The organism is Actinomadura rayongensis (assembly GCF_009831215.1).
GTDB lineage: Bacteria > Actinomycetota > Actinomycetes > Streptosporangiales > Streptosporangiaceae > Spirillospora > Spirillospora rayongensis.
In genome coordinates, this window is sequence record NZ_WUTW01000007.1 from 173014 (window position 1) to 229711 (window position 56698).

Annotated in this window: 53 protein-coding genes (2 of these 53 running past the window's edge); 19 read left to right on the plus strand and 34 right to left on the minus strand. The window is 73.3% G+C overall.

The annotated features are described in order from the left end of the window. Together GQ466_RS25785 and GQ466_RS25790 are read left to right on the plus strand one after the other, a co-directional pair. Positions 1–490: the end of a DUF5682 family protein gene (locus GQ466_RS25785; protein WP_337193631.1), read on the plus strand. 1742 nt of this gene lie to the left of the window's left edge; only the last 490 of its 2232 coding nucleotides appear in the window; the start codon falls outside the window, past its left edge; the stop codon is at positions 488–490. Then, complete coding sequence (locus GQ466_RS25790) at positions 487–1635, plus strand: VWA domain-containing protein (RefSeq protein ID WP_161105625.1); 1149 nt, start codon at positions 487–489, stop codon at positions 1633–1635. The genes GQ466_RS25785 and GQ466_RS25790 overlap by 4 nt, the downstream gene beginning before the upstream one ends. Positions 1636–2603: 968 nt before the next feature. Here the strand turns inward: GQ466_RS25790 and GQ466_RS31065 are convergent. Beyond that, a complete protein-coding gene (locus GQ466_RS31065) occupies positions 2604–5774 on the minus strand; it encodes a serine/threonine-protein kinase (protein WP_202421122.1) in 3171 nt (1056 codons plus the stop codon). A gap of 383 nt (positions 5775–6157) precedes the next feature. Here GQ466_RS31065 and GQ466_RS25800 point away from each other — a divergent pair, with 383 nt between their 5' ends. From GQ466_RS25800 to GQ466_RS25815, 4 genes are read left to right on the plus strand one after another with little or no spacing between them, the layout of a single operon-like run. Beyond that, entirely contained in the window at positions 6158–6547 is a 390-nt protein-coding gene (locus tag GQ466_RS25800; protein WP_161105626.1) for an ArsR/SmtB family transcription factor, read from the plus strand. After that, positions 6544–7515, plus strand: a complete 972-nt coding sequence (locus GQ466_RS25805) for a cation diffusion facilitator family transporter (protein WP_161105627.1) — start codon at positions 6544–6546, stop codon at positions 7513–7515. The genes GQ466_RS25800 and GQ466_RS25805 overlap by 4 nt, the downstream gene beginning before the upstream one ends. Positions 7516–7568: 53 nt before the next feature. After that, positions 7569–8537, plus strand: a complete 969-nt coding sequence (locus GQ466_RS25810) for a diacylglycerol/lipid kinase family protein (protein ID WP_161105628.1) — start codon at positions 7569–7571, stop codon at positions 8535–8537. 37 nt (positions 8538–8574) lie between these two features. Continuing rightward, positions 8575–9276, plus strand: coding sequence for a maleylpyruvate isomerase family mycothiol-dependent enzyme (locus GQ466_RS25815; protein WP_161105629.1), 702 nt, complete (start codon positions 8575–8577; stop codon positions 9274–9276). Between the two features lie 3 nt (positions 9277–9279). On the opposite strand, the gene GQ466_RS25820 is transcribed toward GQ466_RS25815, so the two are convergent. After that, positions 9280–10104, minus strand: a complete 825-nt coding sequence (locus GQ466_RS25820; RefSeq protein WP_161105630.1) for an aldo/keto reductase — start codon at positions 10102–10104, stop codon at positions 9280–9282. Between the two features lie 87 nt (positions 10105–10191). On the opposite strand from GQ466_RS25820, the gene GQ466_RS25825 reads away from it, so the two are divergent. After that, the gene (locus GQ466_RS25825; RefSeq protein ID WP_202421123.1) at positions 10192–10842 is read left to right on the plus strand and encodes a helix-turn-helix transcriptional regulator; all 651 of its coding nucleotides are present in this window, start codon (positions 10192–10194) and stop codon (positions 10840–10842) included. 352 nt (positions 10843–11194) lie between these two features. Here the strand turns inward: GQ466_RS25825 and GQ466_RS25830 are convergent, their stop codons facing one another. The 3 genes from GQ466_RS25830 to GQ466_RS25840 all read right to left on the minus strand — a co-directional run bounded on the left by GQ466_RS25830 (position 11195) and on the right by GQ466_RS25840 (position 14356). After that, positions 11195–11833, minus strand: coding sequence for a hypothetical protein (locus GQ466_RS25830; RefSeq protein WP_161105631.1), 639 nt, complete (start codon positions 11831–11833; stop codon positions 11195–11197). Beyond that, entirely contained in the window at positions 11820–13079 is a 1260-nt protein-coding gene (locus tag GQ466_RS32985) for a WD40 repeat domain-containing protein (protein WP_161105632.1), read from the minus strand. The genes GQ466_RS25830 and GQ466_RS32985 overlap by 14 nt, the downstream gene beginning before the upstream one ends. Before the next feature lie 266 nt (positions 13080–13345). After that, positions 13346–14356: an NsdA family TPR-like regulatory protein gene (locus GQ466_RS25840; protein WP_161105633.1), complete on the minus strand. Its 1011-nt coding sequence runs from the start codon at positions 14354–14356 to the stop codon at positions 13346–13348. Positions 14357–14721: 365 nt separating this feature from the next. Here GQ466_RS25840 and GQ466_RS25845 point away from each other — a divergent pair, with 365 nt between their 5' ends. The 3 genes from GQ466_RS25845 to GQ466_RS33205 all read left to right on the plus strand — a co-directional run bounded on the left by GQ466_RS25845 (position 14722) and on the right by GQ466_RS33205 (position 16925). Then, positions 14722–15891 (plus strand): helix-turn-helix domain-containing protein, encoded by a 1170-nt coding sequence (locus GQ466_RS25845; RefSeq protein ID WP_161105634.1) that lies wholly within the window; start codon positions 14722–14724, stop codon positions 15889–15891. A gap of 184 nt (positions 15892–16075) precedes the next feature. Then, on the plus strand, positions 16076–16342 hold the full coding sequence (locus GQ466_RS25850; protein ID WP_202421124.1) for a hypothetical protein: 267 nt from the start codon (positions 16076–16078) through the stop codon (positions 16340–16342). A gap of 235 nt (positions 16343–16577) precedes the next feature. Beyond that, positions 16578–16925 (plus strand): helix-turn-helix domain-containing protein, encoded by a 348-nt coding sequence (locus GQ466_RS33205; RefSeq protein WP_161105635.1) that lies wholly within the window; start codon positions 16578–16580, stop codon positions 16923–16925. Positions 16926–16986: 61 nt separating this feature from the next. On the opposite strand, the gene tyrS is transcribed toward GQ466_RS33205, so the two are convergent. The 10 genes from tyrS to argC all read right to left on the minus strand — a co-directional run bounded on the left by tyrS (position 16987) and on the right by argC (position 27512). Then, positions 16987–18261: a tyrosine--tRNA ligase gene (gene tyrS / locus GQ466_RS25860; RefSeq protein WP_161105636.1), complete on the minus strand. Its 1275-nt coding sequence runs from the start codon at positions 18259–18261 to the stop codon at positions 16987–16989. A gap of 60 nt (positions 18262–18321) precedes the next feature. Next, a complete protein-coding gene (locus GQ466_RS25865) occupies positions 18322–18966 on the minus strand; it encodes a DNA-3-methyladenine glycosylase (RefSeq protein ID WP_161105637.1) in 645 nt (214 codons plus the stop codon). Continuing rightward, the gene (argH, locus tag GQ466_RS25870) at positions 18963–20414 is read right to left on the minus strand and encodes an argininosuccinate lyase (RefSeq protein ID WP_202421125.1); all 1452 of its coding nucleotides are present in this window, start codon (positions 20412–20414) and stop codon (positions 18963–18965) included. Before argH ends, GQ466_RS25865 begins: the two co-directional genes overlap by 4 nt. A gap of 79 nt (positions 20415–20493) precedes the next feature. After that, positions 20494–21693 carry an argininosuccinate synthase gene (locus GQ466_RS25875; RefSeq protein ID WP_161105639.1) on the minus strand — a complete coding sequence of 400 codons (1200 nt, stop codon included), beginning with the start codon at positions 21691–21693 and terminating at the stop codon, positions 20494–20496. 74 nt (positions 21694–21767) lie between these two features. Beyond that, complete coding sequence (locus GQ466_RS25880; RefSeq protein WP_161105640.1) at positions 21768–22283, minus strand: arginine repressor; 516 nt, start codon at positions 22281–22283, stop codon at positions 21768–21770. Beyond that, on the minus strand, positions 22280–23206 hold the full coding sequence (argF, locus tag GQ466_RS25885; protein ID WP_161105641.1) for an ornithine carbamoyltransferase: 927 nt from the start codon (positions 23204–23206) through the stop codon (positions 22280–22282). The genes GQ466_RS25880 and argF overlap by 4 nt, the downstream gene beginning before the upstream one ends. Positions 23207–23210: 4 nt before the next feature. Beyond that, positions 23211–24404 (minus strand): acetylornithine transaminase, encoded by a 1194-nt coding sequence (locus GQ466_RS25890; protein WP_161105642.1) that lies wholly within the window; start codon positions 24402–24404, stop codon positions 23211–23213. After that, positions 24401–25309: an acetylglutamate kinase gene (gene argB / locus GQ466_RS25895; protein ID WP_161105757.1), complete on the minus strand. Its 909-nt coding sequence runs from the start codon at positions 25307–25309 to the stop codon at positions 24401–24403. Before argB ends, GQ466_RS25890 begins: the two co-directional genes overlap by 4 nt. A gap of 20 nt (positions 25310–25329) precedes the next feature. After that, the gene (argJ, locus tag GQ466_RS25900) at positions 25330–26487 is read right to left on the minus strand and encodes a bifunctional glutamate N-acetyltransferase/amino-acid acetyltransferase ArgJ (RefSeq protein WP_161105643.1); all 1158 of its coding nucleotides are present in this window, start codon (positions 26485–26487) and stop codon (positions 25330–25332) included. Continuing rightward, positions 26484–27512, minus strand: coding sequence for an N-acetyl-gamma-glutamyl-phosphate reductase (argC, locus tag GQ466_RS25905; protein ID WP_161105644.1), 1029 nt, complete (start codon positions 27510–27512; stop codon positions 26484–26486). The genes argJ and argC overlap by 4 nt, the downstream gene beginning before the upstream one ends. A gap of 130 nt (positions 27513–27642) precedes the next feature. Between argC and GQ466_RS25910 the strand changes: the two genes are divergently transcribed. The 3 genes from GQ466_RS25910 to GQ466_RS25920 are packed head-to-tail and all read left to right on the plus strand — an operon-like array spanning position 27643 to position 29988. Next, positions 27643–28137, plus strand: coding sequence for a MarR family winged helix-turn-helix transcriptional regulator (locus tag GQ466_RS25910; protein ID WP_161105645.1), 495 nt, complete (start codon positions 27643–27645; stop codon positions 28135–28137). Continuing rightward, positions 28134–29096, plus strand: coding sequence for an ATP-binding cassette domain-containing protein (locus GQ466_RS25915; RefSeq protein WP_161105646.1), 963 nt, complete (start codon positions 28134–28136; stop codon positions 29094–29096). The genes GQ466_RS25910 and GQ466_RS25915 overlap by 4 nt, the downstream gene beginning before the upstream one ends. Before the next feature lie 34 nt (positions 29097–29130). Next, positions 29131–29988: an ABC transporter permease gene (locus tag GQ466_RS25920; protein WP_161105647.1), complete on the plus strand. Its 858-nt coding sequence runs from the start codon at positions 29131–29133 to the stop codon at positions 29986–29988. A gap of 24 nt (positions 29989–30012) precedes the next feature. Here GQ466_RS25920 and GQ466_RS25925 read toward each other — a convergent pair whose 3' ends face one another. From GQ466_RS25925 to GQ466_RS26000, 16 genes are all read right to left on the minus strand, one after another. Beyond that, positions 30013–31611 carry an ABC-F family ATP-binding cassette domain-containing protein gene (locus tag GQ466_RS25925; protein WP_161105648.1) on the minus strand — a complete coding sequence of 533 codons (1599 nt, stop codon included), beginning with the start codon at positions 31609–31611 and terminating at the stop codon, positions 30013–30015. A 282-nt stretch (positions 31612–31893) separates the two neighbouring features. After that, on the minus strand, positions 31894–34368 hold the full coding sequence (gene pheT / locus GQ466_RS25930; RefSeq protein WP_161105649.1) for a phenylalanine--tRNA ligase subunit beta: 2475 nt from the start codon (positions 34366–34368) through the stop codon (positions 31894–31896). After that, on the minus strand, positions 34368–35477 hold the full coding sequence (gene pheS / locus GQ466_RS25935; protein ID WP_161105650.1) for a phenylalanine--tRNA ligase subunit alpha: 1110 nt from the start codon (positions 35475–35477) through the stop codon (positions 34368–34370). Before pheS ends, pheT begins: the two co-directional genes overlap by 1 nt. Positions 35478–35603: 126 nt before the next feature. Further along, on the minus strand, positions 35604–36710 hold the full coding sequence (locus GQ466_RS25940) for a PAS domain-containing sensor histidine kinase (RefSeq protein ID WP_378186566.1): 1107 nt from the start codon (positions 36708–36710) through the stop codon (positions 35604–35606). A 71-nt stretch (positions 36711–36781) separates the two neighbouring features. Continuing rightward, positions 36782–37327 carry an STAS domain-containing protein gene (locus tag GQ466_RS25945; protein ID WP_237418372.1) on the minus strand — a complete coding sequence of 182 codons (546 nt, stop codon included), beginning with the start codon at positions 37325–37327 and terminating at the stop codon, positions 36782–36784. A gap of 371 nt (positions 37328–37698) precedes the next feature. After that, the gene (locus GQ466_RS25950; protein ID WP_161105651.1) at positions 37699–38511 is read right to left on the minus strand and encodes a TrmH family RNA methyltransferase; all 813 of its coding nucleotides are present in this window, start codon (positions 38509–38511) and stop codon (positions 37699–37701) included. 46 nt (positions 38512–38557) lie between these two features. After that, positions 38558–38935 carry a 50S ribosomal protein L20 gene (gene rplT, locus GQ466_RS25955; protein ID WP_161105652.1) on the minus strand — a complete coding sequence of 126 codons (378 nt, stop codon included), beginning with the start codon at positions 38933–38935 and terminating at the stop codon, positions 38558–38560. A gap of 67 nt (positions 38936–39002) precedes the next feature. Then, positions 39003–39197, minus strand: coding sequence for a 50S ribosomal protein L35 (rpmI, locus tag GQ466_RS25960; protein WP_161105653.1), 195 nt, complete (start codon positions 39195–39197; stop codon positions 39003–39005). 172 nt (positions 39198–39369) lie between these two features. Further along, entirely contained in the window at positions 39370–39954 is a 585-nt protein-coding gene (infC, locus tag GQ466_RS25965) for a translation initiation factor IF-3 (protein ID WP_161105760.1), read from the minus strand. 345 nt (positions 39955–40299) lie between these two features. Continuing rightward, complete coding sequence (locus GQ466_RS25970; protein ID WP_161105654.1) at positions 40300–41142, minus strand: shikimate dehydrogenase; 843 nt, start codon at positions 41140–41142, stop codon at positions 40300–40302. Further along, on the minus strand, positions 41118–42248 hold the full coding sequence (mltG, locus tag GQ466_RS25975; RefSeq protein ID WP_161105655.1) for an endolytic transglycosylase MltG: 1131 nt from the start codon (positions 42246–42248) through the stop codon (positions 41118–41120). The genes GQ466_RS25970 and mltG overlap by 25 nt, the downstream gene beginning before the upstream one ends. Further along, positions 42248–42703, minus strand: coding sequence for a Holliday junction resolvase RuvX (gene ruvX / locus GQ466_RS25980; protein ID WP_161105656.1), 456 nt, complete (start codon positions 42701–42703; stop codon positions 42248–42250). The genes mltG and ruvX overlap by 1 nt, the downstream gene beginning before the upstream one ends. Positions 42704–42716: 13 nt before the next feature. Further along, complete coding sequence (gene alaS, locus GQ466_RS25985) at positions 42717–45386, minus strand: alanine--tRNA ligase (protein WP_161105657.1); 2670 nt, start codon at positions 45384–45386, stop codon at positions 42717–42719. Between the two features lie 2 nt (positions 45387–45388). Further along, positions 45389–45724: a hypothetical protein gene (locus GQ466_RS25990; protein ID WP_161105658.1), complete on the minus strand. Its 336-nt coding sequence runs from the start codon at positions 45722–45724 to the stop codon at positions 45389–45391. Next, on the minus strand, positions 45721–46119 hold the full coding sequence (locus GQ466_RS25995) for a DUF948 domain-containing protein (protein WP_161105659.1): 399 nt from the start codon (positions 46117–46119) through the stop codon (positions 45721–45723). Before GQ466_RS25995 ends, GQ466_RS25990 begins: the two co-directional genes overlap by 4 nt. 222 nt (positions 46120–46341) lie before the next feature. After that, the gene (locus GQ466_RS26000) at positions 46342–47610 is read right to left on the minus strand and encodes a replication-associated recombination protein A (RefSeq protein WP_237418402.1); all 1269 of its coding nucleotides are present in this window, start codon (positions 47608–47610) and stop codon (positions 46342–46344) included. 193 nt (positions 47611–47803) lie between these two features. On the opposite strand from GQ466_RS26000, the gene GQ466_RS26005 reads away from it, so the two are divergent. Genes GQ466_RS26005 through GQ466_RS26015 form a run of 3 tightly spaced genes read left to right on the plus strand, consistent with a single transcriptional unit; the run spans position 47804 to position 49473 of the window. Next, entirely contained in the window at positions 47804–48241 is a 438-nt protein-coding gene (locus GQ466_RS26005; protein ID WP_161105660.1) for a hypothetical protein, read from the plus strand. 54 nt (positions 48242–48295) lie between these two features. Then, complete coding sequence (locus tag GQ466_RS26010) at positions 48296–48892, plus strand: DUF3105 domain-containing protein (protein WP_161105661.1); 597 nt, start codon at positions 48296–48298, stop codon at positions 48890–48892. Next, positions 48889–49473: a DUF305 domain-containing protein gene (locus GQ466_RS26015; protein ID WP_161105662.1), complete on the plus strand. Its 585-nt coding sequence runs from the start codon at positions 48889–48891 to the stop codon at positions 49471–49473. The genes GQ466_RS26010 and GQ466_RS26015 overlap by 4 nt, the downstream gene beginning before the upstream one ends. 34 nt (positions 49474–49507) lie before the next feature. On the opposite strand, the gene GQ466_RS26020 is transcribed toward GQ466_RS26015, so the two are convergent. Beyond that, positions 49508–50746, minus strand: coding sequence for a DUF349 domain-containing protein (locus GQ466_RS26020; RefSeq protein WP_161105663.1), 1239 nt, complete (start codon positions 50744–50746; stop codon positions 49508–49510). Between the two features lie 73 nt (positions 50747–50819). Further along, positions 50820–51593 carry a peptidylprolyl isomerase gene (locus GQ466_RS26025; RefSeq protein WP_161105664.1) on the minus strand — a complete coding sequence of 258 codons (774 nt, stop codon included), beginning with the start codon at positions 51591–51593 and terminating at the stop codon, positions 50820–50822. Positions 51594–51829: 236 nt separating this feature from the next. Here GQ466_RS26025 and GQ466_RS26030 point away from each other — a divergent pair, with 236 nt between their 5' ends. The 3 genes from GQ466_RS26030 to aspS are packed head-to-tail and all read left to right on the plus strand — an operon-like array spanning position 51830 to position 55551. Next, complete coding sequence (locus GQ466_RS26030; RefSeq protein WP_161105665.1) at positions 51830–52525, plus strand: MBL fold metallo-hydrolase; 696 nt, start codon at positions 51830–51832, stop codon at positions 52523–52525. 6 nt (positions 52526–52531) lie between these two features. After that, a complete protein-coding gene (gene hisS, locus GQ466_RS26035) occupies positions 52532–53800 on the plus strand; it encodes a histidine--tRNA ligase (protein ID WP_161105666.1) in 1269 nt (422 codons plus the stop codon). After that, complete coding sequence (gene aspS / locus GQ466_RS26040; protein ID WP_161105667.1) at positions 53797–55551, plus strand: aspartate--tRNA ligase; 1755 nt, start codon at positions 53797–53799, stop codon at positions 55549–55551. Before hisS ends, aspS begins: the two co-directional genes overlap by 4 nt. A 90-nt stretch (positions 55552–55641) precedes the next feature. Here aspS and GQ466_RS26045 read toward each other — a convergent pair whose 3' ends face one another. Beyond that, positions 55642–56698, minus strand: partial view of a RelA/SpoT family protein gene (locus tag GQ466_RS26045; protein WP_237418405.1) — the final stretch only. The gene runs 1118 nt beyond the window's last position; only the last 1057 of its 2175 coding nucleotides appear in the window; its start codon lies off the right edge, out of view; its stop codon occupies positions 55642–55644.

Here is a 56698-nt window from a genome sequence, read left to right on the forward strand (position 1 = left end):
CCTGCTCGGCGACGACGCGTCCGGGCACCGCGACGCGTGGCTCGACGCGCTCACGGATCTGTTGGGGCGGCCGAACGTGCACGGGGTGATCGACGGGCGCGTCACCCGGCTGCTGCTCGACACGGGCCGGCTGCCGGACGCGTCCGGACGCATGGCGCGCGCAGTGTCGTCCGGCGCGCCCGCCGACCGCGCCGCCGCGTGGATCGAGGGGTTCCTCGCGGACGGCGGGGTGGTGCTCGTCCACGACGACGCGCTGCTCGGCCTGCTGGACGACTGGCTCGCTGGCCTTCCAGCCGAAACGTTCGGGACCGTCCTGCCGCTGCTGCGCCGCACGTTCGGCGCCTACGGCGCGGCGGAACGCCGGGCGATCGGCGAGCGGGTCCGGCGTCCGGGCCGCCCCACGGGTCCGTCAGGCGACGACCCGGACCCGGCGCGCGCCGACCCCGCCGCCGCGACCGTCCTGCGCATCCTCGGCTGGGAGACCGCATGACCGACACCGAACGCCTGCGCCGCTGGCGACTCGTCCTCGGCGGCGACGACGACGGCACCGGCGCCACGCTGACCGGCGACGACGCCCGAATGGACGCCGCACTGTACAAGCTCTACGGATCCCGCCCCGGCGGACGCGGCGGCCGACGCGGCGCGGGCCTGGGCGACTCGGCGCCGTCGGTCGCGCGGTGGCTCGGAGACGTCCGCACGTACTTCCCGACACCGGTCGTCCGGGTGATGCAGCGGGACGCGATCGAACGCCTCGACCTCACCCGCCTGCTGCTCGAACCGGAGATGCTGGACGCGGTAGAACCCGACGTCCACCTAGTCGGCACACTGCTCTCTCTGCACCGACTCCTGCCCGACCGGGCGCGCGAGTCGGCGCGAGCCGTGGTGGCGCGGGTCGTGGCGGACCTGGAACGCCGCCTGGCGCAACGCACCCGCTCCGCACTCGGCGGCGCCCTGGACCGGACGGCCCGCACGCCCCGTCCGCGCCGTCCCGCCGAGATCGACTGGGGCGCGACGATCCGCGCGAACCTGCGGCACTACCTCCCCGAGCACAACACGGTGATCCCGGAACGCCTCGTCGCCTACGGACGACGCCAGCAGGCGATCAAACGGGACGTCATCCTCGCGGTGGACCAGAGCGGCTCAATGGCGGCGTCCCTGGTCTACGCAAGCGTCTTCGGCGCGGTCTTGGCGTCCCTACGCTCCCTGCGCACATCCCTGGTCGTGTTCGACACGTCCGTAGTAGACCTCACCCCGGACCTGCACGACCCCGTAGAACTCCTGTTCGGCGCACGCCTGGGCGGCGGCACCGACATCAACCGCGCCGTCGCCTACTGCGCGTCCCTGGTAGACCGCCCCGACGACACGATCCTCGTCCTGGTCAGCGACCTGTACGAAGGCGGCGTCCGCGACGAGCTACTACAACGCATAGCCCGCCTAACAGCGTCCGGCGTAACGGTAATAGCCCTGCTAGCCCTCTCAGACGAGGGCACCCCCGCCTACGACACCGAGAACGCAGCAGCCCTGGCAGCCCTGGGCGTCCCAGCCTTCGCCTGCACCCCCGACCGCTTCCCCGACCTGATGGCGGCAGCAATAGAACACCGCGACCTCACCCCCTTCACCAACCACAACACCTGACCCCCAACAACCGACACGACGCAACATCACGCCCCCACCCAGCCCGCGCCGGACACAACGGCCGGCCCCCCACGTCCCCGAACGGCCGAGCCCCACGACACAAAGCGACCACACAACAAGCCTCATCCAGCCGCCCATCAGGCACGCGGCATCCGCCGAACAGCGGACGAGCCCACGCGGCCACGCACCCTCAGCACGTGCACCGAGGGCGATGGACGCACACACGCACGGCCGAACGCGTCACCGCGTCCGCCGAGCGCAACAGCCGCGGCGAAACGCCCATTACGCTCGCGGCATCCGCCGAACGGGACCACTGAGCTTCGCGCAGCCGAACGGCCGAGCGACGTGTGCCGGGCGCAACGGCCGCGCGCCGGGACGCCCCGCGACTACGCGGCGTCCGTCGAACAGCGGCCGAGCGCACGCGGCCGACCGACCCCAGCACATACGCCACACGCGATGGCCGCGCGCTCACCCGGCCGAACGCTTCACCGCGTTCGCCGGGCGCGACGGTTGAGCGCACACGGCCGACCGACCCCAGCACGTGCGCCACACGCGATAGCAGCGCACGCGCGCGACCGCGTCACCGTGTTCGCCGGGCGTGGCGGTTGAGCGCACGCGGCCGACTGACCTCAGCATGTGGGCCACGCGCGATGGCCGCGCTCTCACACGGCCGAACGCTTCACAGCGTTCGCCGGGCGCCGCGGTTGAGCGCACACGGCCGACCGACCCCAGCACCTGCGCCACACGCGGTAGCAGCGCACGTGCACGACCGCATCACCGTGTTCGCCGGGCGTGGCGGTTGAGCGCACGCGGCCGACCGACCCCAGCGCGTGCGCCACACGCGATGGCCGCGCTCTCACACGGCCGAACGCTTCACAGCGTTCGCCAGGCGCGACGGTTGAGCGCACACGGCCGACCGACCCCAGCACCTGCGCCACACGCGGTAGCAGCGCACGCGCACGACCGCATCACCGTGTTCGCCGGGCGCGGCGGTTGAGCGCACGCGCGAGCAGCATGACGGCGGCGGTGGTCAGCGCGGTGTAGACGGTCGTCGCAGTCGTCTCGGCTGCGCCGAACAGCGCCCACAGGACGAGCCGCGTGAGACGCGCGGCGGCAGCCGCCCACGCGGCGGCGCGGATGCCCTGCCACGCCAGCGGCACCGCAACCAGCGTGACGAATGCGAGCATCATCACGACGGCGGTGCCAAGCCCACTCGCGGTCACATCGGCGGCCGTACGCGCAACCGACCCGTCGACCAGCCCGCTCACCAGCCCCGCGCCGAGATCCGCCACGGCCAACCCGGCCGCGAGCGCCAACCCGGCCACGGCGGCCCGCGACCGCGGCAACCCGCGCGAGGGCCGCCGATGCCGCGGCCGAGCGACCAAGGGCACTCGCCCAGGCGCATACGAAGGCGCGCCCGACGGCGCGGCCGGACCCGACGGCGCGGGCGCGGACGGTCCCCGCAGCGGCGGCCGGGCGCCGAGCCGCCCACCGCGAGGCCGCCGCCGTTCGGGCCCCCGATAGACCCCGCCCCACGCGTCCCCGTCCTCACGCGGAGGCAGCTGCTCGAACTCGTCCTCCGGCGCGCCCGCCGCGTACGGCACAGTCCCGCCCTCCGGCACGTCCGCACCGCGAGGCGAGGGCACGCCGCCCGGCGCCCCGCCAGACGCAGGCGCACTATGCCCCGGCGATCCGGGCACGTGCGCGGATACGGGCGCCGACCCGCCGCGCGGCGCGTCCGCCGGCGACGCAACCGCAGGACCAGAACCAACGGGAGGCGCCGCCTGCGGCGCGCCACCTGCGTCCCACGCACCCTCGCGGCCCGGCCCGGACGCCTCACCGCGCGCCGCACCCGGCGCGTCCGCGCCGCCCGACGGCGGCACAAAGCCAGGCGCAGAACCAGGAGCGGGCGCCGCCTGCGGCGCGCCACTCGCGTCCGGCGCGGCCTCGGCGCCCGGCGCAGACGCCCCGCCGAGCGCCGACGCGGCGTGCGCCGCATGCGCGGCACCCGGCGCGGACGCGGGGCCAGATCCAGGCGCAGAACCAGCATGCGTCGGTCGCGGAGCAGCATCCGCACTCGACGCGGCTTCGCCGCCCGGCGCAGGCAGCTCCGACTCGGCGTGCGCCGCGCCTGGTGCGTCCGCGCCGCCCGGCGGCTCCGCAACGCGAGGAGCAGGTTCGGGCGCGGGCGTTGCCTGCGGCGCAACACCCGCGCCCGGCGCGGCCCCGGCGCCCGGCGCGGACACCCCGCCGCGCGTCGGCGCGGCGTGCGCGTTGCCCGGCGCGGGCGCCTCATCGTGCGCAGGCGCACCACCGCGCGCGGGCGCTGCAGGCGCCGCGCCCGGCGCGGACGCGCTGCTCGACGGCGATGCGGATGCGGGGTCGGGCGCAGAACCAGCAGGCGGCGCTTGCGGCGCAGGCGTGCTTCCATTGCTCGGCGCGGGCGTCCCGTTGCGCGTCGGCGCGGCGTGCGCAGGAGGCTCGGTGCTCGGCCCGGGTGTCCCGTTGCGCGTCGGCGCGGCGTGCGCAGGAGGCGCGGTGCTCGGCGCGGACGCGCTTTCGAGCGCCGGGACGGCGTTCGGCGCGGCCTCGGGATCGGGCGTGGAGCCCGCGTCCGGCGCAGCCTCACCTTGCGGCGCCGCCTCGCTGCGCGGGGCCGGGACGCCGCTCGGGGCGTGCCCGTGATCCGGCGCGGATGCCGCGCGCGGCGCGCCCTCACCGCTCCGTGCGGCCTTGCCTCGGCGCGCATGCGCATCGCTCGGCGTGGGAACCGCGCCCGGCGCGGCCTCGCCGTCCGGCGCGAGCGCCGCGTCCCGCGCGGACGCGGCGCCGGGCGCAGTGTCGTCCTCCCCCGATGGCTCGCCGCACGGCGCATTTGCCGCGTCCCGTTTAGGCAGCGCGTCCGGCGCGGAGGCCGCGCTGGGCGCGGAGAGCGCATCCCGCGCCGGCAGCGCGTTGGGCGCAGACGCCGCCGGAGCGGCGGGAGCCGCCTTCGGCCCGGCGGGCGCGGACTGCGCGTTCGGCGCCGCCGCATCCCGCACAGGTGGCCTGCCGGGCGCGGAGGCCGCGTCCCGCGCGGGCACCATGTTCGGCGCGGGCACCGCGTTCGGCGCGTTCGGCGCGGGCGGCGCTGGCGACGCTGGCGACGCGTTTGGTGCTGGCGGAGCGGCGGGGGTGGCCGGCGCGTTGGGTGCGGGTTCGTTGCGTGGTGCGGGGACGGGGTTGGGTGCGGCGGCGGGTGGTGGTGGGGTCGTTCGGGGGCGGGCGGGGTTGGAGCGGCCGAAGGCGGGTGGGACGGTGCCCGGGGCGGGGCTTGTGCGGGCCTGGCCGAGGTCGCCGAGGAGGCCGAGCAGGACGGTCTCGGCGTCGGGGCGGTCGCGCGGGTCCTTGGCGAGGCAGGCGGCGGCGAAGTCCGCCACCGGGCCGGGCAGTGGGGCGAGGTCGGGTGTTTCGTGCTTGATGCGGTACATGACGGCGGGCAGCGGGCCGCCTGCGAAGGCGTCGCGGCCGGACGCGGCGAACAGGAGCGTGGCGGCCCAGGCGAACATGTCGGCGGCGGGGCCCGCAGTGCCGCCGTCGAGTTGTTCGGGGGCCATGTAGGCGAGGGTGCCGACGAGCGGGCCGGTGACGGTCGATCCGGCGTCCAGGAAGCGGGCGACGCCGAAGTCGATGACGCGCGGGCCGTCCGGGCCGAGCAGGACGTTGCGCGGTTTGAGGTCGCGGTGGACGACTCCCGCCCGGTGGATGGCGGCCAGCGCGGTCGCGGTGCCGACGGCGAGCCGGTCCAGGTCCCCGCCCGTGCGGGGGCCGGACGACCGGACGAGGTCCCGCAGCGACGGGCCGGGCACGTACTCGCTGACGATGTAGGGCCGGTCCCCCGCGAGGTCGGCGTCGAGCACTTGCGCCGTGCAGAAGCCCGCGACGCGCTGCAGCAGCGCCAGTTCCCGGACGAACCGGGCGCGCGCCGTCGCGTCGCCGAGCAGTTCGGCGTGCAGCAGCTTGACGGCGACGGGCGGTCCGCCGCCCTCGGCCCGGCCGAGGTACACGGTGCCCTGCCCGCCCGCCCCGAGCCGGCCGAGGATGCGGAACTCGCCCAGCCGCACGGGATCGCCGGGGCCGAGTGGGGCCGGTTCGACCATGCGCCATCCCCCGCGGTGACCGGCCGCGGCCGGTGAAAGGAAACAGGTACGCCGGGGGCGCCCGCCCCCGCGCCTCGAAGAATAACGGAAAGGGCGTCCCCGGCGAGAAGTCCGGACGCGGCGGCCTCGGAATGCCCACCACGACCGCCCGACATTTCGCCAACAATTACTGATATAAACAGCGAAATCCCTGATGAGGCCCCCACGAAAAGCAATCGACGCGCCCCCGGCACGGCATTACACTCGGCCCGTCCGGCCGGTGCGAAATGACCACATCCCGACAGATCCCGGCCACCAGAAGACGCAGTTTCCCCGCCCGCCCGCCGGGTAGGGGCGGCGCCCGGGCTGGCCATCGGACCGCTCCATGTACTACATTCGCTCATATGAGCAGTGGTTCAGACGTCGCGCTGCCGGCCGGCGCCCCGGCGCGTCCGGTCGAGCCGGAGAAGGTCGCCCGGGTGATCGCCGCGCTCCCCGGCGCGGACACGGTCGCCGAGCTGGCGGACGTGTTCGGCCTCCTCGCCGACCCCGGCCGGCTGCGCCTCATCACGGCGCTGCTCGAAGGGGACGAGATGTGCGTCCGCGACCTCGCCGTCGCGTCCGGCCAGTCGGAGTCGGCGGTGTCGCACGCGCTCCGCCTGCTGCGCGCGAGCCGCGTGGTCAGGGTCCGGCGGGACGGCCGCCATGGCTACTACCGGCTCGACGACACCCACGTGCGGCTGCTGCTGCAACTCGCGCTCGCTCACGTCGGCCACGAGAGGGAGGGCGCATGAGCGCGGGGCACGGCCACGGCCACGGCATCACCCAGGGCGGCGACCGCCGTCCGCTGGCCGGGGCGCTGGCGCTGATCCTCGCGTTCATGGCCGGGGAGGTCGGCGTCGGGCTGGCCGCCGGGTCGCTGGCGCTGCTGTCGGACGCCGCGCACATGCTCACCGACGCGTTCGCGATCGCCCTCGCGCTGGTCGCGATGCGGATCGCGGCGCGTCCCCCGCGCGGCGGCTACACCTATGGCCTGCGCCGCGCCGAGATCCTGTCCGCGCAGCTCAACGGCCTGACGCTGATCCTGCTCGCGGTGTACTTCGTCTACGAGGGCGTGTGGCGGCTCGTCCGTCCGCCGGACGTGGACGGCCTGCCGGTGCTGATCACCTCGCTCGCCGGGATCGTCGTGAACGTCGCCGCGTCCTGGCTGATCAGCCGCGCCAACCGGACGAGCCTGAACGTCGAGGGAGCGTTCCAGCACATCCTCAACGACCTGTACGCGTTCATCGCGACGGCCGTCGCGGGCCTCGTGGTGTGGCGGACGGGCTTCGCGCGGGCGGACGCCGTCGCGTCCCTGGTCGTCGCGGCGCTGATGGTCAAGGCGGGCTACGGGCTGCTGCGCGACGCCGGACGCGTCCTGATGGAGGCGGCGCCGTCCGGCCTGGACCCGGCCGAGCTGGGCGAGCGGCTGGCGGCACGGCCGTGCGTGCAGGAGGTTCACGACCTTCACGTCTGGGAGGTCAGCTCCGGCTACCCGGCGCTGTCGGCGCACGTGCTGGTGGACGCGGCGGGCGACTGCCACGGCGTCCGCCGCGACCTGCAGACCCTGCTGCGCGACGACTACGGCATCACCCACACGACCCTCGAAGTCGACCATGTGGACGACGAGTTCCACTGCGAGGACCCGCACGGCCCCCGGCACGTCGCCGAGCCGGACGGCGACCCGCACGAGCACGCCGGACCGGCCCGCTGCGACCACTGAGGGACGCCTCCGTGCCGGATAGGGTGACCGGGACGGAGGGAGCGTCCGCCGAAATGCGCAGCAAGTCCGAACTGGAGGCAGCCGTCCGCGACCCGCACCGCCGCCGCGCGGTGCTGATGGTGAACACCCGGTCCCGCCGGGGCCGCCGCCGGTATCCGGTCGTGCGCCGGCTGCTCGCCGAGGCCGGGCTGGAGTTCGCCCGCGTCATCCCGGTGACCGATCCGACGAAGCTGGACGCCCTGTTCAAAGAGGTCCTGGCGCTGGACCCGGACCTGGTCGTCGTCGGCGGCGGAGACGGCACGATCGCGGCGGCCGTCAGCCATCTCGCCCACCGGGACGTGGCGCTCGGCGTCCTCCCGCTCGGCACGACGAACAACTTCGCCCGCACGCTCGAACTCCCGATGGACACCGCCCGCGCCGTGCGCATCCTGGTCGACGGCAAGGTCGCGGACGTGGACGTCGGCTGGTTCGCCGGAACCGACGACCCCGACGACCCGGACGGCCGCGGCCACATCTTCGCCAACATGGTCAGCCTCGGCCTGTCGGTGCAGGTCGCCGAGCACGTGCCGCACGGGCTGAAGCGCGTCCTCGGGCGTCCGGCGTACGCGCTGACGGCGGCGCGGCTGCTGCCGAGGCACCGGCCGTTCCGCGCGACCGTCCGGATCAGGGACGAGAGCTTCGACCTGACGACGCACCAGCTCAACATCGCCAACGGCGCGCACCACAGCGGACAGCGGATCGCGCACGACGCCAGCCCCGACGACCGGCTGCTCGCCGTCTACCGGCTCGGGGACGAGCGGCGGCTGCGGCTGGCGGCGGCGACCGTCCGGCACGTCCTGACCGGGCAGTGGCGGTCGCTCGGCGAGGAGGCGTTCCACACGGCGGGCGAGGTCAGCGTCAGCACCGAGCCGCCGATGCCGGTGGACGTGGACGGCGAGATCCGGGGGCGGACGCCCGTCCGGATCGTCCTGCACGGGAACGCGCTGAAGGTGCTGGTCCCGCAGTCGTTCGTGGACGTCTGACGTGATTCGCCCGGAGCCGTCCGGGCAGGCTACGGGCATGGACGACAGTGCGCTTGACGGGCTGGACCCGTTCGATCTCCTCGACGCCGAGGCCGCCCGCCTCGACGCCTACTTCACCGTGCTCACCGGCGCGGAGTGGGACGTGCCGTCCCGGAACGAGGGCTGGTCGCGGCGGGACGTCCTCGCCCATCTGGCGGGCGAGGAACTGTACAACCACGCCTGCCTCAACGACGATCTCGACGGTCTCGGCGAGCTGCTGCAGCGTGCGGGCGTCACCGGCCTGGACGGGTTCAACCAGTGGTCGGTGGAGACGCGGCGCGGCCTGCCGATCGACGAGATCACGGCGGAGTGGCGGCAGAAGAACGCCGAGACGCGGCGGCGGATGCGGGCGCTCGGCCCGGACGCGACGCTCCCCACGATGTCCGGCCCGTACCCGGTCGGGCTGCAGACGTTCCACTACGCCGTCGAGTACGCCACGCACGGCGACGACATCGACGTGCCCGTCGCCCCGGACGAGCGGCCCGGCCGCGCCGCCTGGCGGGCGCGGTTCGGCCTGTTCGCCCTGGACGAGCGGGACACGCCCGTCGAGATCCACGAGAGCCCGGGCGGCTACCGGGTGTCGCTGGACGGCGCGTCCGCCGACCTGTCCACCGAGGAGTTCGCGGAGGCGACCGTCCGGCGGCTGCCGCCGGACCACCCGCTGCCCGCCCCCCTGCGGCGTGAGCTGGGCGGGGCCTGACGGTCAGGCGAGTTCGGCCATGTCCGCGCCGGTCAGCACCACGTCCGCCGCGCCCATGTTCTCCTCCAGATGCGCCACCGAGGACGTCCCGGGAATCGCCAGCGCCGCCGGGGACAGCGCGAGCAGCCCGGCCAGCAGCACCTGCGGAACCGTCGCGCCGACGCGTGCGGCGACCTTCGCGACGCGCGGGTCGTCGGGCAGCCCGAACCCGCCGAGCGGGAAGTACGGCACGTAGGCGATGCCGTCGCGCTCGCAGACGGCCAGCATCGCGGTGTCGGCGGGCTGGGACACGTCGAAGCGGTTCTGCACGGCGACGACCGGCGCGATGCTTCGCGCTTCTTCGAGCTGCGGCAGCGTCACATGGCTGACGCCGAGGTGCCGGATCAGCCCTTCGTCCCGCAGCGCGGCGAGGACTTCGAAGCGCTCGGCGATGGAGTCCTCGGTCGGCACGTCGATGCCGCCGGGCCGCAGGTAGACCAGGTCGAGACGGTCGCGGCCGAGTTCGCGCAGGTTGCGCTCCACCTCGCCGCGCAGCGCATCCGTCGGGAGCTGCCCGGTCGGGTACGGATCGTCCGGCGCGCGGGCCGGGCCGACCTTGGTGGCGATCGTGATCTCCGGCCCGAGCGCGGCGTCGCGGATGAGGTCGTTGGCGGCCAGGCCGTTCCGGAAGTAGAACGCGGCGGTGTCGATGTGGTCGGCGCCGAGGTCGACGGCGCGGCGCAGTACCCCGGCTGCCGCATCCCGGTCGTCCGCGAGCGGGAGCCGCATCGCGCCGAAGCCGAGGCGCCGGATCGTCCGGTCGCCGAGGGTCCAGGTGTCGTTCGTCATGCGCTCAGCCTCGCCCCCGGCGGGACGCCCGGTCGATCCGCTGGCAGCTTGCTGCCACCTCGCCGCGCGGGGCAGACTTGAAGCGCGATGAGCATCACCGTGCAGGGCGAGCAGGCCCTCTTCGAGCGCGCGGCGCACCTGTTCGGCGACGTCCGGGACGAGTTCGTGTGCGCCGCCGAGGACATGTGGACGTGGACGGCGCCGTCCGCCCGCGACCGCCTGCGCGCCATCCGCTCCCAGCGCCCGCCGAGCAGCCGCATCTGCAAGCTCTACACGCCGAAGGCCCTGGCCGACGAAGCGGACGAGCACGCGCTGGTCGAGGTCAGCGCGACCGGCGTCGAGGTGCGGATCTGCGTCACCCCGCTCCCCCACGAAACGATCGTCATGGACCGCCGCTTCGCGATCATGGCCGGCCCGCCGACGCGCGGAGTGCGCTCCTACACACTGGTCGAGGAACCGGCCGTGGTGGCGAGCATCCTGTCCTTGTACTGGGCAACCTGGGAGAAATCCCCCACACTGGCGTCCTTCCGCGCCGACCGGACGCCGTCCCTCTCCCCCGAAAGCCGCGACATCCTGCGCGTGCTGGCCCGCGGCCTCAAAGACGAGGCAGCGGCCCGCCACCTGAACCTCTCCTTGCGCACCTACCGCCGCCGCGTCGCCGAAATCTTGCTCCTTCTGAACGCCGAATCCCGCTTCCAGGCCGGGCAGAAGGCACAGGAACTCGGCCTCGTCCCCTGATCACGGCCCGTCGCGCCGGCGCGCGTGATCACGGGCCGAAGCACTCCTCCAGGAAGCCGCGCGTGACCGCGTTCTGCGGCTCTTTGACGAAAGTCTCGCCGCCGTACGCGGCGAGCTCGTGGGTGCCAGGCCGAGTACCGCTCGGGCCTTCCCCGGACGTCGTCGCCGCGCGGCAGCAGGACGGTGTCCGCCCCGGCCGAGCGCAGCGCCGCCAGCGTGGCGTGCGGCGGCGCGCCCGTGTACGGCGAGTGCACGGCGAGTACCCGCAGCTTCCGCCCCGCGCGGGCCGCCTGCCGCGCCGCATTGACGAGCCCGTCCGCGCTGGCGGGCAGCCGCCCGTCGTCCACGGAGATCAGCCGGGACACGTCCGCCGGGTTGGCGATGACGGCCCGGCTCGCCGCGACGCCGCCCAGGCTGTACCCGCGATCCACAGCAGCGGGTCCAGGGCCAGCGCGCCGGACGCGCCGCCGAGGGCCATCGGCGCGATCCCGTCGCGTCCGGCGAGGGCCTGGTTCGCGCCGCCGATCGCGCCGCGCGCCGCGAGCAGGTGCAGCGCCTGGGCGATGTGCGGCGCCAGCCCGGGCGTGAGCGCGTTCGCGTACGCGCCGTCGAGCGTGGGCGCCGCCGACCACGGCAGGAACAGCACCCGGTGCTCCTTGGCCGCCGGAAGCAGCCGCGCCGCCGCCCGGGCGAGCTGGTCGTCGACGCCGATCGGCAGGGACTTCAGTCGGTCGGACGGTCGCGGCACCGGCTCGTCCGGCTTGTGGAAGCCGCGCGCGAAGTCCAGCAGCTCGTCGGCGCGCGGGCTGTAGTGGACGATCGACGCGGCCTGCGCCCGGTTCCGTCCGCGCAGCAGGTAGTGCGCCAGGTGCTCCATGCCGGTCCTGGCGTGGACCGGGCTGCTGAGGCCCTTCTTGCCCGACGACGTATACGTGTAGGCGCTCGCGACCGGGTGGAAGAACACCGCGCCGCCGATCTCAACTCCCTTCACAATCAACGTCCAGGGCCAGGACGGCGACGTCGTCACCGAAGCCCACCACGACCAAGCCGTCCGGCGCCACGGTCAGCGCATGGACCGGCGCGGGAAACACCCACTCCCGGCCGACCTGCCGCCCGGTCCCCGGCTCCCACAGGCGCACCGTTCCGTCCGAACCACCCGTGACGACCCGAAGCTCTCCACCGATCACCGCAGTCACCACCGCCGACACCGTGCCGTCGTGGCCGACAAGCCTGCCGACTTCCCGTCCAGCGGCCAGATCCCACACACGCACGGTGGCGTCGTACCCGGCGGTTATCGCGTGCGCTCGTCCACCGACGTCCGCAGTCGCAATCGCCCAAACTTCACCGTCGTGGCCCTCCAGCGGCTCCCCCACGAGATCTCCGCTGATCAGATCCCACGTGCAGACCATGCCGCCGCTCATACAGCCAATCGCATGGGGCCGACCATCGACCACCAACGTCTCGACGGCCATCAGAAAGTCGTCATGCCCGACCAACTCGCCGACCTGTTCGCCACTGACCAGATCCCAGACCCGCACGGACTCGTCGTCGTCGCTGCCGAACGCAAACGCTCGCCCTTGAAGGACGCCCGTGCCCACACACCACACCTCACCACTAATTCCCGGCAGCTCACCGCTCCACTTCCGGTCGGCGAGGTCCAACACCCGGACCGCCCAGTCACCAGCCGCAACAACGCACGCCCGCCCGTCCACCACCGCAGCCGCAACCGCCCAAACTCTGCCGTCCAGACCGCTGACAGACCCACCGACCGGCCGCCCGTCCGCAAGGTCCCGCACCCGAACCGTCTGATCCTTGCTGCCGGTGACCACGACGCGCCGACCGTCCACGACAGTCACCACCACCGCGCCAACACTGCCGGTATGACCGGACGAGCTCATCGTGAAATGCGAGTCACCCCGCGAGCCGGTAGCCCAGAGCATCCGCCACGGCTCGGCATCGACACCCTCCACAGGCACGGCGGCAATCCGCTCCGACAACTCCGGCTCCCCGTACCGAGCCGCGTCCAAGGCCATCAACTGCCGCCGCACCCACGGCGCCACGTCCCGGTGCACGTCCACCGAAGCCCGATACACAGCACCCTCCAGCCGCGCATCAGAATCCAACACACCCAGAACCCGCTCCGGATCAGCGTTCACCAACCACCGCAGGTCCGTCCACTGTCCTTCCGCCCCCGCCGAATCCAATGCCGAAGAAGCCCTACGAACGTCGTCGCTCACGACCGAAACACTAACGATTAAGTCGGACAGATCCGTCAGCCCGAATCAAGTCGCGCAACCGATAAGCCGTCCACCGCAGTGGATACCTTCCTCACTTCGGGTGCGGGCGCGCTCTTTGCGCCCGGCGACCATGCCACCCCGATGTCGCGTGGAGCTGGCGCGGCATCTCCGAGGACACGTTGCGGTCCCCGTCCGCCGGTCAGGGCGGGCGCCTCCGGTGGAGTGTTCTTCAGCAGTAGGCAGAAGCTCCTCTTTGTGAGCGGCCGTCATTCCAGCCGCCCGGAGTCAGGGTTGGCGGCCCTCGTCCGTCCGCGTTGAGCCTCTAGGACTGCGGCGACGGCCGGGACGTCGCGGTGGCGGGCCAGGCGGGCTGCGACGACGCGTGCACGGACGGCCGTGCGTTCGCTGGCGATCTCGCTGGACAGTTCCAGCATCCGTGCCGCTACCGTGGCCGCTTCTTCGATCTCGTTCGCGTCAGCTAGGGCGATGGCGAGCCACGACATGTACAGCGCGACCTCACGGGCGTGAGTGGCTTCGTAGGTTTCCAGGACTTCCACGAGGAGTGGGATCGCCCTTAGCGGGCGGTGTAGTTCGGTGTAGACACGGGCTTCCATGATGCGGAGTTCGTCCGCGTTCACCCAGTAGAGGTAGTCCGGGTCATCGTTGGCCGGGCCGGCTGCGGCGAGCGCGTCGCCCGCCTCGCCGAGCGCGCGTTGCGCAGCCTCTGCGTCCCCGGTGCGAGCATGTGCCCAGGCGAGTCGGTCCCGGGCCAGCGCCCGCGCGCGTGGCATGCCGGAGGATTCGGCCACCGAGACCGACGCGAGGGCCGCTTTAACGCCGTCCGCGGGGTCGCCGACGTTGGTGATCTGGTACGCGAGCGATCCGACGAGGTGAGACTCCAGCGCGGGGTCGCGGGCCTCGCGTGCTGCGTCCGCGCCGAGCCGGTAGGCCCCTTCCGCCCGTCGGTACTCACCCGCGTCGCTCGCCACCCAGCCCGCGATCTGCGCGAACTCGCCGACGGCGCTGAGAATCCCACGCCCGACAGCGGCGTTGTGCAAGGTTTCGCGCTGCGTGTGGAGCGCCGCGTCGAGCGCGCGGAAGGCGGGCACGAGCAGGTCGTGTCCGGCCAGGATGTCGTCGGCAAGCCGGAGCTGATGCACCTGCGTTTGCAGGTCAGCGACGAGTCTGCGCCCGACATGTCTGCCGACGGCCGACGCGGCACCGCCGGGCTGATCCAGCGAATCGATGCCGACGACGCTATAAGACGGAGGCGTCACTCGCCGGTGAAGGCGGGCGCGACAGGGCACGGTGGACTGGAGCGCGCAGACCTCCCGAGCATGGCGATCCTCGTCCGCCGGTGAGGGCGGGCGCCACCGGTGGCTGCGGTGGTGGACGGCCTCCGGGGTGCGCTCTCCGACGATACTTGCGGTGGTGACAGTTGGGGGCGCGGATGGGATGGCTCACCGCGGACTGGCCAGTGGTGGGGTTGCACGGTGTTGTGCGGGGTGGGCGTGTTGCATTCCGTGGAGCTTCTGGGCGTTGAGGGTTTGCGCGCCGGCGATGGGAGAGTGTGGTTTATGGGTATTTTTGCGGTCGTTTGGATGCCCCGCCGATAGGGGATTTTGGTCTCTACGATGGGGGCATGAGCATGCCCAACCTTGCGGACCGGTTGCGTTCCATTCGCAAGCGGCGGGGGTTCACCCAGCGTGAGCTTGCTGCCGCTTCTGGCGTATCCCTGTCGCTGATTCGGAAGATCGAGCAGGCTGAGCGGGAGGACACCCGGCTTGAGACGCTTCGCAAGCTTGCCGCTGCCTTGCATGTTCACACGTCGGACTTGATCGAAGCGCCGTCCGGCGAACCTGGTGAGGGCGGGGACTCGAATCAGTGGGAGCCCCTACAGAAAGCGCTGCAAGGGTTGCATGGGGAGGCGCCTGCTGAGCCGCCTACTGTGGCGGGTGTGTCGGCGGCTCTGTCTGCGCTCATGCCCTTGTTTTCGACCGACCAATACTCCCGACTTGCCGTTGCGCTTCCTCCTCTCTTGCGGGACGCCGACGAGCTTGGAGCGGATGAGCGGGCCCTTCGCGCCCGGCTCCTGCATCATGTGGGCTGGCTGCTCACCCAGACCCGGCAGTTCGATGCGGCGGACGTCGCGCTCAGCCGCGCGTTGGACGAGGCGTCCGATCGCTTGGACGCGGCTGCAACGGTCAACACGTTGGCATGGCTGCGGATGCGGCAGGGAGATCTCGCGGGCACCATCGCGCTGGCGAGCACGTGGGCGGACGAGGTCGAACCCCGCATATCGCGGGCGACGATGGCCGAGTTGTCCGCATGGGGCTGGCTGCTCGTCCGGTTGTCCACGGCGGCGGTCAGGAACGCCCAGCCCGGCGACGCCGAGGATGCCATCCGGCTTGCGCGGACGGCGGCGGTCGCCATGGGCGGCGAATACTCTCCACCACGCGACTTCCTTCGGGCGTTCGGGCCGCTGACGGTCGCCATGAAGCGCGCCGAGAACGCGATGGTCGAGGAACGGCCCGACCGTGTCCTCGCGCTGTCGGGCGCGATTCCGCTCGATGACCTCCGGCCGACGTCGAACAACCGGAATCGGCACTTGCTGGATGTCGCGCACGCTCGCGTCAAGCTGCGCCAGCACGCAGAAGCGTTCGATGTGTTGCGGCGTGTCCAGTCCGATGCGCCCGAGTGGATTACGACACAGCGCTACGCGCGGGACATTTTTGGACAGATAATTTCCCGGCGACGGACACTGACGTCCGATATGCGTGAGATGGCAGCTTCCATCCGGTTGGAGTATTAGGTCCATTTGCCGCGATTCGCTGTGGCACTTCCGGCGAAGCGCACTGCGAAGTGCCGCAGACACCAGATCGTGCGCCGCTTTAACTTTTCCAACCATGACGCCGACGGTTGGGAGGAGTTTTGATCAGGTGTGAGATCACCAGAGTGTCTTATACCGCTATTAGCGCATTGCTCGGCGGTGTGCGGTGAACGATCGCGAAAAGCGTTCGGAGTTCGTGCGGATCGATCATCGTGAGCCGCTTCCCGGGTACCGCGAGCCCGAGGGCCGGTGGCTGCAGCCTTACATCACGCTCGACGGGACCTGGAAGTGCTGCCTGCGGCGTCCGCTGACGCATGAGCAGGAGCGGGCTGGGCTGCTGTACGTCCTCGTCGCGCTGGACCTTCCGCGGCTCAAAGCGCTGATGGAGCACGAGGACGACAAAGCCGCCCGGCTGGCCGGAGAGACCAGATGACGCCGTCCGGGCCGGGCCACGGATGCACGGTCTGGTGTTTCTACTGGCCGTGGACCTGCCCCGACGTCACCAGCCCCACAACGGCCCCGGCGGACGAACACCAGGCCGACGAACAGCAAGCCTACGAAAAGCAGGCGGAGGGCGGACCGGTCGGGGAGGGCGGTCCGCCACACGCCACCGTCCGGTAAGACACCCGAAAACAGAAACCGAGACCGAGAACCGGAAACCCATCACCATGACCAACAAGCCCGAAGAACCCCAGCAGCCGACCCTCTACACCCCGGCCGAAGTCGCGAACTTCTTCCGCGTCGACCCCAAGACCGTCACCCGCTGGGCCAGGACCGGAACGCTCAACCCGGTCACCCTGCCGTCGGGGCACCGCCGCTACCCCGCCGCCGAGATCCACCGCCTTCTCCAGGTCGGCAACGCCCCGGGTCCCGACGGCCTGCCCGCCGACGACGGCGCCGACGTCGCGCCCGCCTCCAACCCGCGCGCCAACGCCATCCTCAACGCCGTCATCCGCGACTACTTCGACGGCGACGCCACCGCCCTCATCAGGGCCGTACGCGACGGGCTCGGCTGACCGGCCACAAACACCAAAGGGCCCGGCATCCCGAGGGGGGATGCCGGGCCCGTTCGTTCGATCAGGCTCCGGTTACCTCTACGCCGCCGATGTTGCGCTTGCCTCGGCGCAGCACCAGGTAGCGGCCGTGGAGGAGGTCGGACGTGGACGGTACCGCGTCCTCCGACTCGACCTTCACGTTGTTCACGTAGGCGCCGCCCTGGGCGATTGCTCGGCGGGCTTCCGACTTGCTCTTGCACAGGCCTGAGGCGGCCAGCAGGTCGGCTACCGACGGTAGGGCGTCGGGGGTGACCTCGGTGCGCGGGACTTCGGCCAAGGCCGAGCGCAGAGTTCGCTCGTCCAGGTCGGTCAGCGAACCCTGGCCGAAGAGGGCGCGGGACGCGGCCGTCACGCGGGACGTTTCGTCGGCGCCGTGGACGAGCGTCGTCATCTCGTCCGCCAGAGCGCGTTGCGGCAGGCGGAGCGCGGGACGGTCCGCGCCCTCCTTCAGCAGCGCCTCGATCTCCTCGCGGGAGCGGAACGAGAAGACCTTGAGGAACTTCTCCACGTCCCGGTCGTCGGCGTTGATCCAGAACTGGTAGAACGCGTACGGCGACGTCAGCTCGGGGTCCAGCCAGTACGTCTCGCCTCCGGCGGTCTTGCCGAACTTGGTGCCGTCCGCCTTGGTGAGCAGGGGGGTCGTCAGCGCGTGGGCCACGCCGCCCTCGGCGCGGCGGATCAGGTCCACGCCCGCCGTCAGGTTGCCCCACTGGTCGCTGCCGCCGGTCTGCAGCACGCAGCCGTACCGGCGGTACAGCTCCAGGAAGTCCATCGACTGCAGCAGGACGTAGCTGAACTCGGTGTAGCTGATGCCGGTCGTGTCCAGGCGGGCCTTGACGGTCTCGCGCGCGAGCATCCGGTTCACCGGGAAGTGCTTGCCGATGTCGCGCAGGAACTCGATCACCGACATCGGGCCGGTCCAGTCCAGGTTGCTGACCATCCGCGCGGCGTGCGGGCCGTCGAAGTCCAAGAACCTCGACACCTGGCCGCGGATGCGCTCCACCCAGCCGGCGACGGTCTCCGTCGAGTTCAGCACGCGCTCGGCGCTCTTGCCGCTCGGGTCCCCGATCAGGCCGGTCGCACCGCCCACCAACCCGATCGGACGGTGGCCGGCGAGCTGGAAACGCCGCAGCGTCAGGATCTGCAGCAGGTTTCCCACGTGCAGCGACGGCGCCGTCGGGTCGAAACCGCAATAGAGCGTGACCGGCCCCGCGGCGAGCAGCGCCCGCAGTTCACTCGTATCGGTGGACTGCGCGATCAGATCGCGCCACGCGAGATCGTCGAGGATGTCGGTCACGTCGGTTCTCTTCTCCGGATCGAATAGGGGACGCGTCCAGCATGGCGGCCGGACGCGTCTTCACGGTACCGAGTTTCCCGCCGCGCCCGGACGGCGGACGCGGCGGCGCGGGACGTGGGCGCGGTACGGCGAGACGTACGGGTCGTCCTCGATCCAGAACCGCCACGGCACGTCCTTGGCGCTCGACACCCCGACCCGAGGCCCGCGAAGCACCGACGCGGGCTCCGAAGCGCCGGACGAGACCCGCAGCGGCCCACCCGAGCAGACGTCCAGCCCGTTGTGCTCCCGGACGATCCCGAGCGCCTGGCACAACCGCGCCGGCCCCCGCGCCAGGTCCCGCTCGGACGACCGCAGCCGCCGCGCCGCAGCCGTCTCCGCCCCCGAAACCACCTCACCGGCCCGCAGCAGCACCGCCGACGCCGTCCCGGACGGCCCGCACACCAGGTTCACGCAGAAGTGCATCCCGTACGTGAAGTACACGTAGGCGTGACCCGGAGGCCCGAACATCACCTCGACGCGCGGCGTCCGCCCCCGGTAGGCGTGCGACGCGGGGTCCAGCGGCCCCGCGTACGCCTCGGTCTCGGTGATGCGGACGGCGACCGTCCCGGCAGGCGTGTCGTGCGTGAGGACGCGCCCCAGAAGATCGGGCGCGACCTCCTCCACCGGACGGTCGAAGAACGCCCGCGGCAGCGGATCCCCGATCATCGCCCGTCGTCGGAACCGGTGGCCCAGGCCGCGTGCTCGTCCACCTGACCGCGCAGAGCCGCGAGCTGCTCGCGGACGCGGTCGGGCGCCGTCCCCCCATACGCCTTGCGGGACGCCAGCGCCCCCGCCACGTTCAGGACCTCCCGGACGTCCGGCGTCAGATGCGGCGACACCTTCGCCAGCTCGTCATCGGTGAGGTCGCCGAAGTCCTTGTCGTTGACCTGGCACCACACGACGAGGTGGCCGACGACCTCGTGCGCGTCCCGGAACGCCACCCCGCGCCGGACGAGCAGCTCGGCGAGGTCGGTCGCGAGCGCGAACCCCTCGGGCGCCAGCGCCTCCAGCCGCTCGGTGTTGACCCGCATCGTCGCGATCAGCCCGGACATCGCGGGCAGGACGAGCAGCAGCGTCTCGACGGCGTCGAACGCGCCCTCCTTGTCCTCCTGGAGGTCCCGGTTGTAGGTGAGCGGCAGGCCCTTCAGCGTGGTGAGCAGCCCGACGAGGTGGCCGATGAGCCGCCCCGCCTTGCCGCGCGCCAGCTCGGCGACGTCGGGGTTCTTCTTCTGCGGCATGATCGACGACCCGGTGGCGTAGGTGTCGTCCATCTCGATCCAGCGGAACTCCTGCGAGGCCCACAGGACGATCTCCTCGCCCAGCCGCGACAGGTGCACGCCGATCAGAGCCGCCGCGAACAGGAACTCCGCGACGAAGTCCCGGTCCGAGACGGCGTCCATCGAGTTCGGCGCGGCGGCGTCGAAGCCGAGTTCGGCGGCGGTGGCCTGCGGGTCCAGCGGCAGCGACGACCCGGCGAGCGCGCCGGAGCCGAGCGGGGACACCGACGCGCGGCGGTCCCAGTCGCGCAGCCGGTCGATGTCGCGGGTGATCGGCTGGACGTGCGCGAGGAGCTGGTGGGAGAACAGCACCGGCTGCGCGTGCTGGAGGTGCGTCATGCCGGGCGCGGCGACGCCGAGGTTGTGCTCGGCCTGCGCGATCAGCGCGGTCTCCAGCTCGACCAGGCGCGACACGATCTGGCGGGCGTGGTCGCGCAGGTAGAGGCGCAGGTCGGTGGCGACCTGGTCGTTGCGGCTGCGGCCCGCGCGGAGCTTGCCGCCGAGGTGGCCGAGGCGTTCCAGCAGGCCCCGCTCCAGCGCGGTGTGGACGTCCTCGTCGGCGACGGTGGGACGGAACTCGCCCGCGCGGCAGGCGGCCTCCAGGTCGTCCAGGGCGCCGAGCATGCGGGCCAGCTCGTCGTCGGTGAGCAGCCCCGCCCGGTTGAGCACGCGGGCGTGCGCGCGCGAGCCCAGCAGGTCGTAGGGGGCGAGCCGCCAGTCGAACTGGACGCTCACCGAGAGCCGCGCGAGCGCGTCCGACGGGCCGCCCTCGAAACGGCCGCCCCACAGGCGCGTCGGTGCCTTGGTCACGAAAATCCTCTTCCCAGGTTCGTACATGTTCCCCCGCAGGGCTTACACCCCCGCGGTGCGGTTGCGCAAAACCGGGCGCCGCCGGACGCGGCGCCCGGCGGCGCGGTCAGGCCTGGCCCCGGTCCCGCATCGAGGCGATCTTGCTGGGCAGGCTCCACAGCTCGACGAAGCCCTTGGCGAGGCTCTGGTCGAAGGTGTCGCCGGTGTCGTAGGTGGCGAGGTCGTAGCTGTACAGGGACGCGTCGCTGCGGCGTCCGGTCACCACGGCCCGGCCCGCGTGCAGCGTCAGGCGGACGTCGCCGGACACGTGCTTCTGCGCGTCGTTGATGAACGCGTCCAGGGAGTCCTTGAGCGGGGAGAACCAGAGGCCGTCGTACACCAGCTCGCCCCAGCGCTGGTCCACCGACCGCTTGAAGCGGGCGAGGTCGCGCTCGACGGTGACGTTCTCCAGCTCCATGTGCGCGGCGATCAGCGCGATCGCGGCGGGCGCCTCGTACACCTCGCGGCTCTTGATGCCGACGAGCCGGTCCTCGACCATGTCGATGCGGCCGACGCCCTGGGCGCCCGCCCGGCGGTTCAGCTCGTCCACGATCTGGAACGGGGTGAGGGCGCGACCGTCCAGCGCGGTCGGGACGCCGCCCTTGAACGTGATGACGACCTCGTCGGCCTCGCGGGGCTCGGCCGGGTCGGCGGTGTAGGAGTACAGGTCCTCGACCGGCCCGTTCCAGATGTCCTCCAGGAAGCCGGTCTCGACCGCGCGGCCCCACAGGTTCTGGTCGATGGAGTAGGGCGACTTGGCCGACACGTCGATCGGCAGGCCCTTGTCCTCGGCGAACGCGATGGCCTTGTCGCGCGTCCAGGCGTAGTCGCGGGCGGGCGCGATGACCTTCAGCTCGGGGTGCAGGGCCGACAGCCCGGCCTCGAAGCGGACCTGGTCGTTGCCCTTGCCGGTGCAGCCGTGCGAGACGACGGTGCCGCCGAACGTCTTGGCCGCCGCGACGAGGTGCTTGACGATCAGGGGCCGCGACAGCGCCGACACCAGCGGATAGCGGTCCATGTAGAGGGCGTTGGCGCGCAGGGCCGGGAAGCAGAAGTCCGCGGCGAACTCCTCGCGGGCGTCGATGACGACGGCCTCGACGGCGCCGCAGGCCAGCGCCCGCTTGCGGATGGTCTCCAGGTCCTCGCCGCCCTGGCCGAGGTCGACCGCGACCGCGATGACCTCGCCCCCGGTCTGCTCGGCGAGGAACGGGATGGCGACCGAGGTGTCCAGGCCGCCGGAGTACGCGAGAACGACGCGCTCGCTCATGCTGGTGCTTCTCCCATGACGAAGGTTCGGTGTGGACGGGGTGTGGCTGCGGGGGCCGGGGGCGGGGCGGCCCCCTAACTTCGTCGTTCGCGTCCGGCCGCGAGGCGCAGGAGGGCGTCCGCCACGTCCGCGCCGCCGTCGGGGTCGCGGGCGATGACGAGGATCGAGTCGTCCCCGGCGACGGTGCCGAGGATCGACGGCCATTCGGCGTGGTCGATGGCCGACGCGAGGTACTGCGCGGCGCCCGCCGGCGTCCGGACGATCACGAGGTTCGCCGACGCCTCGGCCGACACCAGCAGCTCGGCGGCGAGCCGGGTGAGGCGGCCGGTGAACGACTCGGTGGAGCCGGTGCGGGCGCGGCGGATGCGGTCGCCGCCCTCGCCCGGGACGGCGTAGACGAGGCTGCCGTCGTCGGCGCGCAGCCGGACGGCGCCGATCTCGACCAGGTCGCGCGACAGGGTCGCCTGGGTGACCTCCAGCCCGGCGTCGCCGAGAAGCCGGGCCAGCTCGGGCTGCGAGTGGACCGGATGGCGGCTGAGCAGTTCGATCACCTTGGCGTGCCGGGCGGCCTTGGTCATCGGCGTGGTCATGTCGATCTCTCCAGGAGCCAGGTCAGCAGCGCCTTCTGCGCGTGCAGCCGGTTCTCCGCCTCGTCCCAGACACGGCTGCTCGGGCCGTCCAGGACGGTCGCGGCGATCTCCTTGCCGCGGTAGGCGGGCAGGCAGTGCAGGACCACCGCGCCGGGCGCGGCGGACGCGAGCAGCGCCTCGTCCACAGCGTACGGCTCGTACCGGCTCGTGTCCTTGCCTTCCTGACCCATCGACACCCATGTATCCGTCGCGAGGACGTCGGCCCCGGCGGCGGCCTGCTTGGCGTCGGCCGTGACGGTCACCGATCCGCCGGTCGCGGCGGCGATCGCGATGGCGCGGTCCACGACGGCGGGGTCGGGCGGCAGGTCCTCGGGCGCGGCGATCCGGACGTGCATCCCGGCGGTCGCGCAGCCGAGCAGGTAGGAGTGGGCCATGTTGTTGGCGCCGTCGCCGAAGTAGGCGAGGGTGCGCCCGGCGAGGTCCCCGAACTCCTCTCGGACGGTCTGCAGGTCGGCGAGGATCTGGCACGGGTGGAACTCGTCGGTGAGGGCGTTGACGACGGGCACGGTCGTCCCGGCGGCCATCTCCTCGATGCGCTCCTGCCCGGCCGTCCGCCACACGATCGCGCTCACCTGCCGCTCCAGCACGCGCGCGGTGTCGGCGATGGGCTCGCCCCGGCCGAGCTGGCTGGACCCGGCGTCCATGATCAGCGCGTGCCCGCCCAGTTCGGCGATGCCGACGGCGAAGGACACCCGGGTGCGGGTGGACGGCTTGTCGAACAGCACCGCGACGGACCGGGGGCCCTCCAACGGACGGCGGGCGAACCGGTCCTTCTTCAGCGCGGCGGCGAGGTCGAGGACCTCGGCCTGCTCGGCGGGGGTGAGGTCGTCGTCGCGGAGGAAGTGGCGAACCTGGGGGGACATGCGCTCAGCTCGCTTTCTGCGCGGCGTCCAGGACGGCGGGGAGCGCCGCCGTGAAGGACCGGGCCTGCGCGTCGGTGAGGATCAGCGGAGGGGCGAGGCGGACCGCGTCGGCCTGGACGGCGTTGACGAGGAACCCGGCGTCGCGGGCGGCGGCCTCGACGGCGGGCGCGGACGGCCCGGTGAGGACCAGCGCCCGCCACAGGCCCCGGCCCCGGACGCCCGCGAGCAGCGGGTGCTCGACGGCGGCGATCCCGGACGCGAGGACGTCGCCGACCGCCGCCGCGTGGGCGAGGAGCCCGTCGCGCTCGATGGTGTCCAGGACGGCGAGGGCCGCGGCGGCGGCGACCGGGTTGCCGCCGAACGTGCTGCCGTGGTCGCCCTTGGCGAACGTCGTGGCGTGCGCGCCGAACGCCAGGCACGCGCCGACCGGCAGCCCGCCGCCGAGCCCCTTGGCGAGCGTCAGCAGATCAGGCCTGGCGTTCTCGTGCTGCCAGGCGAACCAGGCGCCGGTGCGGCCGATGGCGGACTGGATCTCGTCGGCGACCAGCAGCGCGCCGGTCGCGTCGCAGATCTCCCGGGCGGCGGTGAAGTAGCCCGCCGGGGGCGGGACGACGCCCGCCTCGCCCTGCGTGGGCTCCAGGAAGACGGCGGCGCACTGGTCGGTGACGGCGGCGCGCAGGGCGTCCGCGTCGCCGTACGGGACGAACCGGACGTCCAGCGCGAACGGCCCGAACGGGTCGCGGATCGAGCGCTTGCCGGTGAGCGACAGCGCGCCGAGCGTCCGCCCGTGGAAGCCGTTCTCGGTCGCGACGACGTACGGGCGGCCGTGCGCCTTGCCGTACTTGACGGCGATCTTGAGCGCGGCCTCGTTGGCCTCGGTGCCGCTGTTGGCGAGGAACACCCGCGCGTCCCCGCCCGCCAGCGCGACCAGACGCTCGGCGAGCCGCACGGACGGCTCGTTGACGAACAGGTTCGACGTGTGGGCGAGCGCGGCGGCCTGCTCGGCGACGGCGGCGGCCAGCGCCGGGTGGCCGTGCCCGAGCGAGGACACCGCGATGCCGCCGATGAGGTCGAGGTACTCGTTGCCGTCGGCGTCCCAGACGCGGGCGCCCTCGCCGCGCACGAGCGCGACGGGCGGCACGCCGTAGTTCGGCATGAACACGTCGGCGAACCGGCTCCGGAGATCGGCGTTGGTCACGAGTCCTCCTTCGGGGGGCCGGACGGGCTGGGCAGGACCATCGTCCCGATTCCCTCGTCGGTGAAGATCTCCAGCAGCAGGGAGTGCGGGACGCGCCCGTCCAGCACGTGCGCCTGCGGCACCCCGCCCCGGACGGCGTGCAGGCACGCCTCCATCTTCGGGACCATCCCCGACGTCAGGCCGGGCAGCAGCGCGGCCAGTTCGTCGGTGGTCAGGTTGTCGATGACGTCGTCGCTGTCGGGCCAGTCGGCGTACAGCCCCTCGACGTCGGTGAGGACGACGAGCTTGGCGGCGTCCAGCGCGACGGCGAGCGCGGCGGCGGCGGTGTCGGCGTTGACGTTGTAGACCTCGCCGTCGTCGCCGCGCGCGATGCTGGACACGACCGGGACGCGCCCGTCGTCCAGCAGCGCCCGCACCGCGCCGACCTGCACCTCGACGATCTCGCCGACCTGGCCGATGTCGACCGGCGCGCCGTCCACGACGACCCGCTTGCGCTCGGCGGTGAACAGGTTCGCGTCCTCGCCGGACATGCCGACCGCGAACGCGCCGTGCCGGTTGATCAGCCCGACGACGTCCCGGTTGACCTGGCCGACCAGGACCATCCGGACGACCTCCATCGCCTCGGGCGTCGTCACCCGCAGCCCGGCGGTGAAGGTGGACTCGATCCCGGCGGCGGCCAGCGCCGCGTTGATCTGCGGCCCGCCGCCGTGGACGATCACCGGCTTGAGCCCCGCGTACCGCAGGAACACGATGTCCTCGGCGAACGAGTGCCGCAGCTCCTCGTCGTTCATCGCGTGCCCGCCGTACTTGATCACGACGGTCGTGCCGTGGAACCGCTCCAGCCACGGCAGCGCCTTGATCAGCGTCTCGGCCTTGGTCAGGACCCCGGCCCGGTTGCTGCGCATCCGCGCGCCCGAGATGGCGCTCATGTCGAGTACGCCGAGTTCTCGTGGACGTACTCGGCCGTGAGGTCGGTCGTCCAGACGGTCGCGCTGTGCGGCCCGGCGGACAGGTCCACCGTGATCGTCACGTCGCGGGGGCGCAGGTCCACCTTGGCGCGGTCGTCGCCGACGGCGCCGCCCCGGCAGACCCAGATGCCGTTGATCGCCACGTTGAGCTGGTCGGGCTCGAACACCGCGTCGGTGGTGCCGACGGCCGACAGGACCCGGCCCCAGTTCGGGTCCTCGCCGTGGATGGCGCACTTGAGCAGGTTGTTGCGGGCGACCGCGCGGCCCACGGCGACGGCGTCGGCGACGCCGGCCGCGCCGACGACCTCGATCGCGATGGCCTTGGACGCGCCCTCGGCGTCCACCAGGAGCTGCCGGGTGAGGTCCAGGCACAGGTCGGTGAGCAGGGCGGTGAACTCGGCCTCGTCGGGCGTGATGCCCGTCGATCCGGACGCCAGCAACAGGACGGTGTCGTTGGTGGACAGGCACCCGTCGGAGTCGAGCCGGTCCAAAGTGGCGCCGGTCGCCGCGCGCAGCGCCCGGTCCAGGGCGGCGGCGTCCAGGTCGGCGTCGGTGGTGAGGACGCAGAGCATCGTCGCCAGCGACGGGGCGAGCATCCCCGCGCCCTTGGCCATGCCGCCGATCCGGTAGCCGCCCGTCCCCCGCCGGTGCGCGATCTTGGCGACGGTGTCGGTGGTGCGGATGGCGTCGGCGGCGTCCAGGCCGCCCACGTTGGGCGACAGCGCGGCGACGGCGGCGTCGACGCCGGGCAGCAGCCGGTCCATCGGGAGCCGCTCGCCGATCAGCCCGGTGGAGCAGACCGCGATCTCCCCGGCCGACTCCCCCAGCAGCTCGGCGGCCCGCTCCGCGGTGGCGTGGGTGTCCTGGAACCCGGCCGCGCCGGTGCAGGCGTTCGCGCCGCCGGAGTTCAGCACGACGGCGTGGACGCGTCCGCCCTTCAGCACCTGCTCGGTCCACAGGACCGGCGCCGCCTTGACGCGGTTGCGGGTGAACACCCCGGCGGCGGCGCGGGACGGTCCGTAGTTGACGACGAGGGCGAGGTCGCGGGCTCCGCTGTCCTTCAACCCGGCGACGACGCCGGCGGCGCGGAACCCGAACGGGGCGGTGACGCTCACGGGGACACTCCGATCGTGGTGAGTCCTGCGGTTTCGGGGAGGCCCAGGGCGAGGTTGGCGCACTGCACCGCGCCGCCCCCGGTCCCCTTGGCGAGGTTGTCGATGGCGCACACGACGACGACGCGTCCGGCCGTCTCGTCCAGCGCGACCTGGAGCAGGGCGGTGTTGGCGCCGAGCGTCATCGCGGTCGCGGGCCACCGCCCCTCGGGCAGCAGGTGCAGGAACGGCTCGCCGTCGCAGGCGTCGGCGTAGACGGCGCGCAGCGCGGCGGCGGTGACCCCGGGCCGGACGGGCACGACGCAGGTGGCGAGGATGCCGCGGCTCATCGGGGCGAGCGTCGGGGTGAAGGAGACCCGGACGGGCCGGCCGGCGACGGCGCCGAGGTTCTGCGTCATCTCGGGCGTGTGCCGGTGGACGCCGCCGACCCCGTACGCCGAGACCGAGCCCATGACCTCGCTGCCGAGCAGGTGCGGCTTGGCGGCCCGGCCTGCGCCGGACGTCCCGGACGCGGCGACGACCACGACGTCGGGCTCCACGATCCCGGCGGCGAACGCGGGGAACAGCGCGAGGCTGACGGCGGTCGGGTAGCAGCCGGGGACGGCGATGCGGCGCGCCTCGCGCAGGGCGTCGCGCTGTCCGGGCAGCTCGGGCAGGCCGTAGGGCCACGTCCCGGCGTGCGGGCTGCCGTAGAACTTCTCCCAGTCGGCGGCGTCGCGGAGCCGGAAGTCGGCGCCGCAGTCCACGACGAGGACGTCGGCGGGCAGGTCGGCGGCCAGCGGCCCGGACTGCCCGTGCGGGAGCGCGAGGAAGACGACGTCGTGCCCGGCGAGCGCGTCCGGGGTCGTCGGCGCGAGGACCCGGTCGGCGAGGGCGAGCAGGTGCGGCTGGTGCGCGCCGAGTTCCGTCCCGGCGTTGGAGCCCGCCGTGACCGTGCCGACCTCGAAGTCGGGATGGCCCGCGAGGACGCGCAGGATCTCCCCGCCCGCGTACCCGCTGGCCCCCGCGACCGCCGCCCGGATCCCCACAGCGCCTCACCCTCTCCCGAAGTCCGAGTAAGAGTATGCATGGCCATGGAAGATCATGCAACCCGTGAGTAGATTACTTAAGGAGTTAAAGATTTGACCCCTAAAGATTAAGGGGCTAAGAATATTCGGCATGGAAGTGAACAAGCTGGGCTTCGGGGACCCCGAGGAGCTGGGGCCGATCGAGGAGTGGCCCATCGGGCGGCTGTTCGCCGCCGCGGCCCGCATGACGGGGCCGATGATGTGGCGGCTCATCGAGCGGCACGGCGTCAGCCCCGCCGGCTTCTTCGTGCTGCGGATGCTCCGCAGCGAGGACGGCCTGCGCGCCGGCGAGGTCGCCCGCCGGCTCATGACGTCCCCCGCCAGCGTCACTTCCGTGATCGGCACGCTGGAGCGCAACGGGCACGTGGAACGCCGCCGCGACGAGGCCGACCGCCGCGCCGTGCGCCTGCACATCACCGAGACCGGCTCGCGGCTCGTCGCCGTGACGGTCAAGGAGCTGGGCCCCGACATCTGGGAGTTCTACGACGTCGTGCCGCCCGAGGACGAGCCCGCCGTCCGCCGCTTCCTGCTCGCGCTGATCGACAAGTTCGACGACTGCACCGACCCGAACGGAGAGCGCCCGTGACCCCCACCCCCGAGATCGCGGTGAAAACCGACGATCTCCGCAAGACCTACGCCGGGCCCAAGGGCGACGTGCCCGCCGTGCGCGGCATCGACCTGGACGTCCGGCGCGGCGAGTTCTTCGGCCTCCTCGGCCCGAACGGCGCCGGGAAGTCCACGACGATCGGGATGCTCACCACGCTCGTCAAGCCGACGTCCGGAAAGGCCAGCGTCTGCGGCTTCGACGTCGTGAACGACGCCGTCGAGGTCAAGCGCCGCATCGGCATGGTCTCGCAGAACAACACCCTCGACAGCGAGCTGACCGCCGTCGAGAACCTGGAGTTCCGCGGCCGGTTCTTCGGCCTCGGCCCGCGCGCCGCCCGGCGCCGCGCCGAGGAGCTGCTGGAACTGTTCGGCCTCACCGACCGGCGCGACGGCAACCCGTTCGAGCTGTCGGGCGGCCAGGCCAAGCGGCTCATGATCGGCCGCGCGCTCGTCCACCGGCCCGAGGTGCTGTTCCTGGACGAGCCCACCGCCGGCCTCGACCCGCAGAACCGCGTCAACCTGTGGGACCTGCTGCGCGACCTGCAATCCCAGGGGCAGACCATCCTGCTCACCACGCACTACATGGAAGAGGCCGAGGTCCTGTGCGACCGGCTCGCCGTCGTGGACCACGGCGAGGTCCTCGCGCGCGGGACGGTCGCGGAGCTGAAGGACTCCGCCGGCGCCGACACCGTGATCACCGTGTCCTACGACGGGGACGTTCCCGCCAAGCTCGACGGCCTCGCCGCGCGCGACGGCATCTCCAAGGTGGAGGTGAACGGCGGCCAGGTCCGCGTGTTCTCCACCGCCCCCGAGGGCCTGCTCGGCGAGCTGGTCTCGGCGGGCGCCGCCGCGGGCGTGAACGTGACCGACGCCTCCCAGCTCCGGCCGAGCCTGGAGACGGTCTTCCTGAACCTGACCGGCCGGGACTACCGCGACTGACCCGGCCGCCGATCCCCCCAGAGGAGCCCTCCGCATGACCTCCACACTCCCGAAAGCCCTCGCCGCCGACCCCGAACCCGCCGTACGCGTCACCGTCGGCCGCACCTTCCTCGCGATGCTGTCGCGCGAGGTGCGGGTGCTGCGCAAGAACTTCGTCGCGACGTTCGTCCGCGTGCTGCTCCAGCCGCTGCTGTTCGTGTTCGTCTTCGCCTACGTCCTGCCGAAGGTCGGCGGGGGCGCCATGACCGGCGGGGCGGGCGGCGGGACGACGTTCTCGACCGTCCTCGTGCCCGGCCTCGTCGGGTCCTCGATCTTCATGCAGGGCATCATGGCGATCGTGTTCCCGCTGATGATGGAGCTGAACTGGCAGCGCTCCATCACCGACCGGGCGCTCGCGCCGCTGCCGATCCCGCTGCTGGCCATCGAGAAGATCGTGGCCGGCGGGCTCCAGGCGCTCATCGCCGGGCTGCTGGTCTTCCCCTGCGTGCTGTTCGTGCACGCGGGCGGGCAGGGACCGGACGTCCACGTGAGCAACTGGCCGCTGCTGATCTTCGTGTGCGTGTTCGGGTCGCTGCTGTCGGCGTCCGGCGGGCTGCTGATGGGCACCGTCATCGACCCGCAGAAGGCGCAGATGCTGTTCGGCATCATCCTCATGCCGCTGTCGATGCTCGGCTGCGTGTACTACCCGTGGGCGGCGCTGGAGCACGTCCGCTGGCTGCAGATCGTCTCGCTGGCCAACCCGATGGTGTTCCTCAACGAGGGGCTGCGCGCCGCGCTCACCCCGGGCGTCGAGCACATGCACTTCTACGTGTACGGGACGGTCATCCTCGTCGGGACCGTCCTCATGACGTGGCTCGCCGCGCGCAAGTTCACCCAGCGCGTCCTGACCTGACCGGCGCCCCGGAGGGCGGCCCGCTCACACGGGCTCGCCCTCCGAAAGCTCGCCCTGCCGGTCCATCCGCAGCCATCGGGTGAGGTTCAGCGTCCGCAGGAACGGCAGGTCGTGGCTCACCACGACGAACGCGCCCTCGTAGGCGGCGAGGGCCTGCGCGAGCGCCCGGACGCTCGCGACGTCCAGGTTGTTGGTCGGCTCGTCCAGCAGGAGCAGGCGCGGGGCGGGCTCGGCCAGCAGCAGCGACGCCAGCACCGCGCGGAACCGCTCGCCGCCCGACAGGGTCCCGGCGGGACGGTCCGCGCGGTCGCCGCGCAGCAGGAACCGCGCGAGGCCCGCCCGGACCTCCCGCACCGACGCCGACGGCGCCACGGCCCGGACGTTGTCGACCACGCTCAGCGCGTCGCCCAGGACGTCGAGGCGCTGCGGCAGGTACCGGACGTCCTCGGCCCGGATCTCGACGCCGTCCGGCGCGTCCCCGCCCGCGACCGCCCGCAGCAGCGTGGTCTTGCCCGCGCCGTTCGGGCCGGTCAGCGCGATGCGCTCCGGGCCGCGCACCACCAGCTCGTTCAGCGACTCCGGTTGCTCGGCGGGCAGGCCGGTCACGGTGAGGACCGTCCGGCCCTCGGGGACGCGCGTGTTCGGCAGCTTCACGCGGATCTCGTCCTCGTCGCGGATCGCCTCCTCGGCCTCGGCCAGCCGCTCCCGCGCGCCCGCGAGCCGCTGCTCGTGCAGGACGCGGTGCTTGCCGGACGACACCTGCGCCTGCTGCTTGCGCAGGCCCGCGACGATGCGCGGCACGCTGTCCTGCTGCTTCTTGCCGTAGCGGGCGCGCCGCGCCAGCTTGGCCTGCGCCTCCTCCAGCTCGCGCCGCTGCCGCCGCAGATCGCCCTCGGCCGCGCGGACGGTCCGCTCGGCGGCCTCCCGCTCGACGGCCAGCCGCTCGTCGTACTGCGACAGCGTGCCGCCGAACGTGCGGATCGCCCCGTCGCGCAGGTCGGCGATCGCGTCCACGCGCTCCAGCAGCTCGCGGTCGTGGCTGACGACGACGAGCACGCCCGGCCAGGCGTCCACCGCGTCGTAGAGACGGCGGCGGGCGTCCAGGTCGAGGTTGTTGGTCGGCTCGTCCAGCAGCAGGACGTCCGGACGGGCCAGCAGCCGCGCCGCGAGCCCCGCCAGCACGGCTTCGCCGCCCGACAGCGTCGCGACCGTCCGGTCCAGGCCGACGTCGCCGAGCCCGAGCCGGGCCAGTTCGGCGCGGGCGCGCTCCTCGACGTCCCAGTCGTCGCCGACGGCCGCGAAGTTCTCCTCGGTCGCCTCGCCGCGCTCGATCGCCAGCAGCGCGGCGCGGGCCGCGGCGATGCCGAGCAGGTCCGCGACGGTGCGGGACGCGGCGAGCGGGAGCGTCTGCGGGAGGTAGCCGATCTCGCCCGCGACCGAGACCGTCCCGGCCGTCGGGCGCAGCTCGCCCGCGATCAGTTTGAGCAGCGTCGACTTGCCCGCGCCGTTGACGCCGACGAGGCCGGTGCGGACGGGCCCGAACGCGGCGTCCAGGCCGTCGAGGACGACCGTCCCGTCCGGCCAGGCGAAGGACAGGTCGGAACAGACGATGGCATGGGACATGGGGCGGCTCCCCTGGTGCGTGGAAGGTTCAAGGACACCTGGAGACACCGCGGACCGCGCGACGCGCCCTGCGGGCATGAAAAAAGCCCGGGACGCGGAGTCCACCGAGATCGCGTGCGCGGGCCGTCATGCGAGACGGGCCATCGCGCGGTGTCTGCGATCTCAGTTCCTCAATGGACTCCCCAACCGGGCGGCGATAAGACCCGTGCACTTTAAGCGGTGCCCGGACGCCTGTCAAACGCAAGGACGCCCCCGCGCGGGCGGGGGCGTCCTCAAGACGGCTCAGGCGCCGCGCAGCACCGCCCCGGTGCGCTCGGCCGCCGCCGCGACCGCCGCGTCCCGGGCCGCGCCCGACTCCTCGGCCGTCAGCGTCCGGTCCGGCGCGCGGAACCGCAGCGTGTACGCCAGCGACCGGCGGCCCGGCCCGGCCTGCTCGCCGGTGTAGACGTCGAACAGCCGCACCGACTCCAGCAGCTCGCCCGCGCCGTCGCGCAGCGCCGCCTCGACGGTCGCCGCGGGCACGTCCTCGGCGACGATCAACGCGACGTCCTGCGTGGCGACCGGGTACGTCGACACGTGCGGGGCGCGGGGCGCGGCGGGCTCGCCGAGCGCGCGCAGCTCCAGCTCCATCGCGCACGACCGCGCCGGGAGCCCGTACGCCTTGATCGTGCGCGGGTGCAGCTCGCCCGCGTGGCCCACCAGGACGTCCCCGGCGTACAGGGCGGCGCAGCGCCCCGGGTGCCAGGGCTCGTGCCGGTCGGCCTCGACGCGCAGCTCCACGCCCGCCTCGCGCGCGACGGTCCGGGCGGCCTCGATCGCGTCCGCCCACGTCGCGGGACGGCCCGCGCCCCACCAGCCGGACGGCTCGCGCCCGCCCGCCAGCACCGCCGCGACCCGCTCGGGCTGGTCGGGCAGCGCCGCGTCCAGCGACGCGATCTCGTCCGCCGACGGACCCCGGTCCACCGGCAGGCGCGGCGCGGACGCCACCGGGCCGTCCGGACGGAACACCACGCCGCGCTCGAACAGCGCGACGTCGGCGAAGCCCCGGCCGGTGTTGCGGGCCAGCGCCTTCAGCAGGCCCGGCAGCAGCGTCGTCCGCAGCAGCGGCTCGTCCTCCGACAGCGGGTTGGCGAGGCGCAGCGCCCGGCGGCGCGGGTCCTCGGCGGGGAGCTGGAGGGCGTCCCAGTCCTTCTCCGCCGCGAACGGGAAGTTGATCGTCTCGACGTACCCGGCCCCGGCCAGCGCGCGGCCGACCCGGCGGCGCAGCCGCTGCGCGCCGGTGAGGCCGTGCCCGGCCGCCGGACGCGGCGCGCGCGACGGGATGTTCTCGTACCCCTCCAGCCGGATGACCTCCTCGGCGAGGTCGTTGGGGTCGGTGAGGTCCGGACGCCACGACGGCGGCGTCACCGTCAGCGTCGCGTCCCCGGCGACCGTGCAGCCGACCTGCTCCAGCCGCCGCACGACCGTGTCCCGCCCGTACGCCACACCGGCCACGCGGTCGGGGTGGTCGGCCGGGATCGTGATCGCGACCGGCGCGACCGGAGCCTCGGCGGACGACACGCCCGGCACGATCTCCGCCCCGCCCAGCTCCGCCAGCAGCGCCGCCGCCCGGTACGCCGCGCGGTGCGCCAGCTCCCGGTCCACGCCGCGCTCGAAGCGGTAGGACGCCTCGCTGTGCAGCTTGTGCCGCCGCGCCATCTTCGCGACGCCGATCTCGTCGAAGTGCGCGGCCTCGATCACCGTGCTCGTGGACGCGTCGCCGATCTCGGTGGCCAGGCCGCCCATCGTGCCCGCCAGCGACAGCGGGCCCGTCGTGTCGGCGATCAGGACGTCCTCGGGGTGCAGTTTGCGCTCGACGTGGTCCAGCGTCTCCAGCTTTTCGCCGGGCTCCGCGCGCCGCACCGTGATCGGCCCGGAGACCTTGTTCCCGTCGAACGTGTGCAGCGGCTGGCCCAGCTCCAGCATCAGGTAGTTGGCGACGTCCACCGCCAGCGACACCGACCGCATCCCGGCCCGGTGCAGGCGGACCCGCATCCACATCGGCGCCCGCGCGGACGGGTCGAGACCGCGCACCTCGCGCAGCACGATCCGGTCGCACGCCGACGGGTCGGCGATCGCCACGCCCGGCCCTTCGCCCTCGCCCGTGGGCACCTCGACGTCCGCCGGGTCGCGGAACGCGACGCCGTACGCCGTCGCGGCCTCCCGCGCCACCCCGCGGATCGACAGGCAGTAGCCCCGGTCGGGCGTGACCGCGATGTCCAGGACGTCGTCCCGCAGGCCGAGGAGCTCGATCGCGTCGGTGCCGGGCTCGGGCGCGCCGGGCAGGACGAGGATGCCGTCGTGGTCCTCGCCGATGCCCAGCTCGCTCACCGAGCAGATCATGCCCTCGGACACCTTGCCGTAGGTCTTGCGGGCGCCGATCTCGAACCCGCCGGGCAGCGACCCGCCCGGCAGGATCGCGACGATCCGGTCGCCGACGGCGAAGTTCGTCGCGCCGCACACGATGTTCTGCGGCTCGCCGGTCCCGTTGGCCTTGCCGACGTCGACCTGGCAGTACCGGATCGGCTTCTTGAACCCGGTCAGCTCCTCGATCGCCAGGACCTCGCCGACCACCAGCGGGCCGCGGACGTCGTCGCCCGCGCGCTCGACCGTCTCGACCTCCAGCCCGGCGTCGATCAGCCGGGCCGCCAGCTCCCGGCCGGTGACCCCGGCCGGCAGGTCGGCGTACTCCCGCAGCCAGGAGAGCGGGGCGCGCATCAGATCTCCATCCCGAACGGAAGGGTGAAGCGCACGTCGCCCTCCACCATGTCGTGCATGTCCTCGACGCCGTGCCGGAACATCAGCGTCCGCTCCACGCCCAGCCCGAACGCCCACCCGCTGTAGCGGTCGGGGTCGATGCCGCACGCCACGAGCACGCGCGGGTTGACCATCCCGCAGCCGCCCAGCTCGATCCAGCCCTCCGACGAGCACGTCCGGCACGGCGCGCCGCCCGGCTCGGCCGACGCGCCCCGGCACACGAAGCACTGCATGTCCACCTCGGCGGACGGCTCGGTGAACGGGAAGAACGACGGCCGCATCCGCGTCACCAGGCCCGGGCCGAACATCCCCGCGACGAACGCGTCGATGCCGCCGCGCAGGTCCGCCATCGTCAGGCCCTCGTCCACCGCCAGCCCTTCGAGCTGGTGGAACACCGGGCTGTGCGTGGCGTCCAGCTCGTCGGTGCGGAAGGTGCGGCCCGGCCCCACCACGTACACCGGCAGTTCCCGCGACAGCAGCGAGCGGATCTGCATCGGCGAGGTGTGCGTGCGCAGCACCAGGCCCGTCTCCTCCGACTCCACGAAGAACGTGTCCTGCATGGAGCGGGCCGGGTGGTCGGGCGGGAAGTTCAGCGCGTCGAAGTTGAACCACTCCGCCTCGACCTCGGGGCCCTCGGCGACCTCGAAGCCCATCGAGACGAAGACGTCGACCATCCGCTCCTGCAGCGTCGTCAGCGGGTGCCGGCCGCCGCGCGGCGCGCGGTCCCACGGGAGCGTGACGTCGACGGCCTCCTCGGCGAGGACGCGCCGGTCGCGCTCCTCCTCCAGCTCCGCCTGCCGGGCCTTCAGCGCCTGCGCCACCGCGCCGCGCGCGGCGCCGATGCGCTTGCCCGCCTCGGCGCGCGCCGCCGGGGGCAGCGCGCCGATCTCGCGGTTGGCTAGGGCCAGCGGCGACCGGTCGCCCGCGTGGGCGAGCCGGACCTGCTTGAGCGCGTCGAGGTCGGCGGCGGCCTCGATGGCCGCCAGCGCGTCCGCGCGCGCCGCGTCGAGCGACTCGGCGCTCAGCGCCGCGACCTCGACGGGGTCGAAAGACTTGTTGGGTGCAGACATGGTGGTATGACAACTCCGGTGGGCGTGGGACGTCCGCAGTCTAGTGCGCGGACGCGTACCGATCTTCGCGCGCCGCGGCGCCGCCCGCGCGGGGCTCCCGGAACGCCGTCCCGCCCGGCGGGCGGGTCAGACCGTGTGCGCGGGAGCGCCGGCGGGCACGGTAAATCGGAACTCGGCGCCGCCGCCGGGCGCGCGCCGCACCGCGATCGTGCCGCCGTGGGCCTCCACGAGGCCCTTGACGATGAACAGGCCGAGACCGGTGCCGGCGCGGCGGTTGCCGCCGGGGCCCCGCCAGAACTGCCGGAACACGCGCTGGGCGGCCTCGGGCGGAATGCCCTCGCCCTCGTCGCGCACCGACACGGCGGCTCCCCTCTCCTGCGCGTCCGGTTCCACCACGATCGTGACAGTACCAGCCCCGTGCCGCACGGCGTTTTCCAGCAGGTTCCCGAGGATCTGGTCGATCTTGTCGGGGTCCAGCCACAGCTCGGGCAGCGGGCCGCGCGCCTCGAACCGGAACCGGTCGGCGGCGTCGCCCGCCGCGATCCGGCCCGCCACGGCCCGGCGGACCTCGGCGGGCAGGTCCACCACGCGGCGGCGCATCTCCAGCCGTCCCGCCTCGATCCTGGACACGTCCAGCAGCTCGGTGATGAGCCGGGTGACGCGGTCGGCGTCGGCGTTGACGGTCTCCAGCATCACCCGCTTCTGGTCGTCGTTGAACCGGTGCCACTTGGCCAGCAGCGTCGCGGTGAAGCCCTTCACGCTGGTCAGCGGCGACCGCAGCTCGTGGGCGACGGTGGAGACCAGGTCGGCGCGGTCGCGCTCGCGGCGGGCGCGGGCGGCGGCGTCGCGCAGGGACACCGTGAAACGTTCCACCCGGCCGCGCGCGTCCCGCCGGTAGGCGGCGGTGACCAGCAGCTCCGTGCCGTCCGCCAGGTACAGCGACCGCTCGGGATGGCGCGTGCGCGTCGACAGGCCCTCGTAGGGCGCGACGCACTTCCACCAGTCCCGGCCCTCGGCGTCGTGCAGCGGCAGGACGTCGCGGAAGTCCCCGCCGAGCGCCGAGCCCGCCGGGACGCCGGTCATCCGCACGGCGGCGCGGTTGAACGCCACCACGCGCGCCCGGTCGTCGGCGATCAGCAGTCCGTCGGGCAGGTCGTCCAGCGCGGCCCGCGGCGGGACGCCGACGGGCAGCCCGCCGGGCACGTCCACTCCACCCACGGCGGCCTCCAGCACCCGTCGGAACACGGTCCGTCGCCACCAGACTCTATCCGCACGGCGGGGGCCGCCGGGACCCGCGAAGCCCGTCAGGGCAAGGCTTTTGTGGCCTCCGCGACCGCCTCGTCCAGCGTCGCGTGGACGGGGAACAGCCGGTGCAGGCCGGTGATGCGCACCAGGCGCTCCTGGGCGGGCCGCATCCGCGCCAGCCGGATCGCGCCGCCGCGCGCCACGACGTCGTTGTGCGCCGCGACCAGGGCGCCGAGGCCCGCCGCGTCGCAGAACGGCACGCCCGCGAAGTCGACCACGACGGACCGGCGGCCCGCCGCGTGCAGGCCGATCAGCCGGGCGCGCAGCCGGTCGGCGGTGTGCAGGTCGATCTCCCCCGAGACCGACGCCACGACCACGCCGTCGCGCACGCGCTCGGTGGCGATCTCCAGCCCCGGCCGCGTCCAGGTCGCCCACGGGACCGTTCCCGCGTCGTCCCCCGCGTCACGGCCGGTGTCCAAGCCCGGGTCGAAGCCCGCGTCGTACCCCGGCTCGCCGGGCGCGAGCGCGCCCGCGCGGCAGCGCACGGCGCCCGGCCCCCGCCGGGCGGTCCGCCGCTCGGCGGTCGTCCTGTCGTCGGCCATCATGTTCAGCCCCCATCCGCGCGGCGCAATCGCCGCGCACACTCATCACCGTAAACATCGGTGATGACAGAAATCCTCCGCCGCCGGAGTGGTTTCCGGCTCCTACCCGCGGAGGACGGCGGTGCTCGTCCCCCGGCGCCGCCGTCGCCCATTCTCCCAGGTCAAACCGGACAGCGCGGCGCCCGACGCGGCCGTAACCGGTCAGCGGGCGTCCAGCGCGCGGCCAGTAACCAGCCACCGAACGGCCATTGCACGGCCACCCGACGGCTACTGCACCGTCACCGGACGGCCACCCCGAACGGCTCCACCGAACGGTCGCCTCGAACAGCCGTCGCACGGCCGCCCGGGACGGGCGGCGCGCGGCCGACGGACGGTCAGCCGCGCTGGGCGCGCGCCGAGGCGTAAAGACAGACGGCCGCGGCGGTCGCGAGGTTCAGGCTCTCGGCGCGGCCGTAGATCGGGACGCGGACGACCTCGTCCACGTGCCGCAGGATCTCGTCGGGCAGACCCCACGCCTCGTTGCCGAACACCCAGGCCGTGGGACGGGCGAGCGTGCCGTCGTCCACACAGGAGTCCAGGGTGCGCCTCCCCGCGCCGTCGGCGGCGAGGACGGTGAGCCCCGCCTTGGACAGCTCGGGGATCAGCGCGTCGAACCGGGGCCCGACCACGACGGGCAGATGGAACAGGCTGCCCGCCGACGCCCGGACGCACTTGCCGTTGTAGGGGTCCACCGACGCGTCGGTGAACACCACCGACCCCGACCCGGCGGCGTCGGCGGTCCGCAGGACGGTCCCGGCGTTGCCGGGGTCGCGGACGTGCGCGAGGACCGTCACCAGCCGCGGCGAGGCGGCCAGCGACGTCTCCAGCGGCACGTCCACGAACTCGCAGACCGCCAGCAGCCCCTGCGGGGTGACGGTCTGCGCCAGCTCGGCCATCACCTCGCCGCTGACGCGCAGCACCGGCGCGCCCGCCCGCTCGGCCGCCGCCACCAGGTCCGCGTGGCGCGTCTCGGCCTCGGCGGTGGTGAACAGCTCGGCGAGGCCGCCGGGGATCTCCAGCGCCTCGCGCACGGCCTGCGGCCCCTCGGCGAGGAACCGCCGCTCACGGCGGCGGAACGCGCGCTTGGCGAGCCGTCGTGCGGCCTTCACCCGCGGGGAGCGGATCGAGGTCAGCTCACGGCCCGCCATGCGCCCTCTTCTTCTGTCCGAATCCGGAGACCGGAGACCGCGGGTCTCAGGCCGCCTCGCTGCCCTCGGCGGGCAGCGCGCCCTTGGCGACCTCGACCAGCGCCGCGAACGCGGCGGCGTCGTTGACGGCCAGCTCGGCGAGCATGCGGCGGTCGACCTCGACCTCGGCCAGCTTCAGGCCCTGGATGAGGCGGTTGTAGGTCAGGCCGTTGGCGCGGGCAGCGGCGTTGATGCGCTGGATCCACAGCCGACGGAACTGGCCCTTGCGGTCCTTGCGGTCCCGGAAGGCGTAGGTCATCGAGTGGAGCTGCTGCTCCTTGGCCTTGCGGTACAGGCGCGACCGCTGGCCGCGGTAGCCGCTCGACCGCTCCAGGACGACCCGGCGCTTCTTGGCGGCGTTGACCGCCCGCTTCACGCGTGCCACGTGATGTTCTCCTTCGTGGAGGCCGGGGCCCTTCCGGGTCCCGGCAGGTCGTAGTGCTGTCCTGGGGTTACTTGCGCAGCAGCTTCTTGATGTTCTTCGCGTCGGCCGGGGCCACCACGGCCGGGCCGTCGAGCCGGCGCGTCCGCTTGGTCGGCTTGTGCTCGAGCAGGTGGTTCTTGTTGGCGCGGCGGCGCAGCACCTTGCCGGAGCCGGTCAGCTTGAAGCGCTTCTTGGCACCGCTGTGGGTCTTGGTCTTCGGCATGGTCGCCGTCGTCTCCTCTGCTCGTCCGTCCGTGCGCGGCGGCGCGCGGGCGCGCCTGAACCGGCGCGCTCCCCCGGTCGCTCGGACCGCGCCTGGACAGGCTCAATGTACGTGCGTTCCCGGCTCCGCCGGTACGGAGCCGGTGCCGGGCCGGCACCTGGCCGGCCCGCGGTCAGCCGGCCGCCGGCTCCGCGCCCGAGCGCGACGCCGCGCGCTCGGCCTTGGCCTCCGCCTTGGCCTCGGCCTTCTTCTTGTGCGGGCCGATCACCATGATCATGTTACGGCCGTCCTGCTTGGCCCGCGACTCGACGAAGCCCAGCTCCTCGACGTCGTCGGCCAGCCGCTGCAGCAGCCGGAAGCCCAGTTCCGGCCGGGACTGCTCACGGCCGCGGAACATGATCGTCACCTTGACCTTGTCCCCGGCCTTGAGGAACCGCACCACGTGACCCTTCTTGGTCTCGTAGTCGTGCGGGTCGATCTTCGGCCGGAGCTTGATCTCCTTGATGACCGTGTGCGCCTGGTTCTTCCGCGCCTCACGCGCCTTCATCGCGGACTCGTACTTGAACTTGCCGTAGTCCATGAGCTTGGCGACGGGCGGGCGCGCGGTGGGCGCCACCTCGACCAGGTCGAGGTCGGACTCGCGCGCCAGCTCCAGTGCCTTGGCGATGGGCACGATGCCCACCTGTTCGCCGTTCGGGCCGACGAGCCGGACCTCGGGCACGCGAATGCGGTCGTTGATACGCGGTTCGGCGCTGATGGGACCTCCTAGGGGCCGCTACAGGTGAAGTCTTCGGACCGGTCGTACCCCTGGGCCCTCATGCGAAAAGCCCCGTACGACTCGTCATACGGGGCCACCTTCGGCCGCCTCGGCGACGGTGCGCCGAAGCGACGGCGGCACAGCCAACGGCTGCGCGCCGGACCGAGACCCACCGGCCGCGAGCCGGTCAGGTGGGAGGTGGCCTCCGCTTGAGCGCCCGGTGTCCGCGTCTCACGACACGTTCGCCAGGCCGGTCAGGCATCCACTGTACCACCTGTGCGAAGTCCCGACACCAGGCCCTCAAGGGGTACAACCCCGGTACCGGGCGGGACATTCCCGCGTCCGTCAGGCGCGGCGGGCCAGCTCGGTCTCGCCGGCGGCGCGCATCGCGGCGACGGGGACGTCCGTGCGGCCCGTCATCAGCGTCACCTGCCGGACGGCCTGGTGCAGCAGCATCGGGAACCCGCCGACGACCGTCCGGCCCGCCCCGGCGACGGCGGCGGCCAGCGCGGTCGGCCACGGCGCGTACACCACGTCGAACAGCGCGGCGCGGGACGCCGCGACGGGCGCGGCGAACGCGTCGGCGGCGCGGCCGGGCAGCGTGGAGACGACCAGGTCGACGTCCAGCAGCTCCGGGACGCGGTCCAGCGTCGCGACGTCGACCGCCAGCCCGACCCGCTCGGCGGCGGCCAGCGACGCGGCGGCGCGCTCGGGGCTGCGCACGGCCAGCCGCGCCTTCGCCAGCCCGAGCCGGGCCAGCGCCGCGAACGCCGACGCGGCCGTCGCCCCGCCGCCGAGGACGAGCGCGGACGCGGGCGCGCCGAGCCCCGCCTCGGTGAGGGCCGCGACGATCCCGTGGACGTCGGTGTTGTCGGCGTGCCATCGGCCGTCGCGCCGGACGAGCGTGTTCGCCCCGCCGACCGCGACCGCCAGCTCCGACACCTCGGCGGCGAGGTCGAGCGCGACCCGCTTGAGCGGCATCGTCAGCGACAGGCCCGCCCACGACGCGTCCAGCCCGGCGAGGAACGGCGCGAGGCCGTCCTCGGCGCACTCGACGGCGGTGTACGTCCAGTCGTCCAGCCCGAGGGCCGCGTACGCGGCGCGGTGCAGGACGGGCGAGAGCGAGTGGGCGACCGGCGAGCCGAGCACCGCCGCGCGGACCGTCATTCGGGGTGCTGCGCCAGCCATTTGTCCAGCTTGTTCTTCATCCGGGTGAAGTCGGCGTCGGTGACGCCGTACTCGGTGTACCCGGTGGAGGGGTCGGTGGTCACGAAGTACAGCCAGTCGCCCTTGGCGGGCGCCAGCGCGGCCTTCAGCGCGGCCTCGCCGGGGCTGTCGATCGCGCCGGCCGGCAGGCCCTTGACGTAGTAGGTGCTGTAGGGCGACCGGACGGCCGTGTCCTTGTAGGTGACGTGCAGGGTGCGCTTGTTCAGCGCGTACAGCACGGTCGTGTCGAGCTGGAGCTTCATGCCCCGGTTCAGGCGGTTGTAGAGGACGCGGGCGATCTTCGGGTAGTCGTCCTCGGTGCCGCCCTCGGCCTGGAGCAGGCTGGCGAGGACGACGACGTCGCCCGGCTTCAGCCCGACCTCGGACGCCTTGGCCTCCAGCTCCAGGTCGTCGGTCTCCTTCTTGAACCGGGCGACCATGTCCTTGAGGATCCCGGCGGCGGACGCGTTCGGGTCCAGGTCGTACCGGCCGGGGAACAGGTAGCCCTCGACCTTGCCGCGCGCGTAGGACGGCAGGCCGAGCGCCGCGCCGTCCTTGGCGGCGGCCTGGAACTTGCGCACCGGGATGCCGGTCTTCTTCGCCAGCAGCGCGTAGATCTCGTTCGCGCGCCGTCCCTCGGGGATGGTGATCTGGTTGCCCGCGCGCGACTTCGGGTCCAGCAGCAGCGCCATCGCGGCGCGCGACGACATCCTCTGCCGCATCTGGTAGAAGCCGGGCTGGATCGAACCGGCGCGCGTCTCCCCCGCGTAGACCTTGAGGAACGCGGCGACGCTGCGGATGACGCCGTGCTCGTGCAGCGTGTCGCCGATGGCGACTCCGGTGGCCCCCTCGGCGACCTGGACGGTCACGCTCCCGGTGCCCGCGCCGGAGTAGTCCGGCGGGTGGATGCGGTTGTTCAGCCACGCGGCGCCGAGGACGCCGCCGGTCCCGACGACCGCGACGAGGAACGCCATCGAGAACAGGAACGCGGCGCTGCCGCTGCGGCGCTTGCGGCGCTGGCGGACGCGCGCGGGCCGGCGCCGCCGGTCCTCGCGGGGCTGCTCGGCGAACAGGTCCAGGTCGTTCATCAGCGATCACCGACGCTCTCGCCCGGGGGACGGCCCGTGGTCCGTTCGGCGTCCAGCGCCGCCTGCAGCAGCACGGTTGCGGCGGCCTGGTCCACGACTTTACGGCGGGCCTGGCCGTGCACGCCGCTCGCGCGCAGTCCGCTCTCCGCCGTGACGGTGGTGAGCCGCTCGTCGTACATCCGGACGGTCCCGGCGGGGAGCCGCCGGGCCAGCATCCGGGCGAACCGGCGCGCCGCCTCGGCCGCCGGACCCTCCCGCCCCGACAGGGACGTGGGCAGCCCGACGACGACCTCGACGGCCTCGTACTCGGCGACCAGCGCGACGAGCCGGTCCACGTCGCCGCGCCCGCTCCGGACGGTCTCCACCGGGGTGGCGAGGACGCCGCCGGGGTCGCTGCGGGCGACCCCGATGCGGACGCTCCCCACGTCGACGCCGAGCCGGACGCCGGTCCTCATCGCGCGGCCCCGCTCACGGTGCCTCGACCGCGCGGCGGACGGCCGCCAGCGCGTCCCCGATCGCGGCGGCGTCCGAGCCGCCGCCCTGGGCCATGTCGTCCTTGCCGCCACCGCCGCCGCCGAGCGTCCGGGCGGCGACGCCGACGAGCGCGCCCGCCTTCAGGCCGCGCTCGCGCGCGCCCTCGCTGACGGCGATGACGACGACGGGCCGGTCCTTGGGCACGCCCGCGACCATGACGACGGCGGGCCGCCCGGCCAGGCGCCCGCGCACGTCGGCGGCGAGCTTGCGCAGGTCGTCGGCGCCCGTGCCGTCCGGGGCGCGGTGCCCGACGAACGCGACGCCGCCGAGGTCGGCCGCGCCGTCGGCCAGCGACCCGGCGACGGCGAGGACCTGCTGCGACCGCAGCTTCTCCAGCTCCTTCTCGGCGTCGCGCAGCCGCGCGACGATCCCGGAGATCCGCTCGGGAAGCTGCTCCTTGCGGACCTTCATCTGCTCGGCGAGCTGCGCGACGAGCACGCTCTCGCGGGCGAGGAAGCGGAACGCGTCCACGCCGACCAGGGCCTCGACGCGGCGGACGCCGGCGCCGATGGACGACTCGCCGAGCACCTTGACCAGCCCGAGCTGCCCGGACGACGCGACGTGCGTCCCACCGCAGAGTTCGCGCGAGTAGTCGCCGACCTCCACGACGCGGACCTCGTCGCCGTACTTCTCGCCGAACAGCGCGAGGGCGCCCATCGCGCGGGCCTCGTCGATGGAGGTGTTGTACCAGCGGACGTCCAGGTCCTCGATGAGGACGGCGTTGACCTCGTCCTCCACGTCGCGCAGGACGCTCGGCGGGACGGCGCCCGAGGCGGTGAAGTCGAACCGGAACCGGCCCGGGGAGTTCTCCGACCCGGCCTGCGCGGCGGACTCGCCGAGCGCGCGCCGGAACCCGGCGTGGACCATGTGGGTCGCGGTGTGGGAGCGGGAGATCGCGCGGCGGCGCTCGACGTCGATCTCGGCGAACGCGGTGTCGCCGACGCGGGCCTCCCCGGCGACGACCGCGCCCCGGTGGACGATCAGCCCGGCCAGCGGCGTCTGGACGTCGCGGACCTCGACGCGCGCGCCGTTGCCGAACGTGATCGCGCCGTGGTCGGCGAGCTGGCCGCCGCCCTCGGCGTAGAACGGCGTGCGGTCCAGGACGACCTCGACCTCGGTGCCCTCCCCCGCCGCCGGGACGTTGGCGCCGTCGATGATCAGCCCGACCAGGCGCGCGTCGCCGGTCACCGCGCCGTAGCCGGTGAAGTCGACGCGTCCGCCCGAGAGGGTGAGCAGCTCGTCCAGGACCGAGACGTCGAGGTTGCCGGTCTTCTTCTCGCGGGCGTCCTTCTTGGCGCGGTCGCGCTGCTCGGCCATGAGCCGGCGGAAGCCCTCCTCGTCCACGCGCAGGCCCTGCTCGGCGGCCATCTCCAGCGTGAGGTCGATCGGGAAGCCGTAGGTGTCGTGCAGCTTGAACGCCTGCGCGCCGGGCAGCGCCGCCCCGCCCGCGCTCCGGGTCTCGGCGACGGCCGTGTCGAAGATCGCGGTGCCGGTGCGGAGCGTCTGGAGGAACGACTCCTCCTCCGCGTCGATCACGGTGTGGATGTTCGCGGCGGTGCGGACGAGGTCGGGGTACTGCTCGCCCATGGCGGCGATCGCGACGTCGGTGAGCGCGTGCATGAGGCCCGCGTCCTGCCCGCCGAGGAGCCGCAGGTTGCGGACGGACCGGCGCAGGATGCGGCGCAGCACGTAGCCGCGGCCCTCGTTGCCGGGCCGGATGCCGTCGGCGACCATCATCGTCCCGCTGCGGACGTGGTCGGCGATGACGCGCAGCGACACGTCCGCGCGGTGGTCGGCGCCGTACTTGGCGCCGGTCAGCTCGGCCGCGCGCTGCAGGACGCGCCACAGCGTGTCGGTCTCGTAGATGTTGTCGACGCCCTGGAGGATCGCCGCCATGCGCTCCAGGCCCATGCCGGTGTCGATGTTGCGGGACGGCAGGTCCCCGACGACGTCGAAGTCGACCTTGGAGCGGACGGTCCCGAGCTGCTTCTGCATGAAGACGAGGTTCCAGACCTCCAGGTACCTGTCCTCGTCGGCGACGGGCCCGCCCTCGCGGCCGTACTCGGGCCCCCGGTCGTAGTAGATCTCCGAGCAGGGCCCGCCGGGGCCGGGGACGCCCATGTGCCAGTAGTTGTCGGCCAGCCCGCGGCGCTGGATGCGCTCCAAGGGGACGCCGACCTTGGTGTGCCAGAGGTCCTGGGCCTCGTCGTCGTCGGTGTAGACGGTGACCCAGAGCTTCTCCTCGGGGAAGCCGAACCCGCCGTCGTCGCGCGACCGCGTCAGCAGCTCCCAGGCGAACGGGATCGCCTGCTCCTTGAAGTAGTCCCCGATCGAGAAGTTGCCGAGCATCTGGAAGAAGGTGGCGTGCCGCGTGGTCTTGCCGACCTCTTCGATGTCGGGGGTGCGGACGCACTTCTGCGCGCTCGTCATGCGCGGCGACGGCGGCGTGCGCTGGCCGAGGAAGTAGGGCTTGAACGGCACCATCCCGGCGGGCACGAGCAGCAGCGTCGGGTCCTCGGCGATCAGGCTGGCCGACGGCACGACCGTGTGCCCGCGCTCGGCGAAGAAGTGGAGGAAGCGCCGCGCGACCTCTGCCGACTCCATGATCAGTGGCCATCCTTGTCGTCGTCGATGATCGAATAGCGGGCCGCGCGGATGATCCGGCGGGGCCCGGCCTCGTCCGGCGCGGGCGGTGCCTGGTCCAGCCGGACGGCCTCGCGCAGCTCCTCCTCGCGCGCGGCCATCTCGGTGCGCACGTCGGAGGCGAAGTCCCGGATGCGGTGCCGCAGCCGCTCCCCGGCGTCCTGCCCGGACGCGACGGCGCGCGCGGCGACGTTGTCGGGCGACCAGGCGCGGGCGAACCGCTCGACGCGCCGCTTCACGCGGTGCGAGGCGTAGATCCCGGCGCCCGCGCCGACCGAAAGCCAGAACAGCCGCTTCATCGCCGTCCCTTCTCCCCGCCGCGCGGGAGCTGCGGCCGTCCGGCGTCGCCCTTGTTGCCGAGCGCCTTGCGGACGCCGTAGGAGAACGCCGCGGCCTTGACCAGCGGCCCGCCGACCACCGACGTCATGACGGTCGTCACCGCCGAGACGTTCTGCGTGACGCCCGCGACCTGCTTGGTGATCACGTCGGTGCGGCCGAGCTGCTCGTTGGCGCGCCGCACGGTGCGGTTCATGTCGTCCAGCAGCGGGCCGGCCTGCTCGCCGATCTCCGCGACGACCTTGCCCGCCTCGCCGAGCAGCCGGGCGAGGCGCAGCAGCGTGTAGGCCAGGAAGGAGACCAGCACAGCCCAGAACACGGCCACGATGAGACCTGCGAGCTGTCCGCCAGTGAGCATGAGGGTCATCCGTTCGGTTTGCGTCGGCACGTCGCGTCGGCACGGCCGGGCCGGAAACGCACCCTACCGTGGGCGCCGTCCTGGTCCGCGCGGCCGGAGCGGCGCGGCCCGCGCGCTCGGCCGTGCTCTGCAGATTATCGGGACGAACCGCCCAACGTGGAGTCCTCCGGCGATCGGGGCCGGGGCGCTCGCCCGCCGGGTCAGCCTGCCATGATCGTCCGGTCAGTCGCCACCTTGTGCGCCGTGTCCCCGCAAGACGGACCGAATCCGGGTAAGGACCTCGGTGAACCGGGCCTCTGCTCCGTGGCGGGTGGGACGGTAATAGTCGCGTCCGTCCACGTTGTCGGGGGCGTACTGCTGCCGGACGACCCCGCCGGGGTGGTCGTGGGCGTACAGGTAGCCCTCGCCGTGGCCGAGCCGGGCCGCGCCCTTGTAGTGGGCGTCGCGCAGGTGGTTCGGGACGGGTCCGGCGAGGCCCTTGCGGACGTCCGCCATCGCCGCGTCCACCGCCTTGATCACCGCGTTGGACTTGGGCGCCAGCGCCAGGTGGATCACGGCCTGCGCGAGGTTGATCCGCGCCTCGGGCAGCCCGATCAGCTCCACGGCCTGCGCGGCGGCGACGGCGGTCTGGAGCGCGGTCGGGTCGGCCATGCCGACGTCCTCGCTGGCGTGGACGACGATCCGCCGCGCGATGAACCGGGGGTCCTCCCCGGCCTCGATCATCCGGGCGAGGTAGTGCAGGGCGGCGTCCACGTCGCTGCCCCGGATGCTCTTGATGAACGCGCTGGTGACGTCGTAGTGCTGGTCGCCCTCGCGGTCGTAGCGGACGGCGGCGCGGTCGACGGCCTTCTCCAGCACGTCGACGTCGATCGCGCCGTCCTCGGGGGCGACCAGCGCCGCGGCCTCCAGGTAGGTGAGGGTGCGGCGGGCGTCGCCCCCGGCGAGCCGGATCAGGTGGTCCTCGGCGGCCGGGTCGAGCGTGACGGCCCCGTTGAGACCGCGTTCGTCGGCGAGGGCGCGGGCGATGACCTCGCGCAGGTCGTCCTCGTCCAGCGGCTCCAGCGTCAGCAGCAGCGACCGCGACAGCAGCGGGCTGATCACCGAGAAGAACGGGTTCTCGGTGGTCGCGCCGATGAACGACACCCAGCGGTTCTCGACGGCGGGCAGCAGCGCGTCCTGCTGGGCCTTGTTGAAGCGGTGGACCTCGTCCACGAACAGGACGGTCTGGCGGCCCGTCATGCCGAGTTCGCGGCGGGCCAGCTCGATCTCGGCGCGGACGCGCTTCACGCCGTCGCTGACGGCCGAGACCTCCACGAAGCGGCGCGCGGTGACGCGGCTGACGACGGTCGCGAGCGTGGTCTTGCCGGTGCCGGGCGGGCCCCACAGCAGCAGCGACATCGGGACGTCCCGGTCGACGAGCTGCCGGATCGGGGTGCCGGGGCCGAGCAGGTGGCGCTGGCCGACGACCTCGTCGAGCGAGCGGGGGCGCATCCGGACGGCCAGCGGGCCGCCGGACTCGTCGGGGACCTCGGCGCGCGGCGCGGCGTCGGGCGGGGACGCCGGGACGGACGGGTCTTCGAAAAGGCCGTCCGCCTGCCCCGTCTCCCTCCGGTTCGTCACGCTCCGACACTATCTCGCGGCGCCGACAGTCCGGCACGGCCCGGTGCCGGGTATTCTGCGCACCGTGAACGCGACCGGCACCGCCGACCGGACCGAGCGCCCCCGGCGCGGTCCGCTCGGGCTGCTGCTCGCCCTGTTCGTCGCGGCGGGCCTGGTGTTCAGCTACGGGCTCGGGCACGCCCCGCCCCGCGAGATCTGCACCGCGCACAGCCTGCACGCCCCGGCCGGCCTCCCGGCGGCCGTCCCGGCCGGCATCGCCGACGGCATCGCGGACGGTGTCGCCCACGCGGTCGCGCCGCCGTCCGGCCACCACGGGTTCCCGGTCGACGCGTGCTGCCTCGCGCTGCCCGTCCTGTTCGGCCTGCTGGCGTTCGCGCTGGCCGCGCTCCCCCGCCCGTCCGGGCTGCGGCGGCCCGCCCGCAGCGGGTGGACGCTCGCCCTGCCGCCGCCGCTCGCCGCCTCCGCCCCCTCGCTCGCCGCCCTCCAGGTGCTCCGGCTGTAGACGGCCCCGCCGCCGCCAGCCCTTTTTCCTTCCAGCACCTGGAGATCTTTCGTCATGCCAGCGAACACGCGCGCCCGCGCGCGCAAGAACGTCCTGACCGAGCGGCGGACGCCGTGGGGGTCCATCGCCTTCTTCACCGTCGTGGGGCTGATCGCCGTGGCGGCCGTCACCGTCGCGTTCGTCCGGTCCCGGCCGTCCGACGCCGGGAAGGGCATCGCGGGGCTCGTCGTGAAGGACGACCTCAGCCAGAACCACACCACCGGTCCCGTCACCTACCGCGACAGCCCGCCGATGGGCGGCGACCACGACCCGACGTGGCAGAACTGCGACGCCCGCATCTACACCGCGCCGCTGCGGAACGAGAACGCCGTCCACGCCCTGGAGCACGGCGCCGTCTGGATCACGTACCGGCCGGGCCTGGCCGCCGCGCAGGTGGACGCGCTCGCCCGCCGGATCCGCGCCGTCGACTACTCGCTGATGAGCCCGTACCCGAACCTGGACGCACCGATCGCGCTCACCGCGTGGGGACGGCAGCTCAAGCTCACCGACGCGAACGACCCGCGCGTGGACGCGTTCCTGTCCGCGTTCGTGAAGGGGCCGCAGACGCCCGAGCCCGGCGCTCCCTGCACGGGCGGCAAGGACGCACCGTGACGGCGCGGCGGGTGACGGTCGTCCTCGCGGCGCTGCTCGTGGCGGTCGTCGCCGTCCTGCCCGCGCTGCGCTCGGGCGCGGCCGGGCCGGACGGCCCCGAGGCCGGGTTCGCCCGCGACATGAGCACCCACCACGCGCAGGCGGTGCGGATGGCGATGACCGTCCGGGACCGGACGCGCGACGACGCCGTCCGCACCCTCGCCTACGACATCGCCACCACGCAGTCGCAGCAGATCGGCATGATGACGGCGTGGCTGGACCGGTGGGGCGCGCCGAAGACCGATCCACGCGGCCCGATGCGCTGGATGAGCCACGAAGGCCATGCGGGCGGGGCGCAGGCGATGCCCGGCATGGCCACGCCCGCCCAGCTCGCCGCGCTGGAGCGGGCGTCGGGGCGGGACGCCGAGGTGCTGTTCCTGCGGCTGATGATCGTCCACCACCGGGCCGGGGTGGAGATGGCCCGCGCCGTCCTCGCCCGCACCGGCGACGCGCAGGTCCAGCGGCTCGCCCGCACGATGGTGCGCGGTCAGGAGGCAGAGATCGCGCTGATGACCGGGATGCTCCGGCAGCGGGGCGGCTGACCGTCGCGGGGCGGGCCAAGCCCGCCCCGCGACGTCAGGAGAACTCGGCGAGCGTGCGCTCGGCCTCGGCCAGCCACGCGCGGCGGGCGGTCAGGGCCTCCTCGGCGTCCTTGACGTCCCGGTCGCGGCCCGCCGCGACGGCCTTGTCGCGCCGCTTCTCCAGCTGCTCGATCGACCCGCGCAGCTGCGTCACCGTCGCCTCGGCCCGCGCCCGCGCCTCGGGGTTGGTGCGCCGCCACTCCGACTCCTCGGCGCCGCGCACGGCCTCCTCGATCTTGCGCAGCCGTCCCTCCAGCCGGTCGCGCTGGTCGCGCGGCACCATCCCGGCCGCCTCCCAGCGCTCGTGGATGCCGCGCAGCGCCTGCCGGGCCTGCCGGACGTCGCGGACCGGCAGCAGCTTCTCGGCGTCGGCGAGGATCTCCTCCTTCTTCTGCGCGTTCACCGCGAACTCGGCGTCGCGCTCGGCGAACACCGCGCCGCGGGCGGCGAAGAACACGTCCTGCGCGCCCTTGAACCGCGTCCACAGCTCGTCCTCGACCTCGCGGGCGGCGCGGCCCGCCTGCTTCCAGCGGCGCATCAGCTCGCGGTAGGCGGCGGCGGTGTCGCTCCAGTCGGTGGAGCCCTGGAGGGCCTCGGCCTCGGCGACCAGGCGCTCCTTCTCGCGGCGGGCCTCGTCGCGCTGCTCGTCCAGCGTCGCGAAGTAGGCCTTGCGGCGCTTGGTGAACGCGTTGCGGGCGGCCGACAGGCGCTTCCACAGCGCCGCCTCGGTCGGCCGGTCGACGCGGTCGGCGGCCTTCCACTCCTCGACGAGCGTGCGCAGCCGCTCGCCGCCGTTCTTCCAGTGCGTCTCCTCGGCCGCGATCCGCTCGGCCTCGGCGACGATGCGCTCCTTGACCTCGCGGGCCTCGGTGCGGGCGTGCTCGCGGCGGGCCTTGGCCTCCTCGCCGCGCTTGCCGACGAGCCCGTCCAGGGCGTCCAGGCGGCGGACGAGCGCGTCCAGGTCCCCGACGGCGTTCGCGCCGACCACCGAGTCGCGCAGCCGCCGGACGGTCTGCTCGGCCTGCCTGGGCTGCAGGTCCGTGGTCTTCACGCGCTGCTCCAGCAGGGCGATCTCGGTGACCAGCGCGTCGTACTTCCGCTTGTAGTAGGCGAGCGCCTCGTCCGGCGCGCCGGCCTGCCAGGAGCCGACGACGCGCTCACCGCCGTCGGCGGTCTTCACGTAGACCGTGCCGTCGTCGTCCACCCGGCCCCACGGATCGGTCGCGCTGGACACCCTTGCCTCCTGATTCGCGGGCCCGGTGGAGATCACGGACCCAAGACGCTCCACACCTTAGTATCCCGAACGCCTAATTCCCGGCGATCGTGACGTCCTGGATCGTGACCTTCTTCTTCGGCTCGCCGGTGCCGTCGGCGCCCTTCTTGGCGATGCCCGCGTCCGCGACCGCCTGCAGCTTCTCGATACCCGAGGTGATCTTTCCCAACACCGTGTAGTCGGGCGTGAGCTGCGAGTCCCCGTAGACGAGGAAGAACTGGCTTCCGTTCGTCCCGGGACCGGCATTGGCCATCGCCAGCGTTCCCTTGGTGTATTTCGCGCCGGTCGTGTTCTCGTTGTCGAACTGGTAACCGGGACCGCCGCTGCCCGTTCCCGTCGGGTCGCCGCACTGGAGCATCTTCAGCCCCGCGCCGGTCGACAGACGGTGGCAGTGGCTGTTCTTCCAGTAGCCCTTCTTCGCCAGGAACGCGAAGGAGTTCGTCGCGCAGGGCGCCTTCGCGCCGTCCAGCGCCAGCCCGATGTCGCCCTGGCTCGTCTTGATCGTCGCCTGGACGGTCCCGTGGTAGAGCGGCTTGGCCGACGGCTTGCCGAGGCCCTTCGGCGCCCCGGCGTCGCCCGCGGCGGCCCGGTAGTCGCACTCGCCCGGCTTGCCCTTGGCCTCGGCCTTCTTGTCGTCCCCGCCGGTGAGCACGACCAGCGCGGCGCCCCCGGCGGCGACCACGACGGCCACCGCCCCGGCCGAAATGATCTTGACGCGACGGGCTCTGGCCCGCTCGGCCTCCAGCCGCTGCTGCTGGCGCTCATAGCGCTGCCGTGCGAGCTGCTTCTTGCGGTCCTTCCCCGCCACGTGCCCTGCCCTCTCGCCGCGATCAATGAACGTGCAGCGCATAGTAGCGGTACCGGCGGACCGCCCCGACACGGCGATCACGGGATCTCGTTCGCGGTCGCGACCGTCGCGCCGGTACGCTCGGTGACACCGCGCCCGGACGGCGGCAGAGCCCGTCCCGGGCGGCGCGAGGCCCGCGGTCGGAGGAGACCGGCGGCGCCGGACTCGCCCCAGATCGGCCCTAGGAAAGGACGACCGTGCTCGTCGCCGGGTTCCCCGCCGGATCGTTCGCCGCGAACTGCTACGTCGTGGCGCCCGAGGCGGGCGCGGAGTGCGTGATCATCGACCCCGGCGAGGACGCCGCGGGCGGGATCGACGACGTCCTGCGCGAGCACCGGCTCAAGCCGGTCGCCGTGCTGCTCACCCACGGGCACCTCGACCACGTCTGGTCGGTCGCGCCGGTGTGCGGCGCCAAGGACGTCCCCGCCTGGATCCATCCCGATGACCGGGACCTGCTCACCGATCCCGCCAAGGGCCTGTCGCTGAACCCCGGCCAGGAGCTGTTCGGCGGCCTGACGCTGAGCGAGCCCGACGACGTCCGCGAACTCGCCGACGGCGCCGAGCTGGACCTCGCGGGGCTCCGGTTCACCGTCGACCACGCCCCCGGCCACACGCCGGGCTCGGTGACGTTCCGGACGCCCGCCGCCGCCGACATTCCGGACGTCATGTTCACCGGCGACCTGCTTTTCGCCGGGTCGATCGGCCGCACCGACCTGCCCGGCGGCTCCTACGACGAGATCCTCGCGAGCCTGTCGCGGGTGTGCCTGACGCTGCCCGACACGACCGTCGTCCTGCCCGGCCACGGCCCGCAGACCACGATCGGCCGCGAGCGCACGACGAACCCGTTCCTGGCGGAGCTGGCGCCCGCCGACGGGCCGGACAAGGGATTCTGATCGACCGTGAGTTCGAGCTTCCAGGCCCCCAAGGGGGTCAGTGAATACGTCCCGCCGCGCGCCGAGCGGTTCGCCGCGATCCGCGACGCGTTCGCCGAGCGCGCCCGCCGCGCCGGGTACGGCTACCTGGAACTGGCCGTCTTCGAGGACACCGACCTGTTCCGGCGCGGCGTCGGGGAGTCCACCGACGTCGTCAGCAAGGAGATGTACACCTTCGAGGACCGGGGCGGCCGGTCGCTGACGCTGCGGCCGGAGTTCACCGCGACCGTGCTGCGCGCCGTCCTGGAGCACAACCTGCACCGCCAGGGCGGGCTGCCGGTCAAGGTGTGGACGGCCGGGCCGGTGTTCCGCGCCGAGCGTCCGCAACAGGGCCGGTACCGGCAGTTCTACCAGCTCGACCTGGAGGCGATCGGCACCGAGGACCCGCAGGTCGACGCCGAGACGATCGCGCTCGCGGCCCGCTGGTACCGCTCGCTCGGGCTCACCCAGGTGCGGTTGCTGCTGAACTCGCTGGGCTGCAAGGAGTGCCGTCCGGTGTACCGGGCCGTCCTCCAGGACTTCCTGCGCGGGCTGGACCTGGACGAGGCCACCCGCGCCCGCGTCGAGATCAACCCGCTGCGCGTCCTGGACGACAAGCGCCCCGACGTCCGGGCGCAGGTCGCCGACGCGCCGCTCATGGCCGACCACCTGTGCGCGGCGTGCAAGGAGTACCACGACCGCGTCCGCGCGCTGCTCGCCGACCTCGGCGTCGCCTGGGAGGACGAGCCCCGCCTGGTGCGCGGCCTCGACTACTACACCCGCACGACCTACGAGTTCGACCACCCGCTGCTCGGCGCGCAGTCGGGCATCGGCGGCGGCGGACGCTACGACGGGCTGTCGGAGGACATCGGCGGCCCGCCGCTGCCCGGCATCGGCTTCGGGCTCGGCCTGGACCGCACGATCCTGGCGCTGGAGGCCGAGGGCTCGGCGTTCGCCGGCAAGCCCCGCTGCGAGGTGTTCGGCGTCGCGCTCGGCGAGGCCGCGGAGCGGCGGATGTTCACGCTGGTGGACGAGCTGCGCGAGGCCGGGATCGCCGCCGACATGGCGTTCGGCGGCAAGCGGCTCAAGGGCGCGATGAAGGACGCCGACCGGTCCGGCGCGGCCTACGCGGTGATCCTCGGCGACCGAGATATCGCGGGCGGCGAGGCGCAGCTCAAGGAGCTGGCCACCGGGGACCAGACCGCCGTCCCGCTGACCGACATCACATCGACGCTGAGGGAAAGGCTTTCCGAATGATCCGCTCGCACGAGGCGGGGACGCTCCGCCGGGAGCACGCCGGGCAGCCGGTGACGCTGGCCGGGTGGGTGGCGCGGCGCCGCGACCACGGCGGCGTCACCTTCATCGACCTGCGCGACGCGTCCGGCACCGCCCAGGTCGTCTTCCGCGAGGAGGACGCCGCCCACGACCTGCGGTCGGAGTACTGCGTCCGGGTCACCGGCGAGGTCCGGATCCGGCCCGTCGGCAACGAGAACCCCGAGCTGCCGACCGGCGACATCGAGGTCGTCGCGACGGAGATCGAGGTGCTGTCGGAGGCGGCGCCGCTGCCGTTCCCGATCGAGGGCGACGTCAACGTCAACGAAGAGATCCGGCTCAAGTACCGATACCTCGACATCCGGCGCGAGGCCGTCGCGAACGCGCTGCGGATCCGGTCGCGGGCGTCGTTCATCGTCCACGACGTGCTGGACGGGCACGGGTTCGTGAACGTCGAGACGCCGACGCTGACCCGCTCCACCCCCGAGGGCGCGCGCGACTTCCTCGTCCCGGTCCGGCTGCAGCCCGGCCGCTGGTACGCGCTGCCGCAGTCGCCGCAGCTGTTCAAGCAGCTCCTCATGGTCGGCGGACTGGAGCGCTACTACCAGATCGCCCGCTGCTACCGCGACGAGGACTTCCGCGCCGACCGGCAGCCGGAGTTCACCCAGATCGACATCGAGATGTCGTTCGTGGAGCAGGCGGACGTGCTGCGCGTCGCCGAGGACCTCGTCGCGCGGCTGTGGAAGGACGTCGCGGGCTACGAGATCCCGCGTCCGATCCCCCACATCACCTACGCCGACGCGATGGCCCGGTACGGCTCGGACAAGCCCGACCTGCGGTTCGGCCTCGAACTGACCGACATGACGTCCTACTTCGCGGACACGTCCTTCCGCGTCTTCCAGGCGCCGTACGTGGGCGCGGTCGTCATGCCGGGCGGCGCGGCGCAGACCCGCAAGGAGCTGGACGCCTGGCAGGACTGGGCGAAGGCGCGGGGGGCGCGCGGCCTCGCGTACGTGCTCGTCCAGGAGGACGGGACGCTCGGCGGCCCCGTCGCCAAGAACCTCTCCGACGCCGAGAAGGCCGGCCTCGCCGCCGCGACCGGCGCGGCCCCCGGCGACGCGATCTTCTTCGGCGCCGGCAAGCGCCACGCCACGCAGGAACTGCTCGGCGCGGCCCGGCTGGAGATCGGCCGCCGCCGCGACCTCGTCGACGAGTCCGCGTGGGCGTTCGTCTGGGTCGTGGACGCACCGGTCTTCGAACCCGTCGAGGACGAGCGCGGCGAGCAGGTCGGCTGGACGGCCGTCCACCACCCGTTCACCGCGCCGAAGGCCGCCTACGCCGACACGTTCCACGACGACCCGGGCAGCGCGCTCGCCGACGCCTACGACATCGTCTGCAACGGCAGCGAGATCGGCGGCGGCTCCCTGCGCATCCACCGCGCGGAGATGCAGCAGCGCGTGTTCGACGTCCTCGGCCTGTCCAAGGAGGAGGCCGAGTCCCAGTTCGGCTTCCTGCTGGAAGCCTTCAAGTTCGGCCCGCCCCCGCACGGCGGCATCGCCTTCGGCTGGGACCGCGTCGTGATGCTGCTGGCCGGCGAGTCCTCGATCCGCGACGTGATCGCCTTCCCGAAGGCGGCGTCCGCCTACGACCCGCTGACCGCCGCCCCCACCCCGATCACCGCCAAACAGCGCGCCGAGGCCGGCATCGACGCCGACCCCTTCGCCGAAAAAGACTGACCCACCCGCCGCGACGGGGGACGGATCCAGCTCGCGCGCGAGCACGTCCCCCGTCGCGGCGCGAGCCGCCAGGCGAGCGCCGCGACGGGGTCAGCGGTTGGTGCCGCTGGTGATGCGGTAGACGTCGTACACGCCGTCGATCGAGCGGACGGCCTTCAGGACGTGGCCCAGGTGCTTCGGGTCGCCCATCTCGAACGTGAAGCGGCTGACCGCCACGCGGTCGCGCGTGGTGGTGACCGACGCCGACAGGATGTTCACGTGCTGGTCGGACAGGACGCGCGTCACGTCCGACAGCAGGCGCGGCCGGTCCAGCGCCTCGACCTGGATCGCGACGAGGAACACCGAGTCCTCGCCGGGCGACCACTTCACGTCGATGAGCCGATCCGGCTGGGCGCGCAGGCTCGCCACGTTCGAGCAGTCCGCCCGGTGCACCGAGACGCCGTGCCCGCGCGTCACGAAGCCGACGATGTCGTCGCCGGGGACGGGCGTGCAGCAGCGCGACAGCCGCACCCACACGTCCGGGTCGCCCGCGACGACGACGCCGGGGTCGCCGGCGGGACGGGTCCGCTTGCGGCGCGTCGGCAGCGCGATCTCGGCGAGGTCCTCGTCGGCGCTCTCCGGGCCGCCGAGCGCGTCCACCAGGCGCTGCACGACGTTCTGCGCCGACACCTGGTTCTCGCCGACGGCCGCGTACAGCGACGACACGTCCGGGTAGCGCATGTCGCGGGCCAGCGCCAGCAGCGCCTCCCCCGACATCATCCGCTGCAGCGGCATGCTCTGCTTGCGCATCGCGCGCGCGATCGCGTCCTTGCCGGACTCGATCGCGGTGTCGCGGCGCTCCTTGGAGAACCAGTGCCGGATCTTGTTGCGGGCGCGGGCGCTCTTGACGAAGTTCAGCCAGTCCCGGCTGGGCCCGGCGTCCGGCGACTTGGACGTGAACACCTCGACCGTGTCGCCGTTGTCGAGCGTGGACTCGAGCGGCACGAGCCGTCCGTTGACGCGCGCGCCGATGCAGCGGCTGCCGACCTCGGTGTGGATCGCGTACGCGAAGTCGACCGGCGTCGCGCCCTGCGGGAGCGCGATCACGTCGCCCTTCGGCGTGAAGACGAACACCTCCGACACCGACAGGTCGAACCGCAGCGACTCC

Excerpts from the sequence above, each read along its gene's own strand:
- GQ466_RS25950 (WP_161105651.1), bottom strand. The coding sequence starts at position 38,511 with ATGGCGGGCCGTGAGCTGACCTCGATCCGCTCCCCGCGGGTGAAGGCC.
- alaS (WP_161105657.1), bottom strand. The coding sequence starts at position 45,386 with ATGGAGTCGGCAGAGGTCGCGCGGCGCTTCCTCCACTTCTTCGCCGAG.
- rpmI (WP_161105653.1), bottom strand. The coding sequence starts at position 39,197 with ATGCCGAAGACCAAGACCCACAGCGGTGCCAAGAAGCGCTTCAAGCTG.
- GQ466_RS25970 (WP_161105654.1), bottom strand. The coding sequence starts at position 41,142 with ATGGCTGGCGCAGCACCCCGAATGACGGTCCGCGCGGCGGTGCTCGGC.
- GQ466_RS25995 (WP_161105659.1), bottom strand. The coding sequence starts at position 46,119 with ATGCTCACTGGCGGACAGCTCGCAGGTCTCATCGTGGCCGTGTTCTGG.
- pheS (WP_161105650.1), bottom strand. The coding sequence starts at position 35,477 with ATGTCTGCACCCAACAAGTCTTTCGACCCCGTCGAGGTCGCGGCGCTG.
- GQ466_RS25910 (WP_161105645.1), top strand. The coding sequence starts at position 27,643 with ATGGAAGTGAACAAGCTGGGCTTCGGGGACCCCGAGGAGCTGGGGCCG.
- GQ466_RS25875 (WP_161105639.1), bottom strand. The coding sequence starts at position 21,693 with ATGAGCGAGCGCGTCGTTCTCGCGTACTCCGGCGGCCTGGACACCTCG.
- GQ466_RS25820 (WP_161105630.1), bottom strand. The coding sequence starts at position 10,104 with ATGACGAACGACACCTGGACCCTCGGCGACCGGACGATCCGGCGCCTC.
- argH (WP_202421125.1), bottom strand. The coding sequence starts at position 20,414 with ATGTACGAACCTGGGAAGAGGATTTTCGTGACCAAGGCACCGACGCGC.
- GQ466_RS31065 (WP_202421122.1), bottom strand. The coding sequence starts at position 5,774 with ATGGTCGAACCGGCCCCACTCGGCCCCGGCGATCCCGTGCGGCTGGGC.
- argB (WP_161105757.1), bottom strand. The coding sequence starts at position 25,309 with ATGCGCAGCAACCGGGCCGGGGTCCTGACCAAGGCCGAGACGCTGATC.
- GQ466_RS25825 (WP_202421123.1), top strand. The coding sequence starts at position 10,192 with ATGAGCATCACCGTGCAGGGCGAGCAGGCCCTCTTCGAGCGCGCGGCG.
- pheT (WP_161105649.1), bottom strand. The coding sequence starts at position 34,368 with ATGCGCGCCCCGCTCTCCTGGCTGCGGGAGTACGCCGACCTGCCGGCC.
- GQ466_RS25810 (WP_161105628.1), top strand. The coding sequence starts at position 7,569 with ATGCGCAGCAAGTCCGAACTGGAGGCAGCCGTCCGCGACCCGCACCGC.
- ruvX (WP_161105656.1), bottom strand. The coding sequence starts at position 42,703 with ATGAGGACCGGCGTCCGGCTCGGCGTCGACGTGGGGAGCGTCCGCATC.
- GQ466_RS25845 (WP_161105634.1), top strand. The coding sequence starts at position 14,722 with ATGAGCATGCCCAACCTTGCGGACCGGTTGCGTTCCATTCGCAAGCGG.
- GQ466_RS25790 (WP_161105625.1), top strand. The coding sequence starts at position 487 with ATGACCGACACCGAACGCCTGCGCCGCTGGCGACTCGTCCTCGGCGGC.
- argF (WP_161105641.1), bottom strand. The coding sequence starts at position 23,206 with ATGTCCCCCCAGGTTCGCCACTTCCTCCGCGACGACGACCTCACCCCC.
- GQ466_RS25800 (WP_161105626.1), top strand. The coding sequence starts at position 6,158 with ATGAGCAGTGGTTCAGACGTCGCGCTGCCGGCCGGCGCCCCGGCGCGT.
- GQ466_RS26010 (WP_161105661.1), top strand. The coding sequence starts at position 48,296 with ATGCCAGCGAACACGCGCGCCCGCGCGCGCAAGAACGTCCTGACCGAG.
- GQ466_RS25815 (WP_161105629.1), top strand. The coding sequence starts at position 8,575 with ATGGACGACAGTGCGCTTGACGGGCTGGACCCGTTCGATCTCCTCGAC.
- GQ466_RS33205 (WP_161105635.1), top strand. The coding sequence starts at position 16,578 with ATGACCAACAAGCCCGAAGAACCCCAGCAGCCGACCCTCTACACCCCG.
- GQ466_RS25990 (WP_161105658.1), bottom strand. The coding sequence starts at position 45,724 with ATGAAGCGGCTGTTCTGGCTTTCGGTCGGCGCGGGCGCCGGGATCTAC.
- GQ466_RS26000 (WP_237418402.1), bottom strand. The coding sequence starts at position 47,610 with ATGCGCCCCCGCTCGCTCGACGAGGTCGTCGGCCAGCGCCACCTGCTC.
- GQ466_RS25925 (WP_161105648.1), bottom strand. The coding sequence starts at position 31,611 with ATGTCCCATGCCATCGTCTGTTCCGACCTGTCCTTCGCCTGGCCGGAC.
- aspS (WP_161105667.1), top strand. The coding sequence starts at position 53,797 with ATGATCCGCTCGCACGAGGCGGGGACGCTCCGCCGGGAGCACGCCGGG.
- GQ466_RS25945 (WP_237418372.1), bottom strand. The coding sequence starts at position 37,327 with ATGATGGCCGACGACAGGACGACCGCCGAGCGGCGGACCGCCCGGCGG.
- GQ466_RS25880 (WP_161105640.1), bottom strand. The coding sequence starts at position 22,283 with ATGACCACGCCGATGACCAAGGCCGCCCGGCACGCCAAGGTGATCGAA.
- GQ466_RS25805 (WP_161105627.1), top strand. The coding sequence starts at position 6,544 with ATGAGCGCGGGGCACGGCCACGGCCACGGCATCACCCAGGGCGGCGAC.
- GQ466_RS25920 (WP_161105647.1), top strand. The coding sequence starts at position 29,131 with ATGACCTCCACACTCCCGAAAGCCCTCGCCGCCGACCCCGAACCCGCC.
- mltG (WP_161105655.1), bottom strand. The coding sequence starts at position 42,248 with ATGAACGACCTGGACCTGTTCGCCGAGCAGCCCCGCGAGGACCGGCGG.
- GQ466_RS25865 (WP_161105637.1), bottom strand. The coding sequence starts at position 18,966 with ATGATCGGGGATCCGCTGCCGCGGGCGTTCTTCGACCGTCCGGTGGAG.